Annotated in this window: 54 protein-coding genes, 1 tRNA gene and 1 pseudogene (2 of these 56 only partly in view); 28 read left to right on the top strand and 28 right to left on the bottom strand. The window is 72.4% G+C overall.

Annotated elements, in window-relative coordinates; all coding sequences use genetic code 11:
• A protein-coding gene (locus AB0I89_RS20530; RefSeq protein WP_357128909.1) for a DoxX family protein crosses the window boundary here: on the bottom strand, positions 1 to 235 show its 5' portion. 209 nt of this gene lie to the left of the window's left edge; the window shows 235 of its 444 coding nt (coding positions 1–235); the start codon lies at positions 233 to 235; the stop codon falls past the left edge of the window.
• Between the two features lie 385 nt (positions 236 to 620).
• Between AB0I89_RS20530 and AB0I89_RS20525 the strand changes: the two genes are divergently transcribed.
• Positions 621 to 884: a hypothetical protein gene (locus AB0I89_RS20525; RefSeq protein WP_357128906.1), complete on the top strand. Its 264-nt coding sequence runs from the start codon at positions 621 to 623 to the stop codon at positions 882 to 884.
• A 65-nt stretch (positions 885 to 949) separates the two neighbouring features.
• On the opposite strand, the gene AB0I89_RS20520 is transcribed toward AB0I89_RS20525, so the two are convergent.
• From AB0I89_RS20520 to AB0I89_RS20505, 4 genes are all read right to left on the bottom strand, one after another.
• Positions 950 to 1372, bottom strand: coding sequence for a hypothetical protein (locus tag AB0I89_RS20520; RefSeq protein ID WP_357128903.1), 423 nt, complete (start codon positions 1370 to 1372; stop codon positions 950 to 952).
• Complete coding sequence (locus AB0I89_RS20515) at positions 1323 to 1982, bottom strand: hypothetical protein (RefSeq protein ID WP_357128900.1); 660 nt, start codon at positions 1980 to 1982, stop codon at positions 1323 to 1325. The genes AB0I89_RS20520 and AB0I89_RS20515 overlap by 50 nt, the downstream gene beginning before the upstream one ends.
• A 14-nt stretch (positions 1983 to 1996) precedes the next feature.
• Positions 1997 to 2257 (bottom strand): hypothetical protein, encoded by a 261-nt coding sequence (locus tag AB0I89_RS20510; protein WP_357128897.1) that lies wholly within the window; start codon positions 2255 to 2257, stop codon positions 1997 to 1999.
• A 79-nt stretch (positions 2258 to 2336) separates the two neighbouring features.
• Positions 2337 to 2567 (bottom strand): winged helix-turn-helix domain-containing protein, encoded by a 231-nt coding sequence (locus tag AB0I89_RS20505; RefSeq protein ID WP_357128894.1) that lies wholly within the window; start codon positions 2565 to 2567, stop codon positions 2337 to 2339.
• Positions 2568 to 2793: 226 nt separating this feature from the next.
• On the opposite strand from AB0I89_RS20505, the gene AB0I89_RS20500 reads away from it, so the two are divergent.
• The 3 genes from AB0I89_RS20500 to AB0I89_RS20490 all read left to right on the top strand — a co-directional run bounded on the left by AB0I89_RS20500 (position 2794) and on the right by AB0I89_RS20490 (position 4425).
• Complete coding sequence (locus AB0I89_RS20500) at positions 2794 to 3297, top strand: hypothetical protein (protein ID WP_357128891.1); 504 nt, start codon at positions 2794 to 2796, stop codon at positions 3295 to 3297.
• A 43-nt stretch (positions 3298 to 3340) separates the two neighbouring features.
• Positions 3341 to 3625, top strand: coding sequence for a hypothetical protein (locus AB0I89_RS20495; protein WP_357128888.1), 285 nt, complete (start codon positions 3341 to 3343; stop codon positions 3623 to 3625).
• Between the two features lie 191 nt (positions 3626 to 3816).
• Positions 3817 to 4425 carry a DUF4232 domain-containing protein gene (locus AB0I89_RS20490; protein ID WP_357128885.1) on the top strand — a complete coding sequence of 203 codons (609 nt, stop codon included), beginning with the start codon at positions 3817 to 3819 and terminating at the stop codon, positions 4423 to 4425.
• Here the strand turns inward: AB0I89_RS20490 and AB0I89_RS20485 are convergent.
• Positions 4415 to 5278, bottom strand: coding sequence for an ABC transporter permease (locus AB0I89_RS20485; RefSeq protein ID WP_357128882.1), 864 nt, complete (start codon positions 5276 to 5278; stop codon positions 4415 to 4417). The genes AB0I89_RS20490 and AB0I89_RS20485 overlap by 11 nt on opposite strands.
• A complete protein-coding gene (locus AB0I89_RS20480) occupies positions 5278 to 8142 on the bottom strand; it encodes an alpha/beta fold hydrolase (RefSeq protein WP_357128879.1) in 2865 nt (954 codons plus the stop codon). The genes AB0I89_RS20485 and AB0I89_RS20480 overlap by 1 nt, the downstream gene beginning before the upstream one ends.
• 374 nt (positions 8143 to 8516) lie before the next feature.
• Here AB0I89_RS20480 and AB0I89_RS20475 point away from each other — a divergent pair, with 374 nt between their 5' ends.
• The 8 genes from AB0I89_RS20475 to AB0I89_RS20440 all read left to right on the top strand — a co-directional run bounded on the left by AB0I89_RS20475 (position 8517) and on the right by AB0I89_RS20440 (position 17856).
• Positions 8517 to 9689 (top strand): hypothetical protein, encoded by a 1173-nt coding sequence (locus tag AB0I89_RS20475; protein ID WP_357128876.1) that lies wholly within the window; start codon positions 8517 to 8519, stop codon positions 9687 to 9689.
• Positions 9676 to 12360, top strand: coding sequence for a nitrate- and nitrite sensing domain-containing protein (locus AB0I89_RS20470; RefSeq protein WP_357128873.1), 2685 nt, complete (start codon positions 9676 to 9678; stop codon positions 12358 to 12360). Before AB0I89_RS20475 ends, AB0I89_RS20470 begins: the two co-directional genes overlap by 14 nt.
• Entirely contained in the window at positions 12357 to 12830 is a 474-nt protein-coding gene (locus AB0I89_RS20465; protein ID WP_355050923.1) for a roadblock/LC7 domain-containing protein, read from the top strand. The genes AB0I89_RS20470 and AB0I89_RS20465 overlap by 4 nt, the downstream gene beginning before the upstream one ends.
• A complete protein-coding gene (locus tag AB0I89_RS20460; RefSeq protein WP_357128870.1) occupies positions 12827 to 13315 on the top strand; it encodes a DUF742 domain-containing protein in 489 nt (162 codons plus the stop codon). Before AB0I89_RS20465 ends, AB0I89_RS20460 begins: the two co-directional genes overlap by 4 nt.
• Positions 13293 to 14048: an ATP/GTP-binding protein gene (locus AB0I89_RS20455; RefSeq protein ID WP_357128867.1), complete on the top strand. Its 756-nt coding sequence runs from the start codon at positions 13293 to 13295 to the stop codon at positions 14046 to 14048. The genes AB0I89_RS20460 and AB0I89_RS20455 overlap by 23 nt, the downstream gene beginning before the upstream one ends.
• Positions 14049 to 14086: 38 nt before the next feature.
• Complete coding sequence (locus AB0I89_RS20450) at positions 14087 to 14596, top strand: hypothetical protein (protein WP_357128864.1); 510 nt, start codon at positions 14087 to 14089, stop codon at positions 14594 to 14596.
• Positions 14597 to 14632: 36 nt separating this feature from the next.
• On the top strand, positions 14633 to 16831 hold the full coding sequence (locus tag AB0I89_RS20445) for an AAA family ATPase (protein WP_357128861.1): 2199 nt from the start codon (positions 14633 to 14635) through the stop codon (positions 16829 to 16831).
• Positions 16832 to 16959: 128 nt separating this feature from the next.
• Positions 16960 to 17856, top strand: a complete 897-nt coding sequence (locus AB0I89_RS20440; RefSeq protein ID WP_357128858.1) for a superoxide dismutase — start codon at positions 16960 to 16962, stop codon at positions 17854 to 17856.
• A gap of 49 nt (positions 17857 to 17905) precedes the next feature.
• Here the strand turns inward: AB0I89_RS20440 and AB0I89_RS20435 are convergent, their stop codons facing one another.
• The 6 genes from AB0I89_RS20435 to AB0I89_RS20410 all read right to left on the bottom strand — a co-directional run bounded on the left by AB0I89_RS20435 (position 17906) and on the right by AB0I89_RS20410 (position 23007).
• The gene (locus tag AB0I89_RS20435) at positions 17906 to 18415 is read right to left on the bottom strand and encodes a GNAT family N-acetyltransferase (protein ID WP_357128855.1); all 510 of its coding nucleotides are present in this window, start codon (positions 18413 to 18415) and stop codon (positions 17906 to 17908) included.
• Between the two features lie 126 nt (positions 18416 to 18541).
• Positions 18542 to 19372: a hypothetical protein gene (locus AB0I89_RS20430; protein WP_357128852.1), complete on the bottom strand. Its 831-nt coding sequence runs from the start codon at positions 19370 to 19372 to the stop codon at positions 18542 to 18544.
• A 169-nt stretch (positions 19373 to 19541) separates the two neighbouring features.
• Positions 19542 to 19964: a DUF3263 domain-containing protein gene (locus AB0I89_RS20425; RefSeq protein WP_357128849.1), complete on the bottom strand. Its 423-nt coding sequence runs from the start codon at positions 19962 to 19964 to the stop codon at positions 19542 to 19544.
• A gap of 113 nt (positions 19965 to 20077) precedes the next feature.
• Positions 20078 to 21094 (bottom strand): ABC transporter permease subunit, encoded by a 1017-nt coding sequence (locus tag AB0I89_RS20420; RefSeq protein WP_357128846.1) that lies wholly within the window; start codon positions 21092 to 21094, stop codon positions 20078 to 20080.
• Complete coding sequence (locus tag AB0I89_RS20415) at positions 21091 to 22101, bottom strand: ATP-binding cassette domain-containing protein (protein ID WP_357128843.1); 1011 nt, start codon at positions 22099 to 22101, stop codon at positions 21091 to 21093. Before AB0I89_RS20415 ends, AB0I89_RS20420 begins: the two co-directional genes overlap by 4 nt.
• A gap of 120 nt (positions 22102 to 22221) precedes the next feature.
• Positions 22222 to 23007 (bottom strand): DeoR/GlpR family DNA-binding transcription regulator, encoded by a 786-nt coding sequence (locus AB0I89_RS20410; RefSeq protein WP_053654382.1) that lies wholly within the window; start codon positions 23005 to 23007, stop codon positions 22222 to 22224.
• A 203-nt stretch (positions 23008 to 23210) separates the two neighbouring features.
• On the opposite strand from AB0I89_RS20410, the gene AB0I89_RS20405 reads away from it, so the two are divergent.
• From AB0I89_RS20405 to nagA, 3 genes are read left to right on the top strand one after another with little or no spacing between them, the layout of a single operon-like run.
• The gene (locus AB0I89_RS20405) at positions 23211 to 24140 is read left to right on the top strand and encodes a sugar isomerase (protein ID WP_357128839.1); all 930 of its coding nucleotides are present in this window, start codon (positions 23211 to 23213) and stop codon (positions 24138 to 24140) included.
• Positions 24137 to 25090, top strand: coding sequence for an ROK family protein (locus AB0I89_RS20400; RefSeq protein ID WP_357128836.1), 954 nt, complete (start codon positions 24137 to 24139; stop codon positions 25088 to 25090). Before AB0I89_RS20405 ends, AB0I89_RS20400 begins: the two co-directional genes overlap by 4 nt.
• A gap of 15 nt (positions 25091 to 25105) precedes the next feature.
• Positions 25106 to 26215 (top strand): N-acetylglucosamine-6-phosphate deacetylase, encoded by a 1110-nt coding sequence (nagA, locus tag AB0I89_RS20395; RefSeq protein WP_357128833.1) that lies wholly within the window; start codon positions 25106 to 25108, stop codon positions 26213 to 26215.
• Positions 26216 to 26470: 255 nt separating this feature from the next.
• On the opposite strand, the gene AB0I89_RS20390 is transcribed toward nagA, so the two are convergent.
• Positions 26471 to 27694, bottom strand: coding sequence for a DUF4032 domain-containing protein (locus tag AB0I89_RS20390; protein WP_357128830.1), 1224 nt, complete (start codon positions 27692 to 27694; stop codon positions 26471 to 26473).
• A gap of 90 nt (positions 27695 to 27784) precedes the next feature.
• Between AB0I89_RS20390 and AB0I89_RS20385 the strand changes: the two genes are divergently transcribed.
• Together AB0I89_RS20385 and AB0I89_RS20380 are read left to right on the top strand one after the other, a co-directional pair.
• Entirely contained in the window at positions 27785 to 28531 is a 747-nt protein-coding gene (locus AB0I89_RS20385; RefSeq protein WP_357128827.1) for a phosphatase PAP2 family protein, read from the top strand.
• A gap of 11 nt (positions 28532 to 28542) precedes the next feature.
• Positions 28543 to 29781 (top strand): APC family permease, encoded by a 1239-nt coding sequence (locus tag AB0I89_RS20380; RefSeq protein WP_357128824.1) that lies wholly within the window; start codon positions 28543 to 28545, stop codon positions 29779 to 29781.
• A 48-nt stretch (positions 29782 to 29829) separates the two neighbouring features.
• Here AB0I89_RS20380 and AB0I89_RS20375 read toward each other — a convergent pair.
• Positions 29830 to 31569 (bottom strand): annotated as a pseudogene (locus tag AB0I89_RS20375) (NAD-binding protein); the annotation flags it as partial.
• A 94-nt stretch (positions 31570 to 31663) separates the two neighbouring features.
• Between AB0I89_RS20375 and AB0I89_RS20370 the strand changes: the two are divergent.
• The 4 genes from AB0I89_RS20370 (at position 31664) to AB0I89_RS20355 (ending at position 35675) form a co-directional block, all read left to right on the top strand.
• Positions 31664 to 32146 carry an MSMEG_6728 family protein gene (locus AB0I89_RS20370; protein ID WP_357128821.1) on the top strand — a complete coding sequence of 161 codons (483 nt, stop codon included), beginning with the start codon at positions 31664 to 31666 and terminating at the stop codon, positions 32144 to 32146.
• A gap of 29 nt (positions 32147 to 32175) precedes the next feature.
• Positions 32176 to 33729, top strand: coding sequence for an FAD-dependent oxidoreductase (locus tag AB0I89_RS20365; protein ID WP_357128818.1), 1554 nt, complete (start codon positions 32176 to 32178; stop codon positions 33727 to 33729).
• A 66-nt stretch (positions 33730 to 33795) separates the two neighbouring features.
• Positions 33796 to 35016, top strand: coding sequence for a hypothetical protein (locus AB0I89_RS20360; RefSeq protein ID WP_357128815.1), 1221 nt, complete (start codon positions 33796 to 33798; stop codon positions 35014 to 35016).
• A gap of 215 nt (positions 35017 to 35231) precedes the next feature.
• Positions 35232 to 35675: an HNH endonuclease gene (locus AB0I89_RS20355; protein WP_357128812.1), complete on the top strand. Its 444-nt coding sequence runs from the start codon at positions 35232 to 35234 to the stop codon at positions 35673 to 35675.
• Positions 35676 to 35745: 70 nt separating this feature from the next.
• On the opposite strand, the gene AB0I89_RS20350 is transcribed toward AB0I89_RS20355, so the two are convergent.
• From AB0I89_RS20350 to AB0I89_RS20340, 3 genes are all read right to left on the bottom strand, one after another.
• Positions 35746 to 37500 (bottom strand): protein kinase, encoded by a 1755-nt coding sequence (locus tag AB0I89_RS20350; protein ID WP_357128809.1) that lies wholly within the window; start codon positions 37498 to 37500, stop codon positions 35746 to 35748.
• A gap of 154 nt (positions 37501 to 37654) precedes the next feature.
• Complete coding sequence (locus AB0I89_RS20345; protein ID WP_357128806.1) at positions 37655 to 38446, bottom strand: enoyl-CoA hydratase/isomerase family protein; 792 nt, start codon at positions 38444 to 38446, stop codon at positions 37655 to 37657.
• A gap of 88 nt (positions 38447 to 38534) precedes the next feature.
• Positions 38535 to 40922, bottom strand: coding sequence for a M4 family metallopeptidase (locus AB0I89_RS20340; RefSeq protein WP_357128803.1), 2388 nt, complete (start codon positions 40920 to 40922; stop codon positions 38535 to 38537).
• Between the two features lie 168 nt (positions 40923 to 41090).
• Here AB0I89_RS20340 and AB0I89_RS20335 point away from each other — a divergent pair, with 168 nt between their 5' ends.
• On the top strand, positions 41091 to 41666 hold the full coding sequence (locus tag AB0I89_RS20335) for a hypothetical protein (RefSeq protein ID WP_357128800.1): 576 nt from the start codon (positions 41091 to 41093) through the stop codon (positions 41664 to 41666).
• 7 nt (positions 41667 to 41673) lie between these two features.
• Here AB0I89_RS20335 and AB0I89_RS20330 read toward each other — a convergent pair whose 3' ends face one another.
• The 4 genes from AB0I89_RS20330 to AB0I89_RS20315 form a co-directional block, all read right to left on the bottom strand.
• Complete coding sequence (locus AB0I89_RS20330) at positions 41674 to 42324, bottom strand: histidine phosphatase family protein (protein WP_357128797.1); 651 nt, start codon at positions 42322 to 42324, stop codon at positions 41674 to 41676.
• Between the two features lie 66 nt (positions 42325 to 42390).
• Complete coding sequence (locus AB0I89_RS20325; protein ID WP_357128794.1) at positions 42391 to 42810, bottom strand: VOC family protein; 420 nt, start codon at positions 42808 to 42810, stop codon at positions 42391 to 42393.
• 35 nt (positions 42811 to 42845) lie between these two features.
• Complete coding sequence (locus AB0I89_RS20320) at positions 42846 to 43247, bottom strand: AraC family transcriptional regulator (RefSeq protein ID WP_357128791.1); 402 nt, start codon at positions 43245 to 43247, stop codon at positions 42846 to 42848.
• Positions 43244 to 44290 carry a hypothetical protein gene (locus tag AB0I89_RS20315; protein WP_357128788.1) on the bottom strand — a complete coding sequence of 349 codons (1047 nt, stop codon included), beginning with the start codon at positions 44288 to 44290 and terminating at the stop codon, positions 43244 to 43246. Before AB0I89_RS20315 ends, AB0I89_RS20320 begins: the two co-directional genes overlap by 4 nt.
• Before the next feature lie 191 nt (positions 44291 to 44481).
• Here AB0I89_RS20315 and AB0I89_RS20310 point away from each other — a divergent pair, with 191 nt between their 5' ends.
• The gene (locus AB0I89_RS20310; protein WP_357128785.1) at positions 44482 to 45147 is read left to right on the top strand and encodes a hypothetical protein; all 666 of its coding nucleotides are present in this window, start codon (positions 44482 to 44484) and stop codon (positions 45145 to 45147) included.
• A gap of 136 nt (positions 45148 to 45283) precedes the next feature.
• Here the strand turns inward: AB0I89_RS20310 and AB0I89_RS20305 are convergent.
• Positions 45284 to 45360: transfer RNA gene (locus AB0I89_RS20305), tRNA-Thr, on the bottom strand.
• 340 nt (positions 45361 to 45700) lie between these two features.
• On the opposite strand from AB0I89_RS20305, the gene ugpC reads away from it, so the two are divergent.
• Both ugpC and AB0I89_RS20295 read left to right on the top strand, forming a co-directional pair.
• Positions 45701 to 46792: a sn-glycerol-3-phosphate ABC transporter ATP-binding protein UgpC gene (gene ugpC, locus AB0I89_RS20300; RefSeq protein ID WP_357128782.1), complete on the top strand. Its 1092-nt coding sequence runs from the start codon at positions 45701 to 45703 to the stop codon at positions 46790 to 46792.
• Positions 46793 to 46962: 170 nt separating this feature from the next.
• Positions 46963 to 47532 carry a hypothetical protein gene (locus tag AB0I89_RS20295; RefSeq protein WP_357128779.1) on the top strand — a complete coding sequence of 190 codons (570 nt, stop codon included), beginning with the start codon at positions 46963 to 46965 and terminating at the stop codon, positions 47530 to 47532.
• A gap of 50 nt (positions 47533 to 47582) precedes the next feature.
• On the opposite strand, the gene rlmB is transcribed toward AB0I89_RS20295, so the two are convergent.
• Entirely contained in the window at positions 47583 to 48713 is a 1131-nt protein-coding gene (gene rlmB / locus AB0I89_RS20290) for a 23S rRNA (guanosine(2251)-2'-O)-methyltransferase RlmB (protein ID WP_357128776.1), read from the bottom strand.
• A complete protein-coding gene (cysS, locus tag AB0I89_RS20285; protein ID WP_357128773.1) occupies positions 48713 to 50128 on the bottom strand; it encodes a cysteine--tRNA ligase in 1416 nt (471 codons plus the stop codon). The genes rlmB and cysS overlap by 1 nt, the downstream gene beginning before the upstream one ends.
• Before the next feature lie 63 nt (positions 50129 to 50191).
• Between cysS and AB0I89_RS20280 the strand changes: the two genes are divergently transcribed.
• Both AB0I89_RS20280 and AB0I89_RS20275 read left to right on the top strand, forming a co-directional pair.
• Complete coding sequence (locus tag AB0I89_RS20280; RefSeq protein ID WP_357128770.1) at positions 50192 to 50848, top strand: helix-turn-helix domain-containing protein; 657 nt, start codon at positions 50192 to 50194, stop codon at positions 50846 to 50848.
• Positions 50849 to 51065: 217 nt separating this feature from the next.
• The gene (locus AB0I89_RS20275; protein ID WP_357128767.1) at positions 51066 to 52082 is read left to right on the top strand and encodes a hypothetical protein; all 1017 of its coding nucleotides are present in this window, start codon (positions 51066 to 51068) and stop codon (positions 52080 to 52082) included.
• Positions 52083 to 52256: 174 nt separating this feature from the next.
• On the opposite strand, the gene AB0I89_RS20270 is transcribed toward AB0I89_RS20275, so the two are convergent.
• The 3 genes from AB0I89_RS20270 to AB0I89_RS20260 all read right to left on the bottom strand — a co-directional run bounded on the left by AB0I89_RS20270 (position 52257) and on the right by AB0I89_RS20260 (position 55816).
• Entirely contained in the window at positions 52257 to 53945 is a 1689-nt protein-coding gene (locus AB0I89_RS20270; RefSeq protein ID WP_357128764.1) for a S8 family serine peptidase, read from the bottom strand.
• A 96-nt stretch (positions 53946 to 54041) separates the two neighbouring features.
• A complete protein-coding gene (locus tag AB0I89_RS20265; protein ID WP_357128761.1) occupies positions 54042 to 54764 on the bottom strand; it encodes an HAD family hydrolase in 723 nt (240 codons plus the stop codon).
• 95 nt (positions 54765 to 54859) lie between these two features.
• Positions 54860 to 55816 carry a DMT family transporter gene (locus tag AB0I89_RS20260; RefSeq protein WP_357128758.1) on the bottom strand — a complete coding sequence of 319 codons (957 nt, stop codon included), beginning with the start codon at positions 55814 to 55816 and terminating at the stop codon, positions 54860 to 54862.
• Between the two features lie 86 nt (positions 55817 to 55902).
• Between AB0I89_RS20260 and AB0I89_RS20255 the strand changes: the two genes are divergently transcribed.
• Positions 55903 to 55981, top strand: the 5' portion of a protein-coding gene (locus AB0I89_RS20255) for a CGNR zinc finger domain-containing protein (protein ID WP_357129242.1). The gene runs 467 nt beyond the window's last position; only the first 79 of its 546 coding nucleotides appear in the window; it begins with the start codon at positions 55903 to 55905; its stop codon lies off the right edge, out of view.

Below are 55981 nucleotides of genomic sequence, written 5' to 3'. Positions count from 1 at the left end.
ACGCGAGCAGCGCGGCGGGTCGGGCGAAGAGTCCGACCAGCACCAGCGCGCCGCAGATGAGCTGGATCAGGGCGGCCCACCAGCCCGGCCAGGTGCCGAGCGGTATGGCCTTGCCGGTCGTCGAGTTGCCGCCGAACAACCCGAAGACCGACGCGAGGCCGTGCAGGGTGAACAGCAGGCCGATCACGATGCGGAAGAGGGACAGGGTCGGCCCGCCGAGCCGAGAGACGTTCATGGAGACCTCCATCGAAGGGAACAGATCTCTTCCATGGTGGGGCCTCAAGCCATCGATGTTAATAAATTCCTTGCTAGTGGGAAAATCCCCGGCGGAAGAACCTGAAGCGCGCGAGGCCGAAGCTGCGATTTGCCTTGTTTTGACCGCCCACCATGATGGCCGTCACCGACGCTGGGAGCGCTCCCGAGCCCTCAACGTACCGGCTGGCGTGGTGTCCGTACACCCTGTCGAGCTGCCCTGAAAATGGGGCAAGCGCTGCCGCCGAGGGGCGCGGGGGCAGCGCCTCGACCTGGCAGCCGGGACTGCGGCAGCGCGCAGATGTCGGATAGTGTCCGCTTCGACACGCGGCGCGACATCGCTTCGCATCGAAGGTCGGGAGGCGCGCATGGCGAGCATCGAGGAAGTCAAGGCGGCGCTCGCACAGGCTGCGGATCAAGGAAATGCCACCCAGCAGCAGATTCGCGCCGCCGTCGAGGCAACCGAGCAGACCATGGCAAGACTTCGGGCTGTGGCCGCCGGCACCGGACACCCAACGCTGGCCGAAGCGATTGCCCGCGCCGAGCAGGGCAAGCAACGCCTCGTGGAGGCGATGACGCTGCTCCAGGGCAGCTCGCAGGCCGCCCGAAACTACATGAGCGTCCTCGGGTAGACGAGGGCTACAGCATCTCGAGCCGGTTGTGCGCGCCGATCACACACCGGGCGCGGGCTCAGGCGCTAGTCCCGCGATGCGAGGTCGGCTGCCTCTGAGAGCAGGGTGTCCAGCGCAGAGTCGACGAGACCTTCTTCCGTGAAGATCTTCTGGACCGTCGCCGCCTGGATCCGCCCGATCATTTCGGGGCTGACCGTGTAGTCAAGCGAGGGGTCGATGGTTGCCAGGATCAACGACTCAGCGTCGTCGGCTCGGATCTCAGGGCCGCCCTCGTACTGGGCTCGCAACTCTGCGACAAACTTGATCACTCCGACCCGGTCTGCGGTCTCGCCAAATCGTCGGTCGACTGCCACAAAGAACAGAGCGGCAAGGAACCGTGGGAAACCGTCCCAGCCTTCGGCATCGAGCCGGGCACCGACGGACTCGTTGGCAGCGTAGTCACTCCGGATCATCGTCCGGACGTACTCGATCAGGTCGGACTTGATCATCGCTGTCCCGTCTCCTCGCTCGTCGAGTGTGGCCATAGTTCCACATCGCTTTGGCCATGACCGCCACCGCACCGGCCGCCATCACCAGCGCCGTCACGGGGTTGTCGATTTGGGGAGAAGCTTGAGCCGGTCCCGGCGAGGCAGTGCCAGTACTCGATCCGCCGCCATTGTCCTGCCTCAGGAACTTGTAGAACTCCTTCGCGCCACTCTCGCTCTTCTTCAAAGCGTCTTCGGTGTCGTCCGCCTTCTGGACCTGCCGTCGCCACAGGACGTCGGCTTTGCTGCCGCGGGCTTCGGCCTCGGTGACCAGACGCTCGCCGGAGGGCGTGGAGGCGTCGACGGACGGGTCTACTGGTGCGGCGCCGGGAGCGATGACGTTTACGTAGGCGCTGATGTGCCGGGCAGCGTCGGCCAGCAGCCGCGCGTAGCGACCTGCTTTGTCCCTGGCGACTTCCGCATCTGCGGCAGCGGCTGCCAGCCGTTGATTGGTGCCATTCCGGAGAGCTTCAGTCAGGTGAGCGAGCGCCTGTTCGGCGTCCGCCCGCGCGCGCGACGCTGTCACCGCAGCGCTGTCGAGGCTTGCTCGTATCGCCACGAGCTGCGCGACCACCTCGCCTACGCTGGTCATCCGAGCCGCGAGCGGTAGTCGCCCACCTTCTCGGCAATGGCATCGAAACGGCGGCGAGTCGGTTCTATCTCGGCTTGGGCGGAACGGAGTGCACTGTGCGCCCGCGTCACCTCAGCATGCCGACTGCCTCGGAGGACTCGGGCCGCTTCGCTGGTCGCTGATTCGGCCTCAGCAATCGCCTGATCGAGGGTTCGGCGGCCTTGGCGGGCCGACTCGATGGCGGCACCAAGGGTCGCCTTCAGCTCGGCGATGCTCATCGGGCAATCCGCCCTTGGTTGAAATACACCTGGTGACGGTATCGAGTATCGACGTGTATCGCAGTCCCCGAGCTGAGGACTATTCAGCCACGAAGACGCCCAGTCCTTGGTGGCCGTACAACTCACCGGTCTCAATCAAGATCGTGATGGCTTGCCGGACAGTCGACTGGCTACCGACGTTGTACAGGTCTGCCAACTCTTTGGTGGACGGCAGCTTGTGCCCAGGCGGCCACTCACCGTCGGCGATACGCCTTCTGATGTCGGCGATGATCCGCCGGTAGTGCGGCTCGAACTTCCGTGGTGTGGGCATGCAAGGTACTCCCAGCTAGGCATGCCCATCTGATCACGACGACGCGAGTCACCTCAAGCGCATCGTTGACTTTACCGGCATTACCGGTAAAGCTGGGAAGAGGAACTTCCAGCTAGGCACTGGGCGGTTCCCCCTGCCGGGGCAGCGCGCAAAGCGGCTCGAATGTCCCCCATCTGAGCTGGTTGTCGCGCTGCTCCGGCACCCATCAATGCGAGAGGAGGCCCCCGTGACCGTGACCGAGGCGAGCGCCGCCTGGGAAGTCGAGCAGGTGGCCGGCGAGCTGCGCGAGACGTACCTCGCGGTAGCCGCTGCGACCGTCCTGTTGGAGCGGACCAGCGCCGGCTGTGCCCACCCGGCGATCCGGCACGCGCGGCGTCGCGGGGACGATGCGCTCGACCTGGCCGCTGACGCGGAACGGCAGCTCAGCGACGGTGCGAGCCGGCTACGCACCGCAGCCGGCCAGCCCAGCATCGGCGACCTGGTCGAGGTGTTGGACACCGCCCGCGACCAGTTTGGTGCCGCCGCCGCGCGGGTCGGTCAGCTTCCGGCGCGGATCACCACGGCTCGGCAGCAACTCGCCGAAGCCGGCCAGCCCGACCTGGCCGCCGAGGCGGCGAGCGGGCAGTGGTCCCGGGCCGCCGAACAGCTCGACCTGATGGCCGAGAGCCTTACAGCGGCCGTGGAGGCGCTCACGTCGTACACCGAAGGGTTGTCCGGAGCGACCACCTGACGCCGGACCCAGGACCGGCGCTGCCCGAACCAAGGGAAGAACCATGACGGAGTACGAGGTACCGCCACGCTGGATCGTTCACCTACCCACCACCCTGACCAGCGTCGACGGCGCGCGGGCGCTGGCCGAGGCGCTGCGTGACTCGCTCGGGCACGTCACAGCGATCGACTTCGGTGAGACGACGTTGAGCGAGGAGGACCGCCAGTTCGTGCGTACCCGCGTCTGGTGCGACCACCGACTGCCCGGCGGCGCCCGCTGCGCCCTGCCCACCGACCACCCCGACAGGCTGTGCGAGCCGGACGACGACGTGGCATCGGCTACCGGGTAACCACACCCCAACCCCCTCAGCGCCCGAAGATCCGCACAACATCAGGGTTGTTGCTGCCTCCCGCGCGCCGCAAGCAGCAACAACAGGGAAGTTGCGCGGATCTTGGCATCGGCAGGCCCACAGCGGCGATCTAGCGCGAACGACGACCGCCCGGGCAGCGGCCGGGGGCGTCGGTGCGCGAGGATCAGGAGATGATCTTCCGCAACGCCTGGGGGCGACGAATCGGCGCGGGGGCCGCTCTGCTGGTCACGCTCAGCGCCTGCGTGCCGCGCGATCACGCGGGGCAGGGCGGCGACCCCACCGGTCCGCCGCCCAAGGCCACCTCCACGACGAGTCCGACCCCGTCGGCGAGTGTCGCCCCGGTGGCCGAGTGCCCGGCATCCGGTGTCCGGATCCGCTCGACCGGCGGGGACGCCGCGATGGGGCTGCGCGCCCTCGGCCTGGAGCTGGTCAACTGCGGTGACCGCCCGTACCGGCTCAACGGGTACCCGACGGTGTGGGTCCTCGACGAGCAGCGCAAGCCGATCATCCTGGCGGTGCAGAACGGGGCGAAGGACATCACGTCCGGCTACGACCAGCCACCGCAGCCGATCACGCTGCAAAAGGGCGAACGGGCCATCGCCAGCGTCCTCTGGCGCAACCTGGTCACCGACTCGACGGTGGTCGCCACCGACGGGGCGTACCTGACGGTGGCGCCCGCCGCCGGTCAGCCGGCCGAGGAGGTCGACCCGGACGGCCCGGTCGACGTGGGCAACACCGGGCGGATCGGCGTCAGCGCCTGGCGGACGCCTACGACGTGATGTCCTTGCGGGTGAAGCGCCAGAACGCCAACCCCCAGAACAGCGTCGCGTAGCTGATCGCCGAGATGGTGCCGCGTACCACGTCGTCGGTCTGCACCGGTGTGGAGAGCAACCCCAGCCAGGCGGTGCTGAAGTGGGTGGGCAGAAAGTCCCGCAGCCCGCCCAGGGCGGTGATCTGGTCCAGGATGCTGGACAGGATCCACAGCAGGACCGCTCCGCCGACCGCGCCCAGCGCGGCGTCCGTCGTCACCGACAGCAGGAACGCCAGGCCGGCCACCACCAGGAGTACGACCGCCAGGTAGCCGAGTACGGCCAGCAACCGGAGCAGCCCCTCCCCCGGCTCCAACTCGGCGGCCACTGTGCTGCGCAGCGGCGACCAGCCGTAGCGCAGGGTCCCCGCGAGCAGGGCGGTGCCGGCCAACAACACCAGGGCCAGACCCGAGTACGCGAGCGCGACCACCAGCTTCACCGTCAGCAGCCGGGCCCGGGGCACCGGGATCGCCAGCAGGTAGCGCAGGCTCCCCCAGCTCGCCTCGCTGGCCACCGTGTCGCCGCAGAACAGCGCGACGACCACCACCAGCAGGAACGACGCCGACACGAAGATCGAGAAGAGGGTGAAGTTGAGCCCGCCGGAGGTGGCCAGGTCGACGAGGCTGGCGAACTCGTTGTTGCCGTTGTCGTCGCCGCCGGAGTTGAACTGGAAGGCGATCAGGATGATCAGCGGCAGCAGCACCATGAACCCGAGCGCCAGTTGGGTCCGCCGCCGGGACGCCTGCCGGCGGAACTCCGCCGCGAAGGGCAGGGTGGCCGACGGCCGGTAGCCCCGGGCCTCACCCGCGTCGACAACAGCCATCACCGGTCACCGCTTCCCCGAGAGTTCTCGCCCACCAGGGCGAGGAACGCGTCTTCCAGGCGTCGCCGGGGCACCACCCGGTCCACCCCGATGCCGGCGCGCACCAGCTCGGCCACCACCTCGCTGCGGGCCGTGCCGTTGGTGTCCACCACCAACTGCCCGTCGCTCTCCGGCAACACCCGCACGCCGTGCAGCCGGTCCAGCACGGCCCGCGCCGCCTCCGGATCGGTGACGTCGAACAGCACGCTCGGCGACTCGCCCACGATCTCCTGGACCGGCCCGGAGGCCACGATCCGGCCCTTGTTGACCACCACCGCGTGCGTGCAGGTCTGCTCCACCTCGGCCAGCAGGTGACTGGAGACCAGCACCGCCCGCCCGTCGGTGGCGTACCGCTGCAGGACCCGGCGCATCTCGGCGATCTGCGGCGGGTCGAGCCCGTCGGTCGGCTCGTCCAGCACCAACAGCTCCGGTAGGCCCAGCATGGCCTGGGCGATGGCGAGCCGCTGGCGCATGCCGTGGCTGTAGTTCTTGATCTTCCGGTGCACCGAGTCGCCCAGCCCGGCGATCTCCAACGCCTCGTCGAAGTGCGCGTCCTCGGCCGGTCGCCCGGTGGCCCGCCAGTACGCCCGCAGGTTCGCCAGGCCGGAGAGGTGCGGCAGGAATCCCGGCCCCTCCACCAGCGCCCCGATGCGGGACAGCACCGGCGAGCCGGGCACCAGCCGACGACCGAACACGTAGATCTCCCCGGCGGTCGGCTGGGTCAGCCCCATCAGCACCCGCAGGGTGGTGGTCTTGCCCGCGCCGTTGGGCCCCAGCAGGCCCACCACCTGACCCGGGTGCACCTCGAAGTCCACGTTCGACACCGCCACGAACCCGTCCGCGTACTCCTTGCGCAGCGCGCGCACGGCCAGCGGCGTGTCCGCGTACTCCGGATGCACCGAGCGGTCCTGGCGGCGATGCCGGCGGCGGACGACGGCGACGACCACGACGAGCCCGATCACGATGGCGGCGAGCAGGCCGGCGAGCACCCAGCGCCAGACGGTCGCCGCGGTGGGGATCGGCTCGCCGTCGACCGTGGGCAGGCTGACCGCGCCGTCCGCGGCAACCGTGTAGACGGTGGGCGCGGCGGGGGTGGTGTACGCCTGGTCGGAGCTGGCGACCACCAGGCGCAGCCGGTGCCCCGCCTCGATCCGGCGGACGATCCCGGGCAGCGTCACGGTGACCGGGCGGGCGTCCTGCACCCGCTGCGGCAGGCCGGTGAGGCGGATCGGCGCGACCAGGCCGTTCGGCAGGGTCGCCGCGCCGTCCTTGTCGACGTCGTAGAGCTTGACGAAGAGCACCGCTTCGCCGGTGGGCGAGGCGGCCCGCACGGTCACGGTGGGCGCGCCGGCCACGTCGACCGCCTCGGTGAGCGGCGTCGACTCGAAACGCGCGTGCTGGCCGGGCACGTCGCCGGCCACCCCGTCGAGCAGCGAGGCGAGGCCGCCAGCGAACGGAATCGAGGAGATGGCGGCCGGGTTGCCGTTCGGCGGGTTCGCGATCGGCTGCGCCGGACCGGCGACCGCCACCTCCCGGCGGGCGTTGCCGGCCAGGCCGGGGTAGTCGGCGCGGCGGAAGCCGGTGGCGACCAGACCCCGGTCGAGCGCGTCGAACCCGGCGATCCGGGACCAGGTGAAGTCGTCGCCGGGCGCGTCGCCGTCGCCCTTGACGTAGTGGTCGAGCCACTGGACGGTCAGGAACTTCACCCGGTCGGAGTCCGAGCGCGGTCCACTGCCGCCGTCGTGCCCGCCGGTGAACCAGGCGACCCGCACCGGGGTGCCGGCGGCGGCGATCCCCCGGGCGTTCGCGTCCGCCTCGCCGAGCGGAAAGAGCGTGTCCGCCTCGCCCTGCACCAGCAGGGTAGGCGCCTTGATCCGGTCCAGCACACCGGCCGGGCTGGACCGGCGCAGCAGGTCGACGGCCGCCTGGTCGGCCCGGCCCGCGGTGGCGATCCGCAGGTACGCGGCGCACACGTCGGCCGCGAACCGCCCGCAGGACGGGTCGGCGGCACCGGCCGGTAGGCCACCGGACGCGGTTCCGGGACCCGCGCCCGGCCCCGGGCTCGGTGGACCGGCGGACGCCGGCGCTCCTTCGGGCTGGGCGGCGGTCGTACCGGCGAGCCCGGCCGGGCCGCTGCCCACGTTGCCGCCGCCGCCGAAGAAGAGGCCGGCCCAGCCCTTCTTGAACACGCCCTCGGTCGGCGCCCCGCCGGTGCTCTCCGGCAGGAAGGCGCGGGACAGGTCGTTCCAGGTGATCATGGGGACGATCGCGTCCACCCGGCGGTCCTGGGCGGCCAGCAGCAGCGCCAGGCCGCCGCCGTACGAGCCGCCGACCACGCCGACCTTCGGGTCGCCGGGGGCGTCGGTCCGCACCTCGGGCCGGGCGGCCAGCCAGTCCAGCAGCCGCTGGGCGTCGCGCACCTCGTAGTCCGGGTTGTCCAGGTGGATCTCGCCGCCGCTGCGGCCGAAGCCCCGCGCGGTCCAGGTGAGCACCGCGTAGCCGCGTCCGGCGAACTCTTCGGCGTCCGAGCGCACCGACTCCTTCGTGCCGCCGAAGCCGTGCGCCAGCAGGACCGCGGGGACCTTCCGGCCGGACGACGCGCCGGACGGGAGGTACAGGGTGGTGTCCAGGTCCACGGGGGCGTCGCCGGACGGTCCGGAGCGGACGGTGAGCATCGCGCTCTGCGTGCGGACGTCCGATCCCTGCGGCCACACCGCCCAGGTCACGGCGGCAGCCAGCAGCACGACGACCGCTGCTGCGGCGATCGTGCGGCGGCGGGTGGGCAGGGCACGCCGGAACCACGCGGCCGGCGACGGCGATCTCATGCGGCACACGGTACGGCGCGCAGCCTGAGCATTGGCTGAGATCCGCCGTACGTCCGTCCGGTTGCCCCGATCGGTGAACCGGTCTGGTGCGACCGAGCATCAGGCGTGGCGGGCCAGTGAGTTGACTTCGGATCCTGTGAATTCCGATCTTTCGCGGATATCACCCTCGATGCCTTCATGTCACACCAACGAACCGGACAGAGCGTGCCCGGAACCCTGACGAACGGTGACATCGCTCGAACTGACGCAAACCTGACTCGTCGCAACCGGCCAGCTCGCCTGGGGTTCGATTAGTTTTCCGGTCCGGTGGACGGGACTTGTCGGCGAACCCGACACCGCGCCGATCCCCCGCCCGACGCCGGAGGAGACACCCCATGACAGTCCCCGCGCCGCGGGCCCGTCGACGAACGTCCATGCTCGGCCGTTCGCTGCCGTTGCTGCTCATCGTCGCGCTGCTCGCGCCGGTCGGCACGCTCTTCGCGTCCACCTGGCGACACACCGGCGACGATCGGAGCCTGGCCGACCGGGAACGACTCGGCGTGGAGTACCTCCGCGCGCTGGCCCCGGTCACCGAGACACTGGTGGAGGCCCAGACCACCGCCGTCGCCGGCCGTCCCGTCCCCGGCGAGCCCCTGACCCGTGCCGTCGAGCAGGCCGCCGCGGTGGACGCCCGCATCGGCGGAGAACTGCGCACGCAGGAACGGTGGGCCGGGCTACGCGCCAAACTGGAGGCGCTGCGCGACCGCAGCCCCGCCGACCCGGACGCCGCCTACACCGCGTACGGCGAGGTCACCGACCTGCTGCTCGCCCTGCACCGCAAGGTCCGGGAGAGCTCGGGGCTGGGCCGTGACCCGGGCGCCGACTCCTTCTTCCTGCAGGACAGCGCCGGCCAGAAGCTGCCCGAGGCGGTGGTGGGCGCCGGCCGGCTCGCCGACCTGGGTGTGCTCGCCGCTCGACGACCGGCCGCCGAACGACCCCGGAGCCTGATGGAGATGACCGGCCTGCGGGTGGCCGCCCTGGCGCCCGCGACCGACGCGGTCGACAACCTGCGCTCCGCCGTGGACAACTCGGAGAGCACCGACCTGGGCGCCAACGTGCTGACCCCGCTCGACGCCTACCAGCGGTCGGTGGAGGCGATGGCCCTGTACTCGACGCCCAGCGCCTCCGGAACGGTGGACCAGGGCCAACTGGCCGCCACCGCGCTCAACTCGCGCAACGCCGCCCGGCAACTTCAGCCCGTCATCCTCGGCGAGCTGGACACCCTGCTCACCGAACGGATCGACGGGTTGGCCCGGGACCGGTGGCTGGCCGCCGGGGCGGCCGGGGTGGCCGCGCTGGTGCTGATCTGGCTCGCCGTACTACTGATCGCCGCCGACCGGCGGACACGCCGGCGGGCCGCCGCACCGGACGCCACGACCCCGGCCACCGCGACGACCGGCGACCCCTGGCAACCACCGGCCGCGACCGACCTCCGACCGCTGCAACCGGTGGGCGCGGCCCACGAGCCGGTCGCCGAACAGTGGGGGCCGTTCGATGCTGCTCGCTAGGCTCCGGATCCGCGGGAAGCTCGCGCTGCTCGTGGTAATTCCCCTGCTGAGCATGGTCGGCCTCGCGGTGCCCGTGGTGCTCGACCGGGTGGCCGCCGCCCAACGCGCCGCCGACATCACCGACCAGGTACGGCTCGCCAGCCGGGTCGGCAGCCTCGTGCAGGACCTCCAGCAGGAGCGCATCCTGTCGATCGGCTTCCTCCTCGGCCGGGTCGAACGCTCCGAGGTGATCCGCAAGGCGGCCGACGTGGACGACCGGGTGGCCGACCTGCGGGCCGACGGCGGAGACGCGCTGACCGAGCAGGTCGACCACGCGCTCAACGGGATTTCCCGGCTGGGCGACCTGCGCAGGGCGGTACTGGCCCGGAGCGCGAACCCCGGCCAGGTGATGGACGCCTTCGGCCCGGTCAACCGGGAGTTGATCGGATCGCTCCGGCTGGTCTTCAGTGTGGACACCGAGACGTTGCCCGGCCGCCAGGTGCTCGCCCTGGACGGGCTGCTCCGCGCCGACGAGGGCATCGGCGCCTGCGCCACGCTGAGCATCCTCGTCAAGGCGATCGGCACTCCGGACACCACCGCCGGCTACGTGGCGTGCATCGCGGCCCTCCAGGTCGACAACGCGCGCTTCCGCAGCCTGATCACGCCCGAGCAGCTCAAGGTGGCCCAGCTCAACGACGCCGCCGTGGCCGCGCGTACCAGCCCCGACTTCCTGATCACCAGCGCCCGGGACCCGGCCGGGGCGGTCCGCGACGTGCCGATGGAGGCGCTGTTCCCCGCCGTCCGCACGATGATCCGGCTCGGTCAGTTCGTCGAGAAGAAGATCGTCGCCGACGTTCTCGCCGAGGTGAAGGCCGACCAGCGGCGCGCGCTCACCGCCGCCTACCTGGTGGCCGGCGCGGCGGCGCTGATCCTGGCGCTGGTGGTGCTGCTCAGCGCGGCGGTGGCGCGTACGGTGGCCCGACCGCTGACCCAGCTCACCCGCTCCGCCGACCGGGTCGCCCGGGTCGCGGAGGCGGAGCTGGTCCGGGTCACCGACGACGAGGCGGAGAGCGCCCAGTCGGTCCGGTTGCAGCCGGTGGTCATCTCCTCCAGCGACGAGATCGGTGACCTGGCCCGGGCGTTCGACCGGGTGCAGAACACCGCCGCCCAGTTGGTCGAGCGGCAGATCGCCGGCCGGCGCAACGTGGCGCAGATGTTCGGACACGTCGGACGGCGTACCCAGAACCTGGTGAGCCGGCAGCTCGCGCTGATCGACCGGCTGGAGCAGCAGGAGGCCGACGCGGGCCGGTTGGAGCACCTGTACCGGCTCGACCACATCTCCAGCCGGCTGCGCCGCAACGCCGGCAGCCTCGTGGTGCTCTCCGGCTCGGCGGGCGCCGACGCGCACACCGCGCCGGTTCCGCTGGCCGACGTGGTCCGGTTGGCGCTCGGCGAGATCGAGGACTACACCCGCGTCGACGTGCAGGTGCCGGCGGGTGTCGCCGCCGCGCCGGCCGTCATCGGCGACCTCGTCCTGGCACTGGCCGAGCTGATGGAGAACGCGACGGTCTTCTCCCCGCCGCACACCCGGGTCGTGGTGACCGGCGAGACCTCCGGTCCGGGCGCCCGGATCACCGTGGTGGACCACGGCATCGGCATGAGCGAGCAACGGCTCGCCGAGGAGAACGCCCGGCTCACCCGGCGGGAACGTCTCGACCTCGCGCCGACCGAGGTGCTCGGCCTCTTCGTGGTGGGCCGGCTGGCTCGCCGCCACGGCTGGGAGGTGCGTCTCGCCGCCACCGTCGGCGGCGGCGTGACCGCCCAGGTGGAGATTCCCCAGGCGTCACTGGTGCTGCGCCGCGCCGACCGGGCCGGGGCGACGGTCGCGCGGGCCGCCGTACCGGACCGGGGACGACGGCTGGCTCTCGACCCCGCCCGGGGCGCTCGTGCCCGGGGGGCCGCTGCCGCGCCGGCCACCGCCGCGCCGGCCGTCGCCGCAGCCGCCGCTGGGCCAGCGTCCGGCTTCGACACGGACCTGCTCAGCCGGGCCACCCGCAGCCTGGAGTCCGGCGAGTCCTGGGACGCCTTCGGCGCTCGGGAGTCGGCGGACGCCGCCGCGACCGCCCGTACGACACCGCAACCCGCCGCCGTCGCGCAGAGCGCCACCACGGCGGGAACGTCCGCCGGCCCCCGGATCCGGCAGCGGGTGCCCGGCGCGAGCCTCTCCGCGGCCGCCGCACCCAGCCGGCCGGTCGACGCCACCAGCGCCGACCCGGACGCCGCCCGCGCGCTGGTCGAGGCGTTCCAGTCCGGCGTACGCCGGGCCGAGTCGAGCGCCCCGCCCGCCGATGGTCCCGGCGGGAACTGGTCAATGCGGACGGTCACCGACCCGCCGACCAGCGCGGGGCCCACGGCGGCGGATTCCGGCGCTACCGTCGACCTGCCCACCACCCCGGGCGGCTTCGGCCCGACCGTGGCGGACACCGGCGGCACCAACCGGGGCCGTCCCCGGCTGAGTCGGCGCGTGCCCGGCGCGAACCTGACGGTCTCACCGCCCAACCCACCAGCCAGCCCGCAGCTCGGCGACCCGGCCGAGGTGCGCAGCCTCATCACCGATTTCGAGGCGGGCGTCGCCCGCGCTCTCCGCGAAGTCAGCCCAGATCGTCGGAACGAAGAAGGATCATCACGGTGACCAGCCCCTTCCTGCACGACAACGTCGACCAGACCCAGCCGGCCGCCGCCGGGGACCTCAGCCCCGAGGCCCGCACGTTCAACTGGCTGCTGGACTCCTTCACCTCCAGCACCGCCGGGGTGTTGGAGGCGATCGCGGTCTCCTCGGACGGGCTGCTGATGGCCATGTCGGCCATCAAGGACCGCTCCAACGCCGAGCGTCTGGCCGCCGTGGTCTCCGGCATGACCAGCCTCGCCGGGGGCGCGGCCAGTTGGTACGCGCTCGGCGGCCTCAACCGGGTGATCGTCGACATGGCCGACGGATACCTGTTGATCAGCGCTATCAGCAGCGGTTCCGTGTTGGGTGTCGTCGCCGACCGCTCGGCGAACCTGGGCACCGTCGCGTACGAGATGACGCTCTTCGCCGGCCGGGCCGGCGGCGCGCTCACCCCGCGCCTGATCGCCGAGCTGAAGAACGCCGTTCAGCAGTGACTCCCGACGTCGCCGGCGAGGATCCGGACCCGGAGCCCGGGGCACGGATCCGCCCCTACCTGCGCACGCCGCACCCGGGTGGGGGCGGCGCGTCGGCGGCGCCGGAGCCGGCGCCGGGGCCGGCTCCGGACGACAGTGGCCCGGCCGGTCTGCGGCCGTTCGTGCTCACCGCCGGGCGGGTGGCCGGCGCCGATCCGGCGATCGGACTCGAGACGCAGGTGACCCGCTCCGACGTCGCCCGCTGGACGGGCACGCCGGTCAGCCTGCTGGCGCCGGAGCTTCAGGCGATCATCGCGCTCTGCGCCGAACCCATCTCGGTAGCCGAGATCTCCGCCCGGGCCCGGCTGCAGTTCGGCGTGACCCGGGTGCTGGTGGGCGACCTGCGGGCCGCCGGGCACCTGGACGTGCACGTCACCGACGCCAACGACGCCTACGACCCCGACCTCATCCTGCGAGTGATTGATGGACTTCGTGCGATCTCCTGAATGGCCGGTCGTCCCGATCGGGGGTCTCGCCGGCAACAGCGCCACCGCCCGCTACGGCGCGGCCTCCGGCACTCCTCCGGCGTCCGGACGGGCCAGCGCGCCACCGCCGACCGGGCCGCCACCTCCGTACCGGCCGCCGGCCGACACGGGACCGACCAGCCGTCCGTCGGCCGCGCCACCCGTACCGGTCAAGATCCTCGTCGCCGGTGGGTTCGGGGTGGGCAAGACCACCACGGTCGGCGCGATCTCCGAGATCGCGCCGCTGACCACCGAGGCCGAGATGACCAGCGCCGGCATCGGCGTGGACGACCCGGGCGTACGGTCGAACAAGACCACGACCACGGTGGCGATGGACTTCGGTTGTGTGACCATCGACCGCAGCCTCAAGCTCTACCTGTTCGGCACCCCGGGGCAGTCCCGCTTCGGCTTCATGTGGGAAGACCTCGCCCGGGGCGCGCTCGGCGCGCTGGTGGTCGTCGACAGCGCCCGACTGGACGACTGCTTCCCGGCGATCGACTTCTTCGAGCGGGCCGGTCTGCCGTTCGTGGTGGGGGTCAACGCGTTCGACGGGCGACTGGCCCTGGAACTCGGCGAGATCCGCTGGGCGCTGGCCATCGGCGACCATGTACCCCTGGTGCAGTTCGACGCCCGGGACCGACTCTCCGTGCGGGACGCCCTGCTGGTCGTCCTGGACCGCGCGTTGGACCGGGCCACCCGGGACAGGAAGGCCTGAGCCGACCGGCTCCGGCCGTGGCGGGAAGGGGTGATCTGGTGAGGGGCGACCTGGACGAGACGCTGGCCCGGCTGGCCCGGCGCGAGGAGGCGCTGCGCCGGCGGGCCGACGACCGTGACGGCACCACGCCACCACCGGGCCCGACCGCCGCGCCGGGCGTCACCGCGCCGGCCCGCAACGCCGGGCCAGCCCGGCACGCGGAACGGCACGACCCCGCCGACGACGCCGGGTGGGGGCCGGTCGAGGAGGTGACCGAGGCGGTACGCCAGGTCGTCGGCGCGTACCCCGGGCTGGCGGTGACCGTCCGGGTGGAGCACGACGGTCGGACGTACCCGCTGCGGATCTCCTGGGACGGCCCGGACGTGACGGTCGGCCCGGAGCCGCCGGCGGCCCCGGTGGAACCCCCGCCGTCCTGGCCGCTCTCCGGGCGGACGGTCCCGTCGTGGGCGTCCGGCCCGGACGGGTTGACGCCGGACCCGGCGGCCCGCCTGGCCGAGTTGATCCGAAGCGACCCGTCGCTGCTGGACGAGTTGGATCCGCGGCGCTGAACGGCGTGACCGACTGACGGGTACTACGGTCGGGCGGTGGCCCCACCCGACCTGACCCTGACAGCGAGCCTTCGACCGGCCGCGCTGGACGCCCGACGGGGCATCGTGCGGCTGCACCCGGAGGCGCTGACCGCGCTGGGTCTGCGACCGGGCTCGCCGGTGCGGCTGACGGGTCGCCGGGAGACCGCCGGGATCGTGGCGGCGGCCGGGGCGGGCGCGAGCAGCGCCCTGCTCTACGCCGACGACCTCACGCTCGGCAACCTGGGCGTACGGGACGGCGCGTCGGTGCGCGTCTCGCCGCTGCCGCTGACCCCGGCGGCCCGGGTCACCCTGGCCGGGCCGGTGGAGGTGATCGCGGCGGTCAGCCCGGAGATGCTCCGGCTCGCCCTGCTCGGCAAGGTGGTCACGGCCGGCGACGACGTGTCGCTGCTGCCGCAGGACGTGCTGCCGGACGCGTCGACGCGCGGTCTCGTCGAGGCGGCCCGGCGCAGCCTCGCCACCAGCGTCGGCTTCGCCTGGACGAGCACCCTGCTCACCGTGGTCACCGTCGAGGAGTCCGCCGGGTCGCTGGTCACCATGGACACGGTGGTCGCCTGGGAACACGGTCCGGCCACCCTCGGCGCGCCACCACCGGCCGGGCGGCCGGGGACGGTCGACGCCGTCGACGAGACGGACGCGCCCGACGTGGACGAGCTGCCGGGGTTGCGCGCCCAGGCGGACGAGTTGACCGAACTCCTCGACCTCGGCTTCCACCACCGGGAGGTGCTGGGCCGGCTGGGCACCACCATCTCGCTGGGCGTGCTGCTCTCCGGACCGGCCGGCTCCGGGAAGTCGGCGCTGGTCCGGGCGGTCGCGGCCCGGGTGGGTGCCCGCGTACACCCGCTGTGGGCGCCCGAGGTGGTCGCGCTGGCCGACCAGGCCGCCGCCGACCGGCTGCGCGCCGCCGCGACGGCGGCCCGTACCGCCGGGCCCGCAGTGCTGCTGATCACCGACGTCGAGGCGGTGGCCCCGCCGGAGGAGCCCGGTCCGCTGGCCACGGTGTTCCGGCAGGTGCTCGCGGAGGTCGTCCGGGCGGGGGTCGCCGTGGTCTGCACCACCAGCCGACCGGAGGCCGTCGACGTGGCGCTGCGCGCCCCGGACCTGCTGTCGCTGCGGATCAGCGTGCCGCTGCCCGACGCGCCCCTGCGCCGCGAACAGCTCACCGTGCTGACCCGGCAGGTCCCGCTCGCCGACGACGTGCGGCTGGACGAGGTGGCCGGCCGTACCCCCGGGTTCGTCGCGGCGGACCTGGCCGCGCTGGTCCGGGAGGCCGGGGTACGCGCGGCGCTGCGGCAGAAGTCCGCGTCGACGCCCACGGTGTCGATGGCCGACTTCACCGCCGCCCTGGAGGTGGTCCGGCCGACGACGATGGCCGCGTCGACGTTGGAGTTGGCGTCGGTGACGCTTGACGACGTCGGCGGACTGGACGAGGTCAAGCAGACGTTGACCGAGTCGGTGCTGTGGCCGTTGACCTACCCGGACACCTTCGCCCGCCTCGGCGTGCAGCCACCGCGCGGCGTGCTGCTCTACGGACCGCCCGGTTGCGGCAAGACGTACCTGGTCACCGCGCTCGCCGGGTCGGGCCGGGCGAACGTGCTCTCGGTCAAGGGCGCGGAACTGCTCTCCAAGTGGGTGGGCGAGAGCGAACGCGCCGTACGCGAGCTGTTCCGCCGGGCCCGGGAGGCCGCGCCGACGCTGATCTTCCTGGACGAGGTCGACGCGTTGGCCCCGGTACGCGGGCAGGCCACCGACGGCGGCACCACGGATCGGGTGGTCGCGGCGCTGCTCACCGAACTGGACGGGGTGGAGGCGCTGCGCAACGTGGTGGTCGTCGGCGCCACGAACCGGCCGGACCTGGTCGACCCGGCGCTGCTGCGGCCCGGCCGGCTGGGGCGGCTCGTCTACGTGCCACCACCGGACGGTGCGGCCCGCGCGGAGATCCTGCGGGCCGCGTCCCGGAACGTGCCGCTGGCATCCGACGTCGACCTGGCCGCCCTCGGCGCGGACCTGGGCGGCTTCTCGGCCGCGGACTGCGCCGCCGTGATCCGGGAGGCGGCACTCGCCGCGATGCGGGAGTCGCTGGCCGCCGCCACGGTCACCGCCGCGCACGTCGCTACCGCCCGCGACCGCGTCCGCCCGTCGCTGGACCCGGCGCAGGTCGCCTGGCTGGCCGCGTACGCCGCCGAGCGGGACTGAGCATCGCTCCAACCTTCTGGGGTACGCGGAGCGTTACCAGGGCAGCACATTCCTCAGTGGAGAAATCCACTCGACGACTGGCGGTGACCCTCTTGCGCAGGCTGCTCTCTCTTATCGTCGTCCCGCTGATGGCGGCGACAACCCTCGCCACGGTCGGTCCGGGCGCGAACGCCCAACCGAGGACGTCGTTCCCGTCCCGGATCGCCCTGCCCGACGGCTACTCCCCTGAAGGGCTGACGATCGGCCGGGGCACCACCGTCTACGTGGGCTCGGTCGGCAACGGGGCCGTCTGGCGGGGCGACCTCCGTACCGGACACGGTTCGGTGTTCATCGCGGGCGCTCCGGGGCGGGAGAAGGCCGGTCTCAAGCTCGACCCGCAGGGCCGGCTGTGGACCGCCGACTTCTCCGCCGGCACGGCGAGCGTCTACGACGGTGCGACCGGCGGGCAACTGGCCAACTACCGGTTCACCGACGAGCCGGGCAGCATCGTCAACGACCTCGTGGTCACCCGGCACGCCGTCTACTTCACCGACTCGGCCCGGCCGGTGCTGTACGTCGTACCGCTGCTTGCGGGTGGTCGGCTGCCCGCCGCCACCGCCGCCCGGGTACTGCCGCTCACCGGCCCGGCCGCCACGCCAGACGCGTTCAACAACGGGATCGTGGCGCTTCCCGACGGGGACCTGCTGGTCGACCAGATGTTGACCGGTCGGCTGGTCCGCGTCGACGCGCGCACCGGCGCCAGCCGCGTCGTCGACCTCGGCGGCTACTCGGTGGACCGGGCGGACGGGCTGGTGCTGCGCGGTCGCACCCTCTACGTGATCCGGAACCTGAGCAACGTCGTCGCGGTCGTCGAGCTGAACGCCGCCGGCACCGCCGGGGTGGTCCGGCGGGAGATCACCAGCCCGGCGCTGCGGTCGCCGGCCACCGGCGACCTGCTCGGCTCGGCGCTCTACGTGGTCAACGGCCGGTTCGACGTCGAGCCCGGCCCGACCGTCGACTACGACGTCGTACGACTGCCCGCCTGATCGGACGGTCGGCGGTGGCCCCGGCGGGGTCGCCGCCGATCCGTTCCGCTCAGCGAGCCGGCGGCGTCGAATCCAGGCAGATTTCGGCGTGCACCTTTCCACCATCTGAGCGCAGTTTCGCACCGCATTTCTCGAGGATGGCGAGCGCGCCGACATTGTCCGGCGTCGTCTCCGCGACGACCGCACGCATTCCGGCGCGGGCGGCGACGTTGAGCAACTCACGCAGGGCGGCCGCGCCGATGCCCTGGCCCCGCGCCGAGAGGCCGAGCCACATGCCGGTCTCCACCGTGCCCGGTTCATCACAGCGCGTCATCCGGATCATGCCCACCACCTCGCCGCCGACGAGGATCGCGTACATCTGCGAGCCGGTCGGGCCGTCCAGGCCGGCGAAGCTCGCCCGGTGGAACTCGCGGAAGGCCTCCCGGCGGGCGAGCGACCAGCCGGCGGGCGCCTCCACGGGAGGCATCACCTCACCCGGCTCGGCCTCGGCAGCCGCTACGGAGAGCAACGGCTCCAGATTCCGCTCGTCCACCGGCTCCAGCCGGACCGCACTCGCCACGTGCCGCAGTCTGCCGGCCCCATCGGCCGAAGTCCACCCCATTGGGCAGCGGATGGCGGTCCGGCCACGGGTACCGGCCGGTCGGGCGGTTCGCGTGTTTCTCCTCACGCTCCGTCGTTATTTGGCCTATGGCCCGAACTCGCAGAACACCACCGAGGCGTCGTCGGTGGGCTTGTGCCGGCGGAGCCGATCGGGATGTTCGCGCTCGGCGTCCCGTACCCGGCCGAGCAGCGCGGCCGGGCCTTCGGCGCTCAGCAGGTCGAGCAGTCCCGCCCAGTCGGTCAGCCCGAACTGCTCGACCGCGCTGGACGCGCCGTCGCTGAGCAGCGCCGCCCGGCGCAGGGCCGCCGAACCGTGCCGGGGCAGCGTCCCGGTCACCGCGTGGAAGGCCGCGTCCGGGTCGGCCGCCGCGACCCAGTAGCCGTGCGTACGGTTCATCCGCTCCCGCTGGACGCCCACCGCGTGCCGGAAGCGCGCGACCGGGTCCGACGCGCCCGCCGGCACGGTGGCGAGGGTCTGCCGCAGCTCGGCCACCGCGGTGTCCAGCCGGTCGTCGGTCACCACACTGACCTGGCCGTCCAAATCGAGCACCAGCGGACTGTCGCAGAGCACCAGGTAGTCGACCTGATCGCCGCGGTCGCGCAGCAGGCAGACGGTGCTGGACGGGGTGCCCGGGTGGTCGAGGTCGCACTGCCCGCCGTGGTCGGCCCGGACGGCGAGAATGGCCGCGGCCAGGTTGCTGGTCAGGCGGGCCGCCGGACGGGCCGCCTCCGCCACCGCGAGCCGGGCGGCCAGGTGTCGGACGTACCACTCCGGGCCGTGGACGCAGCCCGTGTCGAAGCCGTCCGGGACGGTGGCGCCGTCCAGGACACCGACCAGCGGACCGAACTGGAAGACCACGTCCTCGTTGACGGGCCGACCAGGGGCCGGCGCGGACGCGGAGCGTACCCGCATCATCAGCAGGACCCTGCCGCGTTCGTACCCCTCATGGCCCGCTCCCTCCGTTGACCCGTGCCACGGTGACGAGACGGGCGTCGCGTACCCGCGCGCGCGAACTCCATTCCTGCGCTGCCGGGTGTCGCGGCGGCCCGGCGGTACCGTCGTCCCGCCGGCGCCAGCGACACCGTCAGCGGCGGCGGTTGCGGGCCCGCGACGAGCGCAGCCGGCGGAGCCGGCCGATCAGCACGGGATCGGCGGCGAGCGCCGCCGGATTGTCCAGGAGGCCGTTGAGCAGTTGGTAGTACCGGGTCGAGGAGACGCCGAAGGTGTCCCGCACGGCCTGTTCCTTGGCGCCGGCGTGCCGCCACCACTGCTGCTCGAAGGCGAGGATGGCCTGTTCGCGGGTGGTCAGGCCCGCCTGTGCGGGGACGGGCGGGGCAGGCGTCGCCTCGTCCGACGACGCGGTCCCGGCCGGCTCGCCCTCGTCGGTGCTCTCGACGGAAGGCGCGGCCCGGGGAGTCGGCACGCTCGGCGCGACGCCGCCGGCCGCCTCGGCCGGACGAGCGTCGGTGGACGGCTCGGGGGCGACCGGGGTGGCGTCGGCGGACATGACGTTCAGCCTAGTCAGCGACGGCCATGGTCGCAGTAGCCGGCGCGGCCGGCCCCGCACGTCGGGACACCCCGACGGTCGGAGCCGGCCACGTTACGCCGTTGACGTGTCGATCAGGAGATGTCGCGGCGACGCATCGCCCAGATCGCCGCACCGAGGATCACCACGAGCCCGACCGAGAAGATGGCGGAGGACTGCTGCCAGGTGATGTCCATCGTCTCCGGCTTGCACTCGCCGAAGTAGGTCGCGTTGCAGGACTGCCAGTTCTCCAGCGTGACCGTCTTCGTCATCCAGGCCAGCGCGTACGTGGGCAGCAGCCACGCCTCGGCGAACTTGACGCTCGCCATCGACAGCAGGATGCCGAGGCCGAACTGGCCGACAACCATCAGCGCCACGACACCGCCGAGGGCCATCGCGGTGTGCCGGCCCAGCGAGGCCAGCGCGAAGCCGATGGTGGTGATCACCAGCACCAGCGCCACACCGCGCAGCCCGGTCAGGGCGAACGACTGCCAGGCCCCCGAGGTCATCTTCTCGGTGCTGCCCCGGAAGCTGGCGACGGCCCAGAAGCCGGCGAACCACAGCACCGCGGCGGGCAGTGTCACCGCCAGGATGCCGGTGAGCAGCGCGGCCAGCTTGGTGAGCAGTACGGTGAGCCGCTTCGGCCGCCAGAGCAGCAGGTTCATCATGCCGCCGGTGCTCCACTCGGCTCCGATGAAGGACGCGCCGATCACGAACCCGACCAGGGCGAGGATCGCCGCGAACGGGACCAGTGTCTCGTCGAACGTCTTGCGGAAGTTGAACGTCGACGGCAGGAACCACTCCGCCTTGATCTCCTCGCGCGGCGGCGGAGTGATCATCGAACAGTCGTCGGGGTAGCGGCCGTCGCTCGAGGTGCCGGCCTTCTTGGCCTGCTCGCAGTTGACCCGCTCCTGCTCGCTCCAGCGGACCTGATCCTGGTACTGCTGGTCGGCCTGCCGCTCGGCCTTGGCGAGCTGGCCGGCGTCGATCTTCTGGTTGGTGAAGAAGACGCCGACCACCACGGCGGCCAGCACCAGCAGGCCGAGCAGCGTCATGTAGCGGGTGAAGCGCCGCTTGGCCAGCCGGCGCAGCTCCGTCCGATAGAGGCTCACGCGCCCCACCCTCCTCCGGTGGCGCCGGGCTGACCCGTCCCACCGACCTTCATGGACTCGTCGACCTGCCGGTGCTGGCCGGGGACCGGCGCGGTGGCGGTCAGTTCGAGGAAGACACTCTCCAGGTCGACCGCGATCGGGGCCAACTCGCTGACGTACAGGTTCTGCTCGGCTAGCAGCCGGGTCACCGACGCCGGCTTGTCGACGCCGGTCAGCATCAGGTGGTCCGGGTGCCCGGTGACCCGGATGCCGGCCCGGGTAAGGGCCTCGGTGGCCGTCGGCAGGTCACTGACCGCCTCCAGGCGTACCCGGACCGCGCCGGACGAGTGCTGGGCGAGCACCTCGTCGACCGGGCCGAAGGCGACCCGTCGACCGAGCGAGATGATGGTGACCGAGTCGCAGATGAGCTGGATCTCGCCGAGGATGTGGCTGGACAGCACCACGGTCATCCCGGACTCGGCGAGATTGCGCATCAGCGTGCGCATCTCGCGGATGCCGCCCGGGTCGAGGCCGTTGGCCGGCTCGTCGAGGATCAGCAGCCTCGGGTTCTTGAGTAGGGCGGACGCGACGGCGAGCCGCTGCTTCATGCCCAGCGAGTACGTCTTGACCCGCTCGCCGGACCGGTCGCGGAGCCCGACCAACTCCAGCACCTCGTCGACCCGCGTGGCGGGCACCTCGCCCGCCCCGGCCAGCAGGGACAGCGTGTCCCGTGCGGTGAAGTGCGGGAAGAACTGCGGGCTCTCGACGATCGCGCCGACCTGACCGGCGACGGTGGGCAGCGCGGCGGGCACCTCGTGCCCGAGCAGCGCCATCCGTCCGCCGTCGGGCCGGATCAGGCCGAGAAGCGTACGCAGCGTGGTGGTCTTGCCGGACCCGTTGGGACCCAGGAAGCCATGCACCTGCCCCGCGTCGACCTGCATGTCGAAGCCGTCGAGCGCGTTGCGGGTGCCGCGTCGACGACTCTTGTACGTCTTACGTAGACCTTCGATCTCCAGGACAGCTGGCAAGCTGCACCTCCCCCGATGGTGGGCGTGACAGCCGACACCATACGCGGTATGCAGCGGTGCGCAATACCCGGTATGCAGTGACACGCCGGTCGATGCGTTTCATCGACGGAGCGTGACCGTTCAGGCGCAGACGACCTGCACGCCGGCCGCCCGGAAGGCGTCCACCACCTCGGGCGCGGCCCCGGAGTCGGTCACCAGCGTCTCGACCCGCTCGACCGGGCAGATCCGGGCGAAGGCGTGACCGCCCAGCTTGGACGAGTCCGCGATGATCACGACCCGCTTGGCGCGCGCGACCATCAGGTTGTTCATGGCCGCCTCTCCCTCGTGGTGGGCGGCGGCGCCGAGCTGCGGGTCGATCGCGTCCACGCCGAGCAGGGCGACGTCCAGGGTGACCTCCCGCAGCAACGCGCCGCCGAGCGGGCCGACCAGCTCGAACGACTTCGGACGCACCACCCCGCCGGCCACGACCACCTTCATCCGGGACCGCACGAGAAGCTCGTTGGCGATGTTCAGCGCGTTGGTCACCACGGTGAGCTGGGCGCCCTCGGCACTGGTGTTGAGATCCGGCCGGACGGCCAGCGCCCGAGCAACCTCCGTGCTGGTGGTGCCGCCGTTGAGGCCGACCACGGTTCCGGGCGTGACGAGCGCCGCGGCGGCAGCGCCGATCCGCTGCTTCTCGGCCGAGTGCTTGGCCGTCTTGTAGCGCAGCGGCAGGTCGTACGAGACACCGTTGGCGACCGCGCCACCCCGGGTTCTGGTGATCATCTGCTGCTGGGCGAGCTGGTCGAAGTCACGCCGGATGGTCGCCTGGGAGACGTCCAGCCGCTCGGCGGCCGCCTCGACGCTGACCCGACCGTTGTCGGTCAGCATCTCCAGCAGGGCGTTCCATCTGGCGTACCGGTCCACCTCGGGGGCCCCTCCCAGTAACTGCACGGTCGGTGATTGATTGCGTGCACACTAGTGCGCGAAACTAGGCTGGCGCAAAAGGCTGGCCTGCGCGATCGGCCGGCCGGTTGCCACGACCACCTCGGTTCGCGCAGAATAACGCGCGAAATACGGCCCTTACGAGCCGTATTGCGCAGACAGGTCGGCCCTGCGAGGAGTTACTCATGGCGTACGTGGACGCGGAGATCGCGAGCCAACCCGACTGTTGGCGGGAGGCCGCGTCGCTGTCCAACGCCGCACGTGACGACCTTCCGCGCCCCGGCGAGCGGGTCGCCGTCGTCGGTTGCGGCACGTCGTGGTTCATGGCGATGGCGTACGCGGCCCGCCGCGAGCAGGCCGGCCAGGGCGAGACCGACGCGTTCCAGGCGTCCGAGTTCCCCGCCGGCCGCCAGTACGACCGGCTCATCGCGATCACCCGCTCCGGCACGACCACCGAGGTGCTGGAACTGCTCGCCGCGCTGCGGGGGCGTACGCCCACCACCGTCATCGTCGGTGACCCGGCGGCGCCCGCCGTCGACCTGGCCGCCGCCGCGGTGACCATGGCCTTCGCCGACGAGCGCTCGGTGGTGCAGACCCGTTTCGCGACGACCGCGCTGGCCCTGCTCCGGGCGAACCTCGGCGACCCGGTGACCGCGCTCGCCGCCGACGCCGAGGTGGCGGTGCGTTCCCCGCTGCCGATCGACCCGGCCACCATCGAGCAGGCCACCTTCCTCGGTCGCGGCTGGACGGTCGGCCTCGCCCAGGAGGCCGCGCTCAAGTGCCGGGAGGCGGCCACCTTCTGGGCCGAGGCGTACCCGGCGATGGACTACCGGCACGGTCCCATCTCGGTCGCCGCGCCGGGCCGGCTGGTCTGGGCGTTCGGCGATTTGCCCGACGGGCTGCCCGAGGACGTCGCGGCCACCGGCGCCGCCTTCGTGCACAGCCGCACGCACGGTTGGCGCACGGTGCTCGGGAGCTGGTCGGCCGGTCGTACCCCGGTCGACCCGATGGCCGACCTGATCCTGGCGCAGCGATTCGCGGTCGCCCTGGCGACCAGCCGTGGCCTCGACCCGGACGCGCCACGACACCTGTCCCGGTCAGTGGTACTGGCGTGAGCGGTGCTGGGCGCGACGACCGGGTGGTCGTGGCGTTGGACGTCGGCGGCACCGGCATGAAGTGCGCCCTGGTCCGGCCGGACGGCGTGGCGGTACGCGCCGAACGACACCCCACCGACGCCGCGCGCGGGCCGGCCGCCGTGGTCGACACCATCCTCGGCGTGGCCGAAGGGCTGGCCGCCAAGGCCCGCGCCGACGGCTTCACCCCGGTCGCCATCGGCATCGCGGTCCCCGGGGTGGTGGACGAGGCGCGCGGGGTGGCGGTGTGGTCGGCGAACGTGGGCTTCCGGGACGTACCGCTGCGGGACCTGGCGGTGCGACGGCTCGGGCTGCCCACCGCGCTCGGCCACGACGTGCGCGTCGGTGGTCTCGCCGAGGCCCGGCTCGGGGCCGGACGCGGCGCCGACCACGTGCTCTTCGTGGCGATCGGCACCGGCATCGCCGCCGCGCACGTCGTCGGCGGCCTGGCCGCCGTCGGCGCGCACGGCGCGGCCGGCGAGATCGGCCACATCATGGTCCGACCCGACGGTCCGCGTTGCGGATGCGGGCGGCCCGGCTGCCTGGAGGCGGTCGCGTCGGCGTCCGCGATCGGCCGGCGCTACGCGGAGCTGGCCGACGGCCGGCCCGACGCTCCGGTGACGGCTGCCGCCGTGGCCGAACGGGCGGCGGCCGGCGAACCGCTCGCCGCCGAGGTCTGGCGGTCGGCCGTCGAGGCGCTCGCCGACGGCCTGGCCACCGGGCAGGCACTGTTCGACGTGACGACGATCGTGCTCGGCGGCGGTCTCGCCCAGGCGGGCGACCTGCTGCTCGTCCCCCTCCGGGCGGCGCTGCACGAGCGGATGACCTTCCACCGTGAGCCGCAGCTCGTCGCGGCCGCCCTCGGCGACGAGGCCGGCTGCCTGGGGGCCGCCCTGCTCGCGCTCGACACCCTGGCCGCCGACCGTGCTTGACCAACAGGAGGAACGATGACCGAACGGGTGAACGGCCGAGTGGTGACCCCGACCGGTGTCATCCGGCAGGGCTGCGTCGAGTGGGACGGTGAACGGATCACCGCGGTGGCCGAGTACCCGTCGGTCCGCGACGGGCACTGGATCCTGCCGGGCTTCGTCGACATGCACACGCACGGCGGCGGGGGCCACACCTTCACCACAGGGGACGCCGACCAGGCCCGCGCCGCGGCCGCCTTCCACCTGGGACACGGCACCACCACGCTGCTGGCCAGTCTGGTCAGCGCGCCCTTCTCCGTGATGCGCTCGGCCACCGAGGCGTTCGCGCCGCTGGTCGACGAGGGTGTGCTGGCGGGGGTCCACTTCGAGGGTCCCTATCTCTCCGCCGCCCGCTGCGGCGCGCAGAACCCCGAGTACCTCCGGGACCCTTCCACCGAGGAGCTGTCCGAGCTGATCGAGCTGGGCCACGGCGCGGTCCGGATGGTCACCCTCGCGCCGGAGCGCGACGGCGCGCTGGAGGCGATCAAGCTGCTCACCGCGCAGCGCGTGGTGGCCGCCGTGGGTCACACCGACGCCACCTACGAGCAGACCCAGGCCGCGATCGCCGCCGGGGCGAGCGTGGGTACGCACCTGTTCAACGGCATGCGTCCGGTGCACCACCGCGAACCGGGCCCGGTGGTGGCCCTGCTGGACGCGTCCACCGTGGTCTGTGAACTGGTCGCCGACGGCGTACACCTGCACGACGGCATGCTGGCCTTCACCACCACGACCGCCGGCCCCGACCGGGCCGCGCTGATCACCGACGCGATGGCCGCCGCCGGAATGGCCGACGGCGAGTACGAGCTGGGCGGGCAGGCGGTGACCGTCGCCGACGGGGTGGCCCGGCTCGCCCGCGACGGCGCGATCGCCGGCAGCACGCTGACCATGGACGCGGCGCTGCGGCACGCCGTGCATGCCGGCATCCCGATGGCCGACGCCGCCCGGATGGCGGCGACCACCCCGGCCCGCGCGATCGGCCTGGGTGACCGCGTCGGCGCCCTCCAGGTGGGTCTCCGCTCCGACCTGGTCGTGCTCGACGACGACCTCAACGTGGTACGGGTGCTGCGCGGCGGTTCCTGGGTGGAGTGACGCGGATCGTGCCCTCCGGCGAGCGCCTGCGCATGCCTGTCGGAGAGCCTGTCGAGCTGCCCCAGATACGGGACGGGAGGGCACCGAAATCGAACCCGGCAGCAGCAGCCAACTCGACCCGACACATCGCGCCCCACATCCGGGGCAGCTCGACAGGGCATGAGGAAGGGGCCTGGTACCTCTCGCGGCGCAGCCCGACCGTGACGTCAGCCCATCGGCCGTGACGTCAGCCCCGATGGACGCGCGCGCTGGCGATCAGCTCAGGCTGGGGACGTCGACGCCGAGGATGGCCTGTTCGTCGGGGCGATGCACCAGCACGTCGGCCAGGTACGACTGGACCGCGTGTCGCATCCCCACGTCCCGGCCGGCCTGCTCGGAGAGCAGCCACTTGTGCTCGATGATCTGCGCGAACAGCTCCTGCGGCTCAAGCTTGCGCCGCAGGTGCGCGGGCACGGCCCGGACCACCGGCTCGAAGACCTCGGTGAGCCAGCGGTGCGCCGCCTGCTGCTCGTCGGTCAGATCGCTCTCCGCGCGGTAGGCGTCCAGGTCGTTGAGCAGCTTGCGGGCCTGGTTCTCCTCGGCGTCCAGACCGGTGAGCCGCAGCAGCCGCCGCGTGTGGTAGCCGGCGTCGACGACCTTCGGCCGGACCAGGTAACGCCCGTCCGCAGCGCTCGACATGGCCACCTCGGCCACGTCGAACCCCAGGTCGTTGAGGCGACGGATCCGGCCCTCGATGTCGTGCCGCGCCTGTCGCTCGATCGCCTGCTCGTAGGTGATCTCGTGCCACAGCCGCTCGTACCGCTGCACGACCTCCTCACAGACCAGCTCCGGGTCGATGGACTCGTGCAGCAGGCCGGCGGCCTGCAGGTCCAACGCCTCGCCGAAGATGTTCACCCGGGCGATCTCCAGGTCCTCGCCGCGCTGCCCGTTGGAGAGCGAATTGTGCAGCGCACCCGTCTCCGCGTCGACCAGGTAGGCGGCGAAGGCCCCCGCGTCCCGGCGGAACAGCGTGTTCGACAGCGAGCAGTCTCCCCAGAAGAAGCCGGTCAGGTGCATCCGCACGATCAGCGCCGCGAGCGCGTCGAGCAGCCGGCTCATCGTCTCCGGCCGAAGGGTGTGCGAGAAGAGCGCCCGGTACGGCAGGGAGAACTGGAGGTGCCGGGTGATCAGCACCGATTCGAGGGGCTCCCCGTCGTCGGCCTGCCGGTCGGCGACGACCGCCACCGCCTCGACCGAGGGAAAGTCGATCCGCTCCAACGCCCGCAGCAGGTCGTACTCCCGCTCGGCGATCCGCTCGCGGGTCTCCTTGAAGGCGTACACGTAGTCGCCCAACCGGACGAACCGGACGATGTGCCGGGAGATGCCCTGCGGCAGGGCCACCAGGTGCTGGGCAGGCCACTCTTCCAGCGGTGTCGACCAGGGCAGGTCGAGCAGCGCCGGGTCGACGAGGGCAGACGTGATCCGCACGGGGACAAGCATGACGGGTAACCCCCCGCCTCCGCCGCACATCGTGGTTGGGCCCACAGCGCCGCACCTCCCGGTCTCGCGCCGGGCCGGTAGCGTGGTCGCGTGCTCAAACCCACGGGTGTACGACGTGACCTGCGGCTTCGGCCCGTCCGCCCGGCCGGCTGGTGGTTCGACGCCCTGCTGCTGGCCGGTTTCGGGGCGGTGACCCTGGCGCTGGCCAACGGGGCGCTGCTCGGGCTGGACCTCGCGGTCCGCGAATGGGCCTACGCCCACCATCCGGCGCCGATCTACTGGACGGCGCGGGTGTTGAACTTCCTCGGGCAGGGCGGCTGGCTGCTGATGCCGATCGCCGGGGCGCTCGGGCTGGCGGTCGCGTGGCGTTCCCGCACGGTTCGGCCACTGCTGCTGCTGGCGGCGGCGTTCGTGCTGCTGTACCTGACGGTCGGCCCGCTCAAGATCCTGACCGATCGGGCAGCGCCCAGCTCGGATCTGCCGCCGGGTGAGTCCGTCCGGATCTTCAACGACCTGCCGCCCACCGAGTACGACCTCTCCTATCCGTCGGGGCACGTCGCCAACGCGATCGTCTGGTACGGGGTGATCGCCGTGCTGCTGACCGCGCTGACGGCCGGGCGACTGCACCCGAGCGGGTACCGCCTGATCCGTTTCGCACCCCCGGCGATCCTGCTGGTCACCACGACATACCTGAACTTCCACTGGCTCACCGACGGCGTCGCGGCACTGCTGCTCGGCGTCTTCCTGGACCGGCTGCTGCACCGGGTGCCGTGGGACGATCTGCCGCTCCCCGGCCGGTTACGTGAGTGGGACCGCCCGTTCACGTCGTACCCCTAGGGTTTCGGCTCGTGGATCGACTGGCGCGGCGGCTGGGCGTACCCGATGCGGTTGTCATCGGGTTGGGCTCGATGCTCGGCGCGGGCGTCTTCGTGGTCTTCGCCCCGGCCGCGGCGGCGGCCGGCGGCGCCGGCCTGCTCCCCGCGCTGCTGCTCGCCGGTTTCGTCGCCTTCTGCAACGCGACCAGCTCCGCGCGGCTGGCGGCCCGTTACCCGGAGTCCGGCGGCACCTACGTCTACGGCCGGGAACGCCTCGGCCCGCTGGCGGGATTCGTGGCGGGTTGGGGGTTCGTGGTCGGCAAGACGGCGAGCTGCGCGGCGATGGCGCTGACCATCGGGGCGTACCTCTGGCCGGGGCAGACCCGGCTGGTCGCCGTCGGCGCGGTCGTCGCGGTGACCGCCGTGAACCTGCGCGGCATCGGTAAGACGGCCACCGCCACGAAGGCGCTCGTGGCGGTGGTGCTCGCCGTGCTGACCCTCGTCGCGGCCGTCGGCCTGGTGGGCGGGCCGGTGCACCTGGACCGGCTGACCGATACCGGCGGCTCCGCGCGCGGTGTGCTCACCGCCGCCGGGCTGCTGTTCTTCGCCTTCGCCGGGTATGCGCGGATCGCCACGCTCGGCGAGGAGGTGCGCGACCCGGAGCGGACCATCCCCCGGGCGGTGCCACTGGCGCTGGGGGCGGTGCTGGCGGTCTACCTGGTCCTGGCCGTGATCACGCTCGGCGTGCTGGGCGCCGACCGGCTGGCCGGGTCCGCCGCGCCCCTGGTCGACGTGGTGACCGCCGCCGGGTTGCCCGGCCTGGCCTGGGTGGTCCGGGCCGGGGCGACCATCGCCGTCGTCGGGGTGCTGCTCTCCCTGGTCGCCGGGGTGGGCCGGACCACGCTCGCGATGGCCCGCCGCCACGACCTGCCCGGCGCGCTGGCCGCCGTGCACCCCGTGCGCCGGGTACCGCACCGCGCCGAGGTGGCGGTGGCCGCCGTGGTGATCGTGGTGGTGCTGCTCGGCGACGTACGGCAGGCGATCGGCTTCTCCAGCTGCACGGTGCTGGTCTACTACGCGATCACCAACGCGGCGGCGCTCACGTTGGGCCGGGACCGGGGGCGACGGCTACCGGTGCAGGTGCTCGCCGGGCTCGGGCTGGTCGGCTGCCTGCTGCTCGCGCTCAACCTGCCGCTGGGCAGCGTCCTCGCCGGCGTCGGCGTACTCGCCGCCGGGGCGGTGTGGCACGGCCTGCGGCAGCGGGATCGCTGAGAGGTCCGTCGCGCGCGGCACCGGGCTGGTCGTCGCGGGCGGGGCGCACTGCCGGGTCAGCCAGTCCAGGCCACGTCGGCGGGCGACCACGGTGAGCCGGTCGCCCGCGAAGATCACCTGGCGGGGGTCGAGGTCCTTCCACCAGATGGTCTTCGCCGCGCCGGCCGGGGTCCGGGCGATCAGCCGGACCTGCCCGTCCCGGTTGACGGTGTCCAGCGGCCGGCCGTCCAGCTCGGAGCCGGCGGCGACCGGCACCTCGGCGACCGGGAGCGCGTGCCGGTCGACCGGAATGGTGGTGATGACCGCGCGTTCGGTGAGCGCGCCGATGAAGGCCGGGGCGGCCAGGTAGGAGACCGATCGGGACACCCCGAGCGCGAAGGTCTCCTCTACCCGCTCGGCGAAGTCACCGTCGAAGAGCCGCAGCACCACCCGCAGGTCGTCGCGGAGGTCGCGGGCGGCCAGCGCCGCCTCCAGGTTGGCGACGTCGTCGGTGGACGCCACCACCAGCGCCTGACAGTCCGCCACCGATGCGGCGGCCAGGGTCTCGGGCAGCGCGGCGTCGCCGACGACCAGTGGCACCTCCAACTGGCGGGCCAGGGCCGCGCCACGTGGCGCCGGGTCCTTGTCGATCGCCACGACCTCGACGTCGTACTCGCGCAGTTGGGCCATCACCCGCGTGCCGACGTTACCGAGGCCGATCACCACGACGTGCCCGGCGCGGGCCGGTTGCAGCAGACCGGTGTGCAGGGCGAGACGGGCGTTGACGATGCCGTCCACGACGACGGCGGTGATCAACGGGATCAGCGCGAGCCCGGCCAGGTTGAGCACCACCTGCATGATCTGCGCGTCGGCGGCCTTGCCGGTGTCCGGATCGGCGCCACTGAGGGTGGTGACCAGCGTCAGGTACAGCGCCTCCAGCGGAGAAACGCCCTCGGTGCGGGAGATCAGCGCGCCCAGCACCGCGATCACGGCGAGCACCAGCATCACCGCGATGCCGATCTTGCGGGTGGCGAAGCCGCGTACGGCCCGCACCAGCATCGTGACCGGCCGGCGTCGCCGCCGGGCCCGGACCAACCGGCGCGCGGCGACCTCGGTGCCCGGCGGCAGACCGGTCGCCTCGGCGAGCACCAGGTCCGCGCCGGCCTGCTCGGCCGGCAGCAACTCCATCCCCTGCCGCCCGTCGGGGCGGGCCAGCGCGCACACCACGTCCTGCGTCCGGACGTCGGCACGCCGCGCCACCCGCAACGTCTTGTCCCGGTGTTGGAAGGAGCTGGGATCGACCTCGCCGAGCGCGGCGGCCACGAACGCCGGGGCGGCCATCTCGGCGTCGGAGAGCACCTCGACGGGCGCCCTGATCAGCTTGCGGACGCCGTCGGCCAGGGTGCCGTTGAACATCCGCAGCACCTGCCGGACGCGCTGGTCGACGGCCTGGGCACAGAGCGCGGCGTGCAGGTTGCCCACGTCGTCCTGGTGCAGCAGGGCCAACCCGGTCGCACCGGCCAGGCCGGCGGCCTCGAAGGTCGCCACGTCCAGGCGTTCCGAGCGGATCACGCGGACGCCGCGCAGGCTCGCCACGTCGGGACCGGTGCTGCGGTAGCGCTCCGGCACCACGACGGTGACCCGTGCGCCGCCCACGGGCAGGTCGGATTCGAGCAGCGCGCGGGCCACGTAGTAGGCCAGGGCGTCCCGGCCACAGATCACGTAGTGCGGACGCGGGTCACCGGCGGAGCGGAGCCGCCAGTTCCACTCGACCGCCCGTCGCGCCCGGTCCCGCCACGGCTCCGCCATGCCCGGATCGTAACCAGCACGATCACCCTGGGCGACCCCACCCGGATCGTCCCGGGCAGGCATGCCGACCCGGGCCGTGGGTAGAGCACCTGCCATGCAGACCTTCCTCCCGTACCCGGACTTTCTGGCCAGCGCCCGCGCGCTGGACCAGAAGCGGCTGGGCAAGCAGCGGGTGGAGGCCATCCAGGTGTTGCGCGGGCTCACCTGGCCGGGGTACGGGTGGCGCAACCACCCGGCCGTGAAGATGTGGGCCGGGTACGAGGAGGCGCTGACCCGGTACGGGCTGGACATGTGCGCCGTGTGGACCCAGCCGGGCCGGGCGGACACCTGCGCCTCCACGCTGACCGTCGACCTCGCCGCCGCCTGCGGGGCGGGTGTCGTACGCACCCAGGACGAGCTGGCCCGCGCCGGTGACCTGCCACCCTGGCTCGGCCGTGACGACCTGCACCTGAGCCACCGCTCCTCGCTGCTGCGCAAGGACCCGACGCACTACGCCCCGATCTTCGGCACCGACACGCCCGACGACCTGGAGTACGTCTGGCCCGCGTCCGACCGGGCGCGGCGCTGCCTGGCATAGGAGACTGGCGGCAGACGAGGGAGGTGCCCATGGCGCTGTCGCGTGTGGTGGGTCGGCTCATCGGCGTACGCCAGCATGAGGTGGACCCCGGCGGCGGTGGCGCCGCCCGCGTGCCGCGACCGGTCGCGGCGGTCGTGGTCGGGGCGGGCATCGCCGGCATGTCGGCGGCCGTGGTGCTCGCCGAACGCGGCGTGGACGTGACCGTGCTGGAGGCCGCGCCGACCATCGGTGGACGGCTGGGCGCCTGGCCGGAGGCGCTGCCCGACGGGGAGCAGCAGAACGAGCACGGCTTCCACGCGTTCTTCCGGCAGTACTACAACTGGCGGTCCATCCTCCGGCGCGTCGAGCCCGGCCTGGGCTTTCTCAAACCGATCCCGGGCTATCCGATCCTGAGCGCGCAGTGGCCGACCGAGGAGTTCGGCCGGCTGCCCCCCGCGCCTCCGGCGAACCTGCTCGCGCTGCTGCTGCGCAGTCCCAGCCTGCGCCTGGCGGACCTGCGGTCGATGGACCGGGACGCGGCGTTGCCGCTGCTCACCTACGATCCGGTCCGCACCTACGCCGAACTGGACGACACCACGGCCGACGAGTTGCTGGCGTCGCTGCGGCTGCCGGACCGGGCGCGGGCGATGCTGTTCGAGGTCTTCTCCCACTCGTTCTTCAACCACGAGGCGGAGATGTCGGCGGCCGAGATGGTCGCCCAGTTCCACTTCTACCTGCTGGGCAATCCGGAGGGGCTGGCCTTCGACTGCCCGGACGAGGACTATGCGACGGCGATCTGGCAGCCGCTGACCCGGCACGTGGAGAAGCACGGCGGTCGGGTGCTCACCCGCTCCGGCGCGACGGGGGTGCACCGTGACGGTGCCGGCTGGCGGGTGACGACCACCGACGGCGGCGACCACCGGGCGGAGCACGTGGTGCTGGCCGTCGATCCGCCCGCGCTCGCCGCGCTGGTGGCGGCCTCCCCCGACCTGGTCGCGCGGGCACCGGAGTTGGCGGCACGGATGCCCCGCTTCGGCCGGCCCGGCCCGCCGTACGCGGTGGCGCGATACTGGTGCGACGGCGACGTCGCCGCCGACCGGGCGGTGTTCAGCGGGGTGTCCCGGCAGCCCACTCTGGACTCGGTGACGCTGTACCACCGGTTGGAGAACGAGTCGCGGCGCTGGGCGCACCGCACCGGCGGTTCGGTCGTGGAGCTGCACGCGTACGCCTGTGCGCCCGGCGTGCCGGCCGACGAGTTGGCCGAACGGATGCGCCGCGAGCTGGTGACGCTCTGGCCGGAGGCCGCTGACCTGCGGGTCCGGGAACTGCGCGCCCGGGTGGAGGCGCAGGCCCCCGCGTTCACGCCGGGCAGCCACGCCTGGCGTCCGGGGGTCCGCACCGAGGCCGCGGGTGTCTACCTGGCCGGCGACGGGATCGCGACGAACTTTCCGAGCGCGCTGATGGAACGCTCGGCGGCCACCGGGATCATCGCGGCGAACCACATCCTGCGGGCACAGGGTGCCGCGACCGAGCCGGTGCGCTCGGTCCGCCCGCGCGGCCTGCTGGCCGGGCGAGCAGCCCCAAAACGATCAAAAGCGACATAAGCGACGGTACGCTGCCGTACGCTCGATTGATCATCCGTCGATCGACCGGGCGGGAGGGCAGCGGCGATGTCACCACTGCACCGCGCCGGCGCAGCGGACGGCCGGCCGGCCGAGGAGGCCGTCCGCGACGATGCGTACCCACTCATCCGTGACGAGCGCGCCTGTGTCGTCACCGCCCTGCGGCTGGGCTGGTGGATGGCGGACGCCTACCACCACGGGCAACACGCCGAACCGGGGCCGACCACGCCGGTCCACCCACCGGCCAAGCTCTCCAACCTGACCGAGATGTCACTCCCCCGCCGGATGCGGATGTACCTCGACGGCGTCGACGTCGCGCTGGCCCAGATCTCGGCGCTCACCCGGCACACCGGGTCGCTGCCCGACACGTCCGCCGCCCGCACGCGGCTGCCCGACCTGGACCGCCTACCCGATCTGGAGCGGCCGGACCTGGTCGACACCGAGCCGCTGCTGCTCGCCCTCGACGACCTCAACGTGGACGTGCTGCGCTGGGCGATGGCCACCAACCTCCGGGTCGGACTGGCCTACCGGCTGGGCCGGTCCCTGGCCGACACGGTCCGGCCCGGCGACGCCGCCCAACTCCTGCGCCGCTTCGACGGCCGACAAGTCCAGATCAGCCGGTGGTTGGACGAGTTGGCCAGCGTGCTGCCGCCGTACTCGGCCGCGGTGGTGCGCCGCTCGCTGGCCGCCTGGGCGGTGGCCGTGGAACGGGCCGGCCGGGGTGACCCGACCGAACCGGAGCCCGCCGAGCTGAGCCGCGAACTGCGCAACCAGGGCGACCTGTGGCGCGGCGTGCTCACCGGCGGCCTGCACCCGCGTGACCTGCTCGACGAGGAGGACTACGCGGTGGTCGCCCGGAACCTGATCATCCGGGACCGCCGGCTGGTCGCCCAGGCCGCCCAGGGCATCTTCTGGCCGGTGCTGGTGCCGCTGCTGGTGGTGCTCTTCGCGCTGGTCGGCGTGAGCGCGGCAGCGGCGGCCGGCTCGCCGACCACCCGCGCCGCCGTGGCCCTGCTCGGTCTGGGCGCCGGGCTGGCCGCCATCTGGCGCTCCGTCTCGGGACCCGCGCTGGCGGTCGCCGGCGAGGTCAACCGGCCGCTGCTGGACAGCGAACTCACCGCGCGGATGGCACTGCGGCTGGACAAACCGCTGACGAACGCCCGCCGCACGGCGGGGAGCGCTCCCCGCACCCGGCGCCAGCGCGCTCCCGAGGAGCCGGGTAGCCGATCGAAATACGTTGCCCCCCTCTCCCGTGCGGACCTACCGTGATCGCGCAAGGTCAGCCACCACAGCGGGAGCAGGTCATGACGAGGTCGCACGCCACCACCGTGCTGTCGTCACTGCTGTCCTGCGGCGGTTGGCCGGCGGAACACCCCCGGGCGGGCCGGCCCGACTGACGCGTACCCGTACGTGCCGAGCCGCCCGTCCGAACGCCGGACCGGGCGGCTCGTCGCTGTCCGCCGCCACTGTAGAAAGGAGTCCCGGTGGATGCCGTCCTCGTCGTCAACGCCGACCTCGGCCCGTTGCACCGGGTCACCGTCCAGCACGCCGTCCGGATGCTCTGCCGACGGGTGGCCGAGATCCACGAGGCGGAGCCCGATCGGCTGATCGGCGTCTTCCCGCTGCCCCGGGTGGTGCGGCTGGTCCGTTACGTGGTCACCCGGTGGCGGTTCAACTCCGGGCCGGCCTGGTCCCGGGCCGGGGTGCTACGCCGCGACGACCACTGCTGCGCGTACTGCGATGGCCCGGCGTCGACCATCGACCACATCCTGCCGCGTTCCCGGGGTGGCCGGAACACGTGGCGAAACACCACCGCCGCCTGCTACGGCTGCAACCAGCGCAAGGGTGACCGGACCCCGGCGGAGGCGGGCATGCCGCTACGCCGCGAGCCGGTGAACCCCGGCTGGGCATCGCTGGCCCGGCGGTGACCGACCGGCCGGCGGGAACGGGGGGCCGCGCCCGGGGGTACGCCTCCGGCGCGGCACCCGTCGGCCCCGGTCACGCGGCGCGCTCGGTGACCTTTGCCTTCGGCCGCCCGGCGGCGCAGTGCACCCGGATCTCGCTGCTGTGCTCGGGTGCGGTCAGCTCGACCGTGACCTGCTTCGCCGGCCCCGCGTCGTACGGCGGCACCTGGTAACCCGACGCGGGGGTGACCGTGAGCAGTTCGGCCAATCCCCCGACACAGCGGACGGTGACCGTCCCGCCCTGGGCGCGCACCGGGAGCCCCGGGGATTCGGCGGGCGGAGACGCGCCCGTGGGCGCGACCGTCGGCGCGACCGTCGGCGGCGGCTGACCCGGGGCCGACGGCCGGCCCGGCCCCACTGCGGGGCCCGGGCGGGGAGCGGCCGACGTGGGACCGGCCGACGGTTCGGCGGGCGCACGCACAGTGGACGGTTCGGGCTGCGCGACGGTCTCCGGCAGGCCGACCGTGGTGGTGCCACCCGTGCCGATCCCGGTTCGTGGGGTGGTTCCGTCGTGCCGCCGCGCGCCGTAGTCGCCGAGCGACCCGGCCACCGCCACCGCTGCGATCACCGCGCCGCCGACCACCAGCGCCACCCGTCGGCGACGCCAGGCCTGTCGCCGGGGCGCCTCGGAAGCAGCCCGGTTCACGCCATCGGCCACCTCCGCGTCCCCACCCGCTGCGGCCTTGCGCGCCTCGTTCGGCCCGGCGTCACCATCCTTGGCCGGGTGGGCAGCGGGCGAGCCAGCGGCGACCGCCCGGTCCGCGGCGGCCGACCGGTCCGCAGCGCTCGACCGGTTCGCGGCACTCGACCGGTCCGCGGCACTCGACCGGTTCGCGGCGCTCGACCGGTCCGCGGCGACCGACCTGTTCGCGGCGCTCGACCCGGAATCAGCGGCCGATCCGGAAGCGGCGGCCAGCCCGGAAGCGGCGCTCGACCCGGAGGCGGCGGCCAGCCCGGAGGCGGCGTTTCCGCCGGCCAGCCCGGAGACGACGGTGAGCAGGATGCGGGCCACCTCGGCTGCTGGTGGCCGGTCGTCGGGGTTGCGGGCGAGACACCAGTGGTAGAGCCGGTGGATCTCGGCGGGCACCCGGTCGATCTCGGGTAGCGGGTCCGGATCGACATGCACGTGGGCGCGGAGCATCCCGGTCTGCGTCTCGGCCGCCCACGGCAGCCGGCCGGTGAGCGTCCGGTGCAGGAGCAGGCCGAGCGCGTACACGTCGGAGGCCGGCAGGACCTCGCCGGCCGCCAGCCGCTCCGGCGCGAGGTACGCGGGCGTACCGAGCAGCCGGCCGTCGAAGTCGATCTCGGAATCACCGGCGGCCGCCGCGATACCGAAGTCGAGCACCTTCGCGCCGGTGGGGGTGAGCATCACGTTGCCCGGCTTCACGTCCCGGTGCACCAACCCCTGGCCGTGCGCCGCCGAGATGGCCGACGCCACCTCGGCGCAGACCCGCAGCGCGGCGCGGGGTGGCAACGGCCCGGCGACCAGCCGGCTTTCGAGGGTGTCGCCGTTGAGCAGTTCCAGCACCACGAACGGCACCTGAACTCCGTCGAGACGCGACTCGCCGAAGTCGTAGACGTTGGTGACGTGCGGGTGCGACAACCGGGCCGCCGCCTTGGCCTCGGCCCGAATCCGCTGACGGGCGCTGGGGTCCGAGGCGACGAGCACCTTCACCGCCACGTCCCGTTCGAGCACCTCGTCGTACGCCCGGTAGACCGCCGACATGCCGCCGCTGCCGAGACGCTCCAGGAGCCGGTAGCGGCCCGCAAGCAACTGATCACGCTGCACGACCGACAGACTGCCGTACGACTCACGTTCGGCACCACCCGGGATCGAGGTTTCGCAATGGGTGGGAGATCGACTCGGGTTGCATGACATCGGCGTGTCCCAGCGCACGGGACACCCCGCCTTCCTGGAAACCGAGTGGATCAGGCCGCGAGCTTCAGCGCTCGGTCGGCGCTCGCCAGGCGAAGCGGGGAGCCCGGCGCTCGGCCATGGCCGCCACGCCCTCGCGGGCCTCGCCGCTGTCCGCGACCTTCCGGTGCCACCAGGCGATCCGGGCCGGCCCGGCGCGGTCGTCGACGATCTCCTTGGCGGCGGTGACGCTCAGCGGTGACCGTTGGGCGATCGTCGTGGTGAGGTCGTCCAGCCGCTCGGCGAGGCGGTCGCCCGGCAGCACCTCGTCGACCAGGCCGATCCGCAGGGCCCGCTCGGCGTCGATCAACTCGGCGGTGAAGAGCAGGTGCTTCGCCGCCGACGGGCCGACCAGCCGCGCCAGCCGGCGTGTCGTCGGGGCCGGGTAGACCAGCCCGAGGCGGGCCGGAGGTACGCCGAATCGGGCGTCGTCCGAGGCGATCCGCAGGTCACAGGCGACCGCGAGCTGCGCGCCACCCCCGACGCAGGCGCCCCGGATCGCCGCGATCGTCGGCTTGGCGAAGCTTGCCAGCCGCTCCTCGGCGGCGACCGCGATACTGGTGTCACCGGCGTCCAGCAGCTCGGCCAGGTCACCGAGGTCCGCGCCCGCGCAGAAGGCGTCGCCCGCGCCGGTGAGCACCAGGGCCCGCACCTCGGGGTCGGGTTCCAGCCGGTCGAGCAGTTCGGGGAGCTGCCGCCACATGGCCGCCGTCATCGCGTTCCGGCGAGCCGGGTTGTGGATCACGACGGTTGCCACCGGTCCGGCCACCGCGACAGTCAACTCCGCGTCCGACACGCAAACCCCCTCTTCCCACGCCATCCGAGCCGACCCAAGATTGCCAGAACGGCCCGGACGCGAACCCGGCGACCACCGTTGCGGTGGCCGCCGGGTCCGGGTGTCGGTCAGGTCAGGAGACGTTGACCGCCGTGTCGTCGACCACGAAGGACGTCTGGAGCGAGGAGTCCTCGGTGCCGGTGAACTTCAGGGTGACGGTCTGGCCGGCGTACCCGGCCAGGGAGAAGGACTTCTGGCTGTAGCCGGAGGCCTTGTTCAGGTTGGAGTAGGTCGCCAGCGTGGCCAGCACCGTCCCGCCCGAGTTGAGCACCTGCACGTTGAGCTTGTCGTACGCGGTGCTGGTGGTGGTCTCGGCCGAGTCGATGTGCAGCCAGAAGCTCAGCGTGTACGACGAGCAACCCGCCGGGAGGGCCACCGACTGGGCGAGCGTGTCGGTGTGGGTGCTGCCGTACCCGTCCAGCCAGGCCTTGTACGACCCACCGTGGGCCGCCTGGCCGCTGGAGCTGGTGATCACCCCGGAGCTGGCCGTCCAGCCGGTCGAGCCGGACTCGAAGCCCGGGTTGGCCAGCTTCTGGCCGGGCGAGGTGCAGCCGCCGCCGGAGCCGTTCACGGTCAACGTGTAGGTGGCGCTGCGGGTGACCGACCCCGCCCCGTTCACGGTGACCGAGTAGGTGCCCGGCGAGGTGCTGGACGAGGTGCTGATGGTGAGGGTGGACGAGCCGCCCGAGGTCACCGAGGCGGGGCTGAACGCGGCGCTCGCGCCACTGGGCAGGCCGGACGCGGAGAACGTCACGGTCTGCGCCGAGCCGCTCGTGGTGGCGGTCGAGACGGTGGTGGAGACCGCGCTGCCCGGGTTCACCGAGCCGGCGGTCGGCGACAGCGACACGGAGAAGTCGTTGCCGGTGGAGCAGGTGGCGTCGTTGCCGGCGACGTTGACCGCCGTCCAGGCGGCCTGCACGGCCTTGTACTCGGTCGAGCAGCTGCCGTACAGGTCGGTGGCCGCCCGCAGGCTGTACGCGCGGGCGGTGTTCGCCGGGTTGCTGGTGTTGACGTACGACGTGTTGGAGGTGAAGTAGACGTCCAGCGCCCGGTACCAGATCTTCTCCGCCTTGGTACGGCCGATGCCGGTCACCGCCGGGGCGGAGCCGCAGACCGGCGAGGTGCCGTACGAGGTGGAGCCGGTGCCCTCGGCGAGGTTGAAGTAGAAGTGGTTGCCGACGCCGGAGGAGTAGTGCACGTCCTTGTTCTTCGTGCTGGTGGACCAGCAGGAGTCGGACGCGCCGTCCAGCGACGGGTTGTACATGTAGCGCAACGGCGTGTTGTTGCCGTTGATGTTGATCTTCTCACCGACCTGGTAGTCACCCGGGTCGCTCGGCGCGGCGGCGTAGAACTCCACCATGTTGCCGAAGATGTCGCTGGTGGACTCGTTCAGGCCACCGGACTCGCCGGAGTAGACCAGCCCGGCCAGCGCCTCGGTGACGCCGTGGCTCATCTCGTGCCCGGCCACGTCCAGCGCGACCAGCGGGCGGGAGTTGCCCGAGCCGTCGCCGTAGGTCATCTGGGCGCCGTCCCAGAAGGCGTTGACGTAGTTGTTGCCGTAGTGGACCCGGCTCGGCACACCACTGCCGTTGCCGAAAATGCCGTTACGGCCGTGCACGTTCTTGAAGTAGTCGAACGTCTTGGCGGCGCCGAAGTGCGCGTCCACTCCGGCCGACTGCCGATTCGAGTTGGCGCCGGTGCCCCACGCGTTGTCGGCGTCGGTGAACGTGGTGCAGGACGACGTGCCGTTGTTCATGTCGCAGGTACGGCCGTTGCCGCGCACCGGGTCGATCATCTGGTACGTGCTGCCGGAGAGCGTCGTGTCGATGCTGACCGTGCCGGTGTAGATGCCCTGGCCGCTGCCGGTGACCGATTCGATCTCGTCGTACGATCCGACGGTCGCGCCGGAGGTCGCGTCGGTGACGACGTGCAGCCGCGACGGCGTCTGCCCGTCCGGCTGCCAGCCACTGACCACCGTCTCCCAGGCCAGCCGGCCCACGCCCGAGCTGGCGTCGACGAACAGTTCCGGTGCGCCCACGTTCTCGGCCTTGCCGGTGAACCCGGCGCGGGCCGTCTTCTTCGCCGTGTCGGCGCTGACCTTGGCCGTGGTGAGGAGGGTCAGCGGTGCGGCGAGTCCGACCGAACTGCCGGCGTAGGTGCCGTTCGGCGCGGTGTGGATGACGAAGTCACCGCCGTACACCCGCAGTCCCTGGTAGGTGCGGGTGTAGCGGGTGTGCGCCGCGCCGGAGGCGTCCACCCGGGTGCTCTGCACCTGGTAGGACTCGGCGCTGGAACCCTGGACCGCGCCGGGGTTCGTTTGCAGGACGGTCGCCGCTCGGGCCGCGGCGGAGGCGTCCGGCGCGGGAGCGGGAGGTGCGGCAGCGTGCGCCGCGGTGGCGACGCAGGTCAACAGGCCGCTGGTGAGCAGCGCTGCGCTGACGGCCGCGAGGGGTCGTTTCACGTGCCCTCCTGGAAGGAGAAAGGGTGTGACGGGGGTAGTCACGCATGTAGATATAGCTATGTGTAGAAGAAAAGAGAAGCCTTGGACCGCTCCCAGACATTGAGATTGGCCGAACGGATGAGGGCCTTGACAAGGGAACCAACGCGGGCATCGGCGCGTCCGACGGACATGAGACCCGCCTCCACGACCGGCGTCACGATCGCGCTCCTGGCCGCCCTGCTGGCCGGCTGCACCGGCACCGACCGGGCCGCCGACCCCACCGACCTGCCCCCGGTGACCGGCGCGACCGCAGGCCCGGACCTCACGAACATCCCCGCGCCGAGCGGCCTCGTCCCAGGCGGCCCCGCCCCGAGCGGGGCCGTCCCGAGCGGCCCGGTCCCGAGCGGCCCGAGAGCGGACGACCGGGCTCGGGTCGCGCTGTTCCGCTCCGGTGGTTTCGCCGGGCGCGGCGACAACATCACCGTCGAGCCGGACGGGCGGTGGACCGTGGTCGACCGGGCCGGCGGCCGTCGTACCGGCAAGCTCGGCACCGCCGACCTGGGCCAGCTGCACGGACTGGCCGCCGACCCACGGCTGAGCGCCGAGGCCCGTCGCACGGCCACCACGTCGAGCTGCGCCGACGCGTTCAGCTACCGCGTCACCGTCGGAACCGTCGAGACCGGGTACGTCGACTGCCCCGCAGATCCCGCGCCGCCGCCCGCCACCCGGGCACTTGTCGAGTTGCTGCTGCGGGTCACCGCCTGACGGCGAGTCACACGAGGTAGTCCGGGGGAAGACCGGTGCCGCGCAGCTCGGCCGGCAGGTGCGCCACGTCGTTGACGGCGATCAGGTTCGGTGGCCCGGCCGGGCCGTACCGGATGACGGTCAACCCGGCGTTGTGGTGGTTCAAGCCCAGCCACCGCCGCTCAGGTGCCTCGAGGGCGTGCCGGACCAGCCAGGCGATCAGGAAGGTGTGCGTCACCACCAGCTCGCGTACCGGCTCCCCCACGGCCGCCGCCTCGTCGACCTCCGCCGGCCCCGTGAAGCGCCGCACGGCCTCCGCCGTCACGCGCGGCCCGTCGGCCCGCTCGGCCGCCGAGAATCCGGCCAGGAACTCGGCGTACGCCGACGGCAGGCCGGTCGGGTCCGTGTCGTGCGGGAGGTGGTCACCGGCCAACTCGGTGGCGTACACCGGAACCCCGGGCAGTGCCGCGGCGACCACCTCGGCGGTCTGCGCGGCCCGGCGCAGCGGCCCGTGGTGGACGGCGGCGAACGGCCGGCCCCGCAGGCGCTCGCCGAGCAGCGCCGCCTGCCGCCGGCCGCGCTCGGACAGGCCGGTGTCCGGTTCGGTCGAGCCCGTGTCGGCGTGCCCGGTGAGGTCCTGCTCGCCGTGTCGGGTCAGGTACAGCAGCCGCGTTCGCATGCGTACACCCCAACACACCGGAAGGCGCGGTGCCGGCCCGCGCCCTCCGGTTTCTTGATCTTCTGACTAGGCCCGGGGGAACATCTGGCCGATACGGATCTTGTTGCCGAACGGGTCGCGGATGCCGAAGTCGATCCCGTACGGGCGCTCGGTCGGCTCGTCGATGATCTCGACGCCCTTCGCCACGAGATCGTCGTGGGTCTTGTGGGCGTCGTCGGTGGTCATGAAGAGGTACCCACCCAGGGCACCCTTGCTGAGCAGCTCCCGTACCTGCTCGGCGGTCGCCGGGTCCAGCGCCGGCGGGCCCGGCTTCTCCAGCAGGATCTCGCGCTCCGGGTCGCCGGGCAGGTTCACCGTCAGCCAGCGCATGAAGCCGAGATCCTGGTCGGTGTTGACCTCCATGCCGAGCTTGTTGACGTAAAAGTCAAGCGCCTCGTCCTGGTCGAGGACGTAGATCTGAGAGCGGCTGATCGCGTTCATCGTCATACCAACGACCGTAGAGGATGCCCCTGACCTGCTGCTTATCCAAAACTGCTGGGACGCGTCCAGGCCTTCGTGAAGCAGGACGGCACGTTGCCGGCGGCGACGCGGCGACGCCGGAACTCCGAGGGCGACTCACCGACGATCTGCCGGAACGTCCGACTGAACGTGCCCAGACTGCCGAAGCCGACCGCGTAGCAGATGTCCGTCACGTCCCGGTCGGTCTCCACCAACAGCGTCATGGCCCGCTCCACCCGGCGACGTTGCAGGTAGCGGTGCGGCGTCTCGCCGAAGGTCGCCCGGAACGTCCGGATGAAGTGCGCCTCGGAGACGTACGCGATCCGGGCCAGCGCCGGGATGTCCAGCGGTTCCGCGTACGACCGGTCCATCGCGTCGCGGGCGCGCAGCATCGCCCGGTTGGACTCCTCCACCGCCCGACTCACCGCGGGCCGCCGGGCGGCAGGACCGGTGTCTGCGTCACGTCCTGATCGCGCAGCTTGGCGTAGACGACCTCGGAGGTGAACCCGCCGATGAACCCGATGGCCAACACGAAGAAGACCAACCTCCGCGCCGCGTCACCGTCGAGCAGGCCCGGGTTGGTGGAGAGCTGCGCCGCCACGAACAGCAGGAAGGCGATGACACCGGCCGCCGACCCCAACGCCGCCGCCCGCAGCCAGTTGCCGTTGCCGTCGTACGCGTTGCGCACGATCGCGCCCCACACCGACGCGATCATCGGCGCGGCCACCAGGACCGCCACGTTCTGCCACCCACCGGCCGGCGCGGCGTACGCCAACGGGATCGTCGCCAGGGCGAGCAGCAGCAGGACCAGCGCGGTCACCAGGCCGGCCACCGTACGCCGACCGGCGGCGCCCCCAGCGCGTTCCTCCTCCGCGCGGCGCCGCACCTGGGCGCGGAGCGCGGTGACGATCGGGCCGGCCGCCGCCGACTGCCAGGGTCGGGCCAGCAACGCCACCTCCTCCTCGCTGGCGACACCGCGCTCGTTGTTCAGCCGCTGCCACACCTTCTCCGCGCCACCGCCGAACGCCGCGACCGCAGCGACCGGGATACGACGGGACAGGCCGATGAGCCCGGCGATGAACGTGGAGCGTCCGCCGCCCACCAGCAGCAGCGCGTCGGCCGTCAGCAGCGACCGGTAGAAACTGACCTCCCAGTCGTCCGTCGACTCGGGCACCACGGCGAACAACTCCGGATACCGCTGGGCCTCCTCGAAGTCCACGTCCTGCTGATACCGGCCACGGACCAGGATCGACCCGGGCGTCGCCCGGCCGGAGCCCACGTAACCGCGTACGACATCGCGTTCCAGGTAGTCGGGATCGCTGGAGTACACGACGATGCCGCAACCCTGCCTCGCGAGCTCCGCGCCCAACTCGGCCGCCGCGGCGGGGGCAGCCTCCGGATCGCGTACGGCCGGCGAGTAGGAGCGGTTGACCTGGGCGCTGCCGGCGATCGCGACGAGCGGGCTCATGCGACTCCTCGACGGTCGGGTGATACCCGAACTATAGGAGCGGCCGACCATCGATCGTTCGCGCCGGCAGTGCGATCGGCGCGGCCGGGGAGCTCGACGCCACCGCACGTGGTGATCCGGGGCCGACGCTTCCCACTCCTCGCGAGCTAGCGTCGTCAGCGCAGCAATACCTGATGCCGGGGAGGCGTGGGGTGAGAGAGCTTGAGGGCACCTACCGCGGGCTTCTCCTGATTGAGCCGCCCCTACGCAGGCAGTGGCTACTCGACCGCAAGCCTGACTCGGTAAGTCCCGTGCACTGGTGGTTCGCACTGATCGACATGGCGACCTCGGATGTGCGCCGCCAGCACCGCGGATTGCCCGGCCACCGGCCCCTTGCCGACGTGCCGCTAGCGTTCTTTCTGATCGACCTGGCATCCGAGCACGATTTCCCGATGGAGCTGGCGGTCGCACACCTCAGCGCGCTCATCACGATCGCCCTCGATGCGGGTCAGCGAGTCCAGGAGCTACCAGCCAGCGCTCGGCCGGACACGGTCGCCCGGCGGGCTGTCGAGAGCTTTGGCATGACACGGAAACAAGCTGCCGCCCGAGCAGCGAGCCTGCGCGCCATCCCGCTCACCGAGGATGATTTCGTCCAGCCGGGTGAAGACTGGCTGGCGAGATGGCAGGCGCTCACCGTCACCGACGACTACCAGGACTACCACCGACTCCTCAACATCGAGCGGATCTTGACCGACCTCGCACCCCTCGTCGACCACATGACCGACGCCCACCTCGTCGCTGACGTCCAGGCATGGCTTCAGGTGCTACCCGATCTAGCCCCGGTGCCGGCAGCTGACCCGCCGCTTGATGAGGGATGAGTGTCCCGCCGCCCACGCCAGCCCTGACACGACGCCTCGGGCGCTGGTCACGCTCGACGGGAAGCTCTCTCGTGAGTGCCGTTGCTGTCAACCGGTCGACTCGTGGCAGTGCCCGTCGGGAAAAGCTTTGTGGATATGGAGCCCCCGGCCGGGATCGAACCGGCGACATCTCGCTTACAAGGCGAGTGCTCTGGCCAGCTGAGCTACAGGGGCGCATGTGTCGACGCCAGCATAGCGACTGACGTCCGGATATCCCGCTCGCGAGTGCTCCCGAGCACGGGAAACGTCAACAACCCGACGCCCGACGCCGCACCGCGACGTCGATTGATGCCTTGCCGTGCCCGACTGCCCGGAATGCGTAGGCATTGGGTCACTTCCGAGGGTCCCTCGCCTTGGCAGCACGGGCAAAGCCAATTACGGTGCAGTGACACGGACGACGACCCGGCCGCCCCCGCGACCGACCGCCGTCCGCTGACCGGCACGGGCTCGTGCCGGTTGCTCCTTCACTCGGATCGTCCGGCACGTTCCTGCCGGTGAAAGGAAGCGCACCACCATGGCTACGGTCACCTATTCCAAGGCGTCCCGGATCTACCCGGGCACCGAGCGTCCCGCCGTCAACGAGCTGAACCTCGAGATCGGCGACGGCGAGTTCCTCGTTCTCGTCGGCCCGTCGGGTTGCGGCAAGTCCACCAGCCTGCGGATGCTCGCCGGGCTGGAGGACGTCGACGCCGGCTCGATCTACATCGACCAGCGGGACGTCACCCACCTTCCCCCGAAGGCCCGCGACATCGCGATGGTCTTCCAGAACTACGCCCTCTACCCGCACATGACGGTGTACGAGAACATGGCGTTCGCCCTGAAGCTGCGCAAGACCTCCAAGTCGGAGATCGACCGGCGGGTCAAGGAGGCGGCCGGGCTGCTCCAGCTCGAGGAGTACCTGAGCCGCAAGCCGAAGGCGCTCTCCGGTGGTCAGCGTCAGCGGGTGGCCATGGGCCGGGCGATCGTCCGCGAGCCGCAGGTCTTCCTCATGGACGAGCCGCTGTCGAACCTCGACGCCAAGCTGCGTGTCCAGACCCGTACGCAGATCGCGTCGCTCCAGGCCAAGCTGGGCGTCACCACCGTCTACGTGACGCACGACCAGGTCGAGGCCATGACCATGGGTCACCGGGTCGCCGTGCTGCTCGACGGTGTGCTCCAGCAGGTGGACACCCCGCGGGCGCTCTACGACACCCCGGCGAACGTGTTCGTCGCCGGTTTCATGGGCTCTCCCGCCATGAACATCAAGACCGTCCCGCTGCACGAGCAGGGCGCCGAGTTCGCCGAGCTGCGTATCCCGCTGACCCGCGAGCAGGTCGAGGCGGCCCGCGCCGAGGGTGGCGACGGCAAGGTCACCGTCGGCTTCCGTCCGGAGGACTGCGACCTGGTCAGCCCGACCGAGGGCGGTATGCCGGTCGTCGTCGAGCTGGTCGAGGACCTGGGCTCGGACGCGAACGTCTACGGCCACGCCGCCCTGGGTGGCAACTCGGAGCGCTTCGTCGTCCGTACCGACCGCCGCAGCATGCCGAACATGGGCGACACCGTGTTCGTCAAGCCGCGCGCCGGCCGCAGCCACGTCTTCCACGCCACCACGGGCAGCCGGATCTGACGTAACGCCGTACCGAAAAGGGGCGGTCCGCTGCGGCGGGCCGCCCCTTTCGTCGTACCCGGGAGGGGTCGTCATCCCCGGGAGCCAGCGCGAGCGTGGCTCCCCGGGGTGACGCGGCGGGGTGTGCCGTATCCCTAGCGTTCGCGGCACACCGAGCCCGAGGAGACGCCGTGTCCGCCACCGCCACCGCCCACCGGAACCAGATCATCCGCCGGGCCGGCCGTAGCCTCGCCTACTGCGCGACGCTGGTACCGGTCGCCCTGTTCACCTTGGCTACCACCCCGGTGGGCGGGGCCGACGCCGCCGTCGCGCGGTGGCGGGGCCTGCGGACCGGCCTGCTCGGCGCACCCCCGACGGCCGTGCCCGGCCGGCGACCCGGAACGCTCGCGGTGCTCGGTCACGCGCTGCTCAGCCTGCTGCTCGGCCTCGTGGCCCTGCTGCCGATCGGCGTCGAGCTGTTGATGGTGCTGCGCGGCGTCCTGTACGGGGTGGTCGATCCCGGCCCGTACGACCACTCCTGGGGCGGTCCGAGCCGGGCCGGCGCGTGGCTGGCGCACTTCCTCGTCGGCCTGCCACTGGCGGCCGGCGGGCTGGCCGCGCTGATCGGCATCGCCGCCGTGCACCAACGACTGACCCGACGCCTCGACGGGGAGCGGGGTCCGGCCTGGCTGCTGCCGGCCACGCTGCTGACGGCGATGGCCGGTGCGGTCTTCTTCGTCGCCTGGCTCCACCAGATCTGACGACGAAGCCCCCTACCGCTTTCGGGCGGTAGGGGGCCTCGTCGACGTCGTTACAGCTCGACCGAGCGGCGGCGGGCGACCTCGGCCAGGGTGACCGCGGCGGCCACGCTCGCGTTGAGCGACTCCACCTCGGAGATCATCGGGATGCTGACGGTCAGGTCGCAGGTCTCCCCGACCAGCCGGGACAACCCGCGCCCCTCGGAACCGACGACCACCACCAGCGGGCCGACGGCGGCCTCCAGGTCGTACAGGTCGGTGTCGCCGTCGGCGTCCAGGCCGACCACCATGAAGCCGGCGTCCCGGCACGCCTTCAGCGACCGGGTCAGGTTGGTGACCTGGGCCACCGGCACCCGCGCCGCCGCGCCGGCACTGGTCCGCCAGGCGGTCGCGGTGATCCCGGCGGCACGACGCTCGGGTACGAAGACACCCTGCGCGCCGAATGCGGCGGCCGACCGGATCACGGCGCCCAGGTTGCGCGGGTCGGTGACCCCGTCCAGCGCGACCAGCAGCGGAGCCTGCTGCTCCAGCGACGCGGCCACCAGGTCCTCGAAGGGCTCGTACGCGAACGGCGGCACCTGCAAGCCGACGCCCTGGTGCAGCACCCCGCCGGTCATCCGGTCCAGTTCGGCCCGGCTGATCTCCAGGTTGGCGATGCCCCGGTCGGCGGCGGTCCGGATGATCTCCTTGGTCCGCTCGTCCACGTCGATGCCCTGGGCCGTGTAGAGCGCCGTCGCCGGCACCTGGGCGCGCAGCGCTTCCAGCACCGGGTTGCGTCCGACCAACAGCTCCGGGGAGTCCTTCGACGGGTTGGACTTGCGCCCCGGGGAGACCCGGGGACCGGAGCGCGAGGTGGGCTTGCCACCCCGACCGCCGGTCGCGCCACGACCGACCGGTACGCCCCGACCGCCACCCTTGCCCCAGGTGGTGTCCTTGCTGCCCGGCTGACCGATCTTCGGGGCACGCCCCTCCTCGGCCGCCACCCGGCGCTCCTTGTCCTGCTTCCAGGCGGTGCGCTGCGGCAGCTTCTCGGTGCCCGAGTAGCCCTTGTGCCACGGCCGCTCGTCAGCGGGCAGGGTGCGACCCCGCCCGGCGAGGGAGTCCTTGTTCTTGCCGCCGGAGCCCTTGGGGGCACCCGCCTTCGACGTCAGTCGCCGGCCACGGCGCTGCGAGTTGCCGGCCATCAGTCCTGCTCTCCAATAGTCCAACGGGGGCCCTGGGGGGTGTCCTCGACCACCACGCCGGCCAGCTTGAGCTGGTCACGTACCGCGTCGGCGGCAGCCCAGTCCTTACGGCCCCGGGCCTGCGCGCGCTGCTCCAGGGCCAGCGCGATCAGGGAGTCCACCACGGCGCGCAGATCGTCCGAGCGACCGCCGCCGGTCCACGCCTCGTCGAGGGGGTCGATGCCGAGGATATCCAGCATCGCGCGTACGACGGCCAGGGTGGTGCGGACAGTCACATCGTCGCCCGCGCTCAGCGCGGTGTTGCCGTCCCGGAGGTGCTGTTGCAGCACCGCCAGCGCGGCGGACGTGTTGAGGTCGTCGTCCATCGCCGCGACGAAACCGGCCGGCAGCTCGCCGAGCTGCCCGGCGCCCACCCGCTCGACGGCCCGCTGGACGAAACCCTCGATCCGGCGGTACGCGGTGGCCGCCTCGCGAAGCGAGTCCTCCGAGTAGTCGATCACCGAGCGGTAGTGCGCGGCGGCGTAGTAGTAACGCAGCTCCACCGGCCGCACACCGAGCGAGTCGACGTACGCGAGGCCCAGGGCGTTACCCGCCGACTTGCCCATTTTCGCCCCGCCGATGTTGAGCAGGCCGTGGTGCACCCAGTAGCGGGCGAACGGCAGCCCGGCCGCCTGGGACTGGGCGATCTCGTTCTCGTGGTGCGGGAACGTCAGGTCCAGACCACCGCCGTGGATGTCGAACTCCGGGCCCAGGTAGCGCCAGCACATCGCCGAGCACTCGATGTGCCAGCCCGGACGGCCCAGCCCCCACGGGGACGGCCAGTACGCGTCCGCCGGCTCGTTCGGCTTGGCGCCTTTCCAGAGGGCGAAGTCGCGCGGGTCCCGCTTACCCCGGTCCGGCGCGTCGCCGGCCGACTGCATCGCGTCCGGCGACTGACCCGACAGCGACCCGTACGCCGGCCAGGACGCCACATCGAAGTAGACGTCGCCGGAGCCGTCGGTGGCCGGGTACGCGTGCCCGTCCGTGATCAGCTTGGTGATCAGCTCGTGCATCTCCGGGATGTGCCCGGTGGCGCGCGGCTCGTAGGTGGGCGACAGCACGTTCAACGCCCGGTACGACTCGGCGAGGATCAACTCGTTGGCGTACGCGATCGACCAGAACGGCAGACCCTGCTCACCCGCCTTGACGAGGATCTTGTCGTCGATGTCGGTCAGGTTGCGGATGAACGTGACCTCGTAGCCGGCCGCGAGCAACCAGCGGCGCAGCACGTCATAGTTGACGCCGGAGCGAAGGTGACCGATGTGCGGCGGCGCCTGGAGGGTGAGACCACACAGGTAGACCCCCACCTTGCCGGCTTCCCGCGGGACGAAGTCCCGCACCGATCGGGTGGCGGTGTCATACAGGCGTAGCGTCACCGTACAAGGGTAGCCGTCCGCGCCTGTCCGGGTCCGCCGGTGCCGGGTCGTACGCTGCGTGCTGTGGATGCGACGGCAGGGTCCAGCCGGACCGGGGAGACGTCCCAGACGCTCGACCGGGGTCTACGGCTTCTGCACCTGGTGGCCGATACGCCGACCGGGCTGACCGTCAGCGAGGCGGCGAACCGGCTCGGCGTCGGCCGGGCGGCCGTCTACCGGCTGGTCGGCCCGCTGACCGGGCACGGCATGCTGCGCCGGGGCAGCGACGGCCGACTCCGGATCGGCGCGGGCGTGCTGCACCTGGCCCGACGCGCCCAGCCGCTGCTCGCCGAGGGCGCGTTGCCGGCGCTGCGCCGACTCGCCGAACAGGCCGGCGCGACCGCCCACCTGACCGTGGTGGACGGCGGCGAGGGTGTCGCCCTGGCGGTGGTCGAGCCGAGTTGGACGTCGTTCCACGTCGCGTACCGGACGGGGGCGCGACACCCCCTGGACCGGGGCGCGGCGGGTCGGGCCATCCTGGCTGGCCGCAGCGGCACGGCCGACCCGGTGAGCAGCAGCGGCGAGTTGGAGTCCGGGGCGTACGGGGTGGCCGCGCCGGTGCTCGGCGTACCGGGCCTGGAGGCCAGCGTCGGCGTGGTCGCGCTCGCCCCGCTGGACGTCGCCCTGGTCGGCCCCCAGGTGCAGGCCGCCGCGACGGCCGTGGCGGCAACCCTCCGCTGACCCCTTGATCCACTCGGCGACGCTTGGTCGACTCGGCTTCCTGGAAGTCGGGCTCTCCTTGAGCCCGCGACGCCCCGATTTCTGGAAAGCCGAGTCGATCAACCCATAGCAAGATCTCCAAGGCGCTTCGTGGTTTTCCACAGGCGGTGGCGGGGCCCTCCGCGGGGTTGTCCACAGGGGTACCGGGCGGCGAACGGCGGGCGGCACGCTGCTCGGCATGCCACCACGTCCGTACCGACCCGACGCCCTGACCTGGCAGGTTTTCCGCGGCTCCGAGGTCGTCCGGGATGGCCTGCTCAGCGAGCACCAGCTACGCAGCAGCGCCTGGGTACGAGTTCGCCACGACATCTACGCCGACGCCCGACTGGACCGGGACCACGCCCTGGCCTGCCGCGCCGCGCTCCTGCGGCTGCCGCCCGGGGTGGTCGTGGGTGGTCCGTCGGCCGCCTTCCTGCACGGCGTCGAGCACGCCGCCGCCTTCACCGACGACGTGCACATCCTCGCGCCCCGACCGTTGCGGGTCGGCGCTCAACGCGGCCTTCGGGTGCATGTCCACACCGCGTCCGAACACGCCGCCACCGGCCCGCGCGTAAGCGGTCCGAGGCCTGAACGGGCGGTCCCCTATCCACCGGCGAGCGGTCCCTCGAAAGCGAGACGCCCAACCGGCGCGACCCGCCCACCGGGACCGGATCGCCTGGCGCGCAGCCCGCTCCCCTGCTCGGGTCCGGCGCGGTCCGCCTGGGAGACGGCGGTCTGGCTCGACCCGGTCCGCGCGCTCCCCATCATCGACACGTTGCTCGGGCGGGGACTGACCGACAGCGCCGCGCTGGCCAAGGAGGCCGCCCTCAACACGGACCGACCCGGGGCTCGTCGGGCGGATTGGCTCTTCGACCTGGCCGACGGGCGGGCCCAGTCCCCGCCGGAGTCCCAGCTACGGGCGCGGTTGGTGTTGGGCGGCCTGCCACGCCCCGTCGTCCAACATCCGGTGCGCCTGCCCAACGGCGTGGTCCTGCACCCCGACCTGGCGTGGCCCACCTACCGGGTGGCGGTGGAGTACGACGGGCAGTGGCACTCCGACATCGACCAGTTGCACCGTGATCGCCGACGGCTCAATCTGCTCGTCGGCGCGGGTTGGTTGGTGCTCCATGTGACCAGTCGACGGATGGGGTCCGAGTTCCCGGCGGTGCTGCGCGAAGTGCGCGCCGCCCTGAACGCCCGCGGCTGGCGGCGATGAACGCCCGCGCCGCGGCGGTGAGCGGCCGTGATCCACTCGGCTTCTTGGAGACCGGGCTGTCCGGGGCACCGCGACACCCCGCCTTCCAAGAAACCGGGGTCGATCATCGCGCCCGACCGCCGCACGCGGCAGGGCCCGGCCGACCAGTGTCGACCGGGCCCCGCGGGCGGTGCGTTACGGGCGGGCGTTGAGCTTGAGCGGGGTCTTCACCGCCGCGTACGCGTCGACGATCCCGTACCCGTAGAAGCCGTTGAAGTTGAGCCCACCGGCGCAGTACGCGTCGTAGGTCTCGTCACGGCCCTCGTTGCGGTACTGCTGCAGGCGCGGCTCCGGGCAGGCGTGCTCGGCCGCCGTGCGGTAGAGGTGCTGCTCCACCTGGTCCGGGGACATGCCGAAGCCACCCCGGGCCTGCGGCTTGCCGTACCGGCTGACGATCAGCGCGGCCACCCCGGCGGCGTGCGGGGACGCCATCGAGGTGCCCTGCAGGTAGGTGTAGTAGCCGCACTCACCGTTGGCCTTGCACTGCTTGAAGACGGACTCCTCGAAACCGGCGACGATGTTGCCGTCGGCGTCGACCGAACCCTCCTCCTGGAGCACGTGCTTCGGGTAGGACGACAGGATCATGTTGGCGTCGGTGCGGTACGTTTCCGTTCCGAAGCCGTCGCGGAACCAGCCGCCCGGCGCGGCGACCGAGATCTGCTCGGTGCCGTAGTTGGAGAAGTCCGACTTCTTGCCGGACGGGCCGACCGACGACACACCGATGACGTGCGGGCCCTCGGTGGGCAGGTCCCAGCAGCTGTTGTTGTCGATCGGGCGCGGGTACGGGTCGGCGCCGTAGTCCGGGCTGGACGTGTCGGTACGCGGCGCGCCCAGGTCCTCGTTGTTGTTGCCGAGCGCGCCGACCAGGGTGACGCCCTTGTTGTGGGCGAATTCCAGCGCCCGCTTCATGGCCTTGATGATGGCCCGCTGCTCGGCCTGCGCCTCGGGGGAGTCGGCCGGGTTGGCGGTGCAGTTGTAGAGCCACGGGTCGACGTAGAACGACATGTTGACCACGTCGATCCCGTTGCGGCCGGCGTAGACCAGGGCGTTGACGACCGGGTCGAGGAAGAAGTAGCCGGAGTCCTGGCCACCCTTGAGCTCGACCAGCGACACGTTCGGGGCGACACCGGAGAGGCCGAAGCCGTTGGCGGCGGCGCCGATGGTGCCGGCCACGTGGGTGCCGTGCCCGCCGTCGTCGGTGCCCACCGCGTCGAGGCAGCTCGGCACCTCGCAGGGGCCGTCCACGTCGATCCGGTCGGGTGCGAAGTTGCGCGACAACGCCCAGTTGAAGTTGGGCGCGATGTCCGGGTTGCTGGCGTCGACGCCGGTGTCCAGTACGCCGACGGTCACCCGACGGTCACCGGGCTCGATCTTGCGGGCCTTGTCGGCCTGGATCATCTCCAGGCCCCAGAGCTTGTCGTCGAGCGGGTCCATTTTGGCCCCGCGCCGGGCGGCAGCGCCGGCGGCGGCCTTGGTGGCGGCCGTCAGGTGCTCCTGCTCGACCCGGTCCAGCTTCGGCTTGCGGCCGATGGCCTTCTGCTCGGCGGCGCCGACCAGGGTCGGCGCGGCGGCGGCCCGGGACGCGAAGTCGGCCCGGTCACTGGTGACCTGGAACATGCCGACCTCGTCGGACGAGGACACCACCGTACCGCCGGCGGCCCGGATGGCGGCGACCGCCGTGTCGACGGCGACCCCGTCCTCGGCGACCACCGTGAAGGTGCGGGACGTGCTCGGCGCGGCGCTGGCCGGTACACCCAGGCCCGCTGCCGTAAGTGCCAGTACCGCCGCGGTCGCCACGGCACCGACGGTGAAGCGCTTGCTCACCACATCGAATCCTCTCGTTGAGGGACGTGGCGTCATCACACAACACCTGGCGGGTTCCCGCCAGATGAACGTCCGTTATGCCGGTGAATCTGTTCTTCATCCGCCCTGGCCGACGCCCAGATCCACCCGGTCGGACGATGCCGCCGGCAGATTCGGCAGGGCCATCGGCAGTTCGGCCAGGGTGGACACCTCCGCGTCGGGGATGAGACCGGCCGGGCGGGGCAGCCCGTGCCGGTTCAGCCACACCGACCGCAGGCCGGCCCGTCGGGGCGCCACCACGTCGTGCTCCCACGAGTCGCCGACGTACACGATCTGATCGGCGGGCACCCCAGCAGCCTCGACCACCGCCGCGTAGAACTCCGGGGCGGGCTTCTTGGGCAGGCCGTTCTCGTGCGCGTACAGCTCGAAGGCGAACTCGCCGGCGAGCCCGCAGCGTTCGGCGCGGCTGTTGCCGTTCGTGGCGAAGCCCAGGGTGTACCGGCGGCGCAGCGCCACCAGCGCCGGTGGGACGTCCGGGAACGGCCGGGTGAGGGCGAACCGGCGGGCAAAGAAGAGGTCGGCGATCTCGTCGAGGTGGTCGCCGAGGCCGGCGCGGGCCAGCGACCGGGCCAGCGCGGCGCGGCGGATCTCCATGACCGGGGCGGCGCTCAGCTCACCGAAGACCGCTCCCCAGTCGGATTCCAGCTCGGCGAGCGTCACGCCGGCCGCGTCGGGTGCGCGACGCCGCATCTCGTCGAGGACGGCCGCCAGCCCGCCGGTCACCGCGGGCCGCAGGTCGAGCAGGGTCTCGTCAGCGTCGAACACGACAGTGGTCAGCACGGCACCCACTCTCCCACCGCACGACGACCACACCGCACGACGACCACACCGCACGACGACCGCACCGCGACAGCGACCTCACCGCGACAGCGACCTCACCGGGTGCCGGCCGCCAGGGCGGGCTCGGGCGCGGCGGGCGCGGGCACGCCGCGCAGCTCGTCGAGGCGTACCAGGGCGACCCCGGCGACGATCAGCAGGCCGCCGAGGAGTTGCCAGGCGGTGGGCAGTTCGTCGAGGAACAGCCAGGCGATGAGTACGGCGAACAGCACCTCGGTCAGCCCGACGAACGACGACAGCCGGGGGCCGAGGATCCGGTTGCCAGCGATGCCGGCCAGGTACGCGATCACCGCGGCGACGAGGGTGAGCCCGACGATGGGTAGCAGCCAGGTGGTGCGCTGCCCGGCAAAGGTGACCTCGCCGAACGTGGCACGCAGCGGCAGCAGCCCGGTCACCCCGATGAGCAGCAGCACGGCCGCGCCGACGGCCATCCCGCCGCTGGCCATGGCGACCGAGGGCAGTCGGGGGTCGACCCGGCCAGCGAGTACGAAGTAACCGGCCAGGCCGAACGCGGCGCCCAGCCCCCAGAGCACGCCGACCGGGTCGAAGGCGGCGTTGCCGGTGAGGTCCAGAACGAACACCAACCCGCACAGCGCGGCGGCGGAGCCGGCCACGGTGAGCCGCCGGGGGCGCTGGCCGTGCCGCAGCCACATCCAGCCCACGACGAGGATGATGCCCAGGTATTCCAGCAGCAGCGCGATGCCAACCGGCAGGTAGCGCACGGCGTTGAAGAAGCACACCTGCGCCAGGGCGACCCCGAGCAGCCCGAACATCACGACCGCGGAGCTGTTGTCGCGCAGCACGTGCCACCTGCCGCGCAGCGCCAGCAGGGCGGGGATCGCGAGCACCAGGGCGGCCACCCCGACCCGGGCGACGACAGCGGCCTCGGCCGACCATCCGGCCTCGATGAGTGAGCGCGCGAAGGTGCCCGAGGTGGCGAACGTGACGGCGGAGAGGAGCGCCAACGCGGCGCCGACGGCGGGTCGTTGCGGCATCTCGCGCTCCTCGCTGCGGCACGTGCGTCATGGGCAAACTATCCTTGTGCCCATGACGCTAGGCGGCCATCGTGACAGGAGTCAAGTTGCTGTTCGCTCATGACACCGAATGCTCGCTGATCGCCGCCACCGCCCTGGTCAACACCGGAGGCCGCGACGGCGAGC

Source organism: Micromonospora sp. NPDC049801, from assembly GCF_040656575.1.
GTDB lineage: Bacteria > Actinomycetota > Actinomycetes > Mycobacteriales > Micromonosporaceae > Micromonospora.
Note: the sequence above shows the minus strand (reverse complement) of the source record. Positions and strands in the feature narration are given on the sequence as shown.

Bases quoted from the DNA above. Each gene is read 5' to 3' on its own strand.
- AB0I89_RS20525 (WP_357128906.1), top strand. From the start codon at position 621: ATGGCGAGCATCGAGGAAGTCAAGGCGGCGCTCGCACAGGCTGCGGAT.
- AB0I89_RS20520 (WP_357128903.1), bottom strand. From the start codon at position 1,372: ATGATCAAGTCCGACCTGATCGAGTACGTCCGGACGATGATCCGGAGT.
- AB0I89_RS20510 (WP_357128897.1), bottom strand. From the start codon at position 2,257: ATGAGCATCGCCGAGCTGAAGGCGACCCTTGGTGCCGCCATCGAGTCG.
- AB0I89_RS20505 (WP_357128894.1), bottom strand. From the start codon at position 2,567: ATGCCCACACCACGGAAGTTCGAGCCGCACTACCGGCGGATCATCGCC.
- AB0I89_RS20495 (WP_357128888.1), top strand. From the start codon at position 3,341: ATGACGGAGTACGAGGTACCGCCACGCTGGATCGTTCACCTACCCACC.
- AB0I89_RS20490 (WP_357128885.1), top strand. From the start codon at position 3,817: ATGATCTTCCGCAACGCCTGGGGGCGACGAATCGGCGCGGGGGCCGCT.
- AB0I89_RS20485 (WP_357128882.1), bottom strand. From the start codon at position 5,278: ATGGCTGTTGTCGACGCGGGTGAGGCCCGGGGCTACCGGCCGTCGGCC.
- AB0I89_RS20480 (WP_357128879.1), bottom strand. From the start codon at position 8,142: ATGAGATCGCCGTCGCCGGCCGCGTGGTTCCGGCGTGCCCTGCCCACC.
- AB0I89_RS20475 (WP_357128876.1), top strand. From the start codon at position 8,517: ATGACAGTCCCCGCGCCGCGGGCCCGTCGACGAACGTCCATGCTCGGC.
- AB0I89_RS20470 (WP_357128873.1), top strand. From the start codon at position 9,676: ATGCTGCTCGCTAGGCTCCGGATCCGCGGGAAGCTCGCGCTGCTCGTG.
- AB0I89_RS20455 (WP_357128867.1), top strand. From the start codon at position 13,293: ATGGACTTCGTGCGATCTCCTGAATGGCCGGTCGTCCCGATCGGGGGT.
- AB0I89_RS20440 (WP_357128858.1), top strand. From the start codon at position 16,960: ATGGCGGCGACAACCCTCGCCACGGTCGGTCCGGGCGCGAACGCCCAA.
- AB0I89_RS20430 (WP_357128852.1), bottom strand. From the start codon at position 19,372: ATGATGCGGGTACGCTCCGCGTCCGCGCCGGCCCCTGGTCGGCCCGTC.
- AB0I89_RS20425 (WP_357128849.1), bottom strand. From the start codon at position 19,964: ATGTCCGCCGACGCCACCCCGGTCGCCCCCGAGCCGTCCACCGACGCT.
- AB0I89_RS20405 (WP_357128839.1), top strand. From the start codon at position 23,211: ATGGCGTACGTGGACGCGGAGATCGCGAGCCAACCCGACTGTTGGCGG.
- nagA (WP_357128833.1), top strand. From the start codon at position 25,106: ATGACCGAACGGGTGAACGGCCGAGTGGTGACCCCGACCGGTGTCATC.
- AB0I89_RS20390 (WP_357128830.1), bottom strand. From the start codon at position 27,694: ATGCTTGTCCCCGTGCGGATCACGTCTGCCCTCGTCGACCCGGCGCTG.
- AB0I89_RS20370 (WP_357128821.1), top strand. From the start codon at position 31,664: ATGCAGACCTTCCTCCCGTACCCGGACTTTCTGGCCAGCGCCCGCGCG.
- AB0I89_RS20365 (WP_357128818.1), top strand. From the start codon at position 32,176: ATGGCGCTGTCGCGTGTGGTGGGTCGGCTCATCGGCGTACGCCAGCAT.
- AB0I89_RS20360 (WP_357128815.1), top strand. From the start codon at position 33,796: ATGTCACCACTGCACCGCGCCGGCGCAGCGGACGGCCGGCCGGCCGAG.
- AB0I89_RS20345 (WP_357128806.1), bottom strand. From the start codon at position 38,446: ATGGCGTGGGAAGAGGGGGTTTGCGTGTCGGACGCGGAGTTGACTGTC.
- AB0I89_RS20335 (WP_357128800.1), top strand. From the start codon at position 41,091: ATGAGACCCGCCTCCACGACCGGCGTCACGATCGCGCTCCTGGCCGCC.
- AB0I89_RS20330 (WP_357128797.1), bottom strand. From the start codon at position 42,324: ATGCGAACGCGGCTGCTGTACCTGACCCGACACGGCGAGCAGGACCTC.
- AB0I89_RS20325 (WP_357128794.1), bottom strand. From the start codon at position 42,810: ATGACGATGAACGCGATCAGCCGCTCTCAGATCTACGTCCTCGACCAG.
- AB0I89_RS20315 (WP_357128788.1), bottom strand. From the start codon at position 44,290: ATGAGCCCGCTCGTCGCGATCGCCGGCAGCGCCCAGGTCAACCGCTCC.
- ugpC (WP_357128782.1), top strand. From the start codon at position 45,701: ATGGCTACGGTCACCTATTCCAAGGCGTCCCGGATCTACCCGGGCACC.
- rlmB (WP_357128776.1), bottom strand. From the start codon at position 48,713: ATGGCCGGCAACTCGCAGCGCCGTGGCCGGCGACTGACGTCGAAGGCG.
- AB0I89_RS20275 (WP_357128767.1), top strand. From the start codon at position 51,066: ATGCCACCACGTCCGTACCGACCCGACGCCCTGACCTGGCAGGTTTTC.
- AB0I89_RS20260 (WP_357128758.1), bottom strand. From the start codon at position 55,816: ATGCCGCAACGACCCGCCGTCGGCGCCGCGTTGGCGCTCCTCTCCGCC.